This window comes from Rossellomorea arthrocnemi, from assembly GCF_904424705.1.
Taxonomy (GTDB): domain Bacteria; phylum Bacillota; class Bacilli; order Bacillales; family Bacillaceae_B; genus Rossellomorea; species Rossellomorea arthrocnemi.
Map to the genome: position 1 here is coordinate 1 of NZ_CAJGBF010000002.1, position 56193 is coordinate 56193.

Here is a 56193-nt window from a genome sequence, read left to right on the forward strand (position 1 = left end):
ATCTGTAAATGTCTTTTTACTCATAATTTTCCCCAGTTTCTACATTGTTGTCTATTTGTCATTATACAAAAAAGTACCCTATAGGTAGACTTTTTTTGATTGTCTACTCTATAGGGTACATTTTAAAGTAACCTGGGATCTTTTTTATTGATCTTTGTTTAATACTTCAATCGCTTTTTTAAGTTGAGGATCGTTTTCTTTCAGCTTTTCTCTTAGGTCAGTCATTAGCTTCAAAATCGATTCCCCGTTTAGTGTGCCTGTCACTTCCAGGTCATTTTTCCCTTGGAATTCCTTAACGGCAGTTTTTGTATCTTCGTCATAGTAGCCGTCCACTTTTCCCGGATTTAAATCTAAAGCCTCGAGCATTTGCTCCGCTGTTTTCACATGATCAGATAAATCTTCTTCCTTCAATTCCTTATCAGGATTAATATAAGGAAGCTGGGCATAGTCAGGCATTTTCACTTCAACATCCGGTTTAATGCCTTTTTCATGAATCCAATTTCCGTTAGGTGTCAACCATTTTGCTGTAGTGAACTTCATATTCGACCCGTCTTTGAAAGTTTCAGCCGTTTGGACGGTTCCCTTACCGAATGTTTTCGTTCCAATCAGAGGTATATCATTTGATTCGCTTACAGCAGCTGATAGAATCTCGGCAGCACTTGCACTTCCTTCATCAACAAGAACAGCTGTAGGAACGTCTACCTTCTGACCTGATTCTGAAACGTACTTTTCTACTTTACCGTTACTGTCTTCGACTTGGAATAAGATTTCACCTTCAGGAACAAAAAGATTCGAAATCTTAACTGCTTGATCTAATAATCCACCTGGATTTTGCCTAAGATCAAGTACGAGTTTCTTCATGCCTTTATCGTTCATTTCATTAAGAGCTTCTGTCAATTCTTTGTACGTATTCTCTGAAAAACTGGTGATCTGGATTTCAGCCACACCGTTATCTTTCATTTCTGCATAAACGGTTTCAATCGGAATCTCATCTCTTGTGATGGTGACTTCCATTGGCTTATCTTGACCCGGGCGCTGGATGGTTAACGTTACCTTCGTGCCTTTTTCCCCACGTATTAGAAGTACGGCATCTGTAACGGACATCCCCTGAATGCTTTTATCATCTACTTTTGTAATGATGTCGTTCGGCTGTAAGCCGGCTTTTTCTGCAGGTGAACCTTTTATTGGAGAAACAATGGATATATAGCCTTCCTTCTCCTGAATCTCAGCACCGATTCCTTCAAACGAAGACGAGATGCTTTCCTGGAACTTCTTCGCCTCTTCCTCGTTCATATAATCCGAATATGGATCACCGACGCTATCAATCATGCCATTGATTGCACCATTTACAAGAGTGTCCTCATCAAGGTCCTTGTAATAATTCTGATTTAACTTGTCGTAGGCTTCATACAGTTTCTGAAACTCTGAACGTTCAGTGACACCCACGTTGACCGCTTTTTCATCTCCAAACGCCAGTGCAAAGGTTGTAATACCTGCCGTTAGGAAAACGAGGAAAAAGAGGAGCATGACAAATTTGAATTTTTTCATCTTGATGAAACTTGAATGCGTTTCTTGTTGCGACTGTTCTGTCTTATCTTGTTCCAAAGCTTCCACCACTTTCGTTGCTATGTATCTTGTGTGAATTTTCGTTTAGAATATCATGAAACGTCCCACTGAGCAATCTTTAGCTCATAACTTCTTCATTCTATCAGCTTTTACATGTTAGCGAAAGGAAAATTCATCTTCCTCATTATGATGTGTCAAAATCGTCGTAAAAAACCCTACCGTGCTGACAGCTAATAAAGAATATAAAAATGCCTCCACTCCTATAACCGGAAAGCCAACCATAAGCACGAAACTATCAAAGGCAAAGATCAATTTCCCTACGTTCATTCCAAAACTTCTCCCCATTAACTGGGCCAATAAATCAGATCCACCAGTAGCAGAATTGCCCTTTAACATAAGGCCTATCCCTATTCCCACAAACGTCCCCCCTAGAAACGCACTCATAAGTGGAGGAACAAGGAAGATCGTATGCCACTGATAAAAAATATCGATCATTAAAGAAGATAACCAAAGACCATGGATGCTATTATAAAAGAGATTTCGATCTTTAAAAAAAGCCAGCAAATAAAGAGGGACGCTTAGGAGGATGATCGTAAGTCCCGGCTTTAAACCAAACCAATAGTGAGCAATCAACCCCATCCCGATCATGCCCCCGTCGAGAAAATGATGAGGGACAAAAAATAGATTGATGCCAATTCCAACAAAGACACTTCCTACAACAATTATGCTAAACACCCTCATCATACAATCCACCCACCCATTCCAATTTGGACAGCCCTATTACTGTTGTATGTCGGAACGCAGAAAAACAGAACATAAGGGGGATGGAGTTGACTTCGTAAAATGTAGGACTATATAAATATCCCCTCGACTACAATCAAAAAAGGTCAGGGCCATTTGCCCCGACCTTATATAGTCATTATATTTTCTTCACATTTTTAAAGTATTCTTCAAGGGTCCAATCATTCTCATGTATCACAACGGCCGCATCCATTCCTACGTATCTAAAATGCCAAGGCTCATATTGATATTGGGTAATGGAAACCTTATCTTCCGGATAGCGAAGAATGAAACCGTATTTATAGGCGTTCTCAGCCAGCCACTTTCCTTCTTTCGTTTGTGCAAATTCGATATTTACTTGAAATTGATTGCTTTCACTGGAAATATCCATGGCTAATCCTGATTGATGCTCACTTTGTCCCGGCGGTGCCACTGCCATGACGGCTTTTTCTTTACCGAATTGGGCAATTTCCCTTTCAAGGAGCATTTTTTGATAATCGTATGAACGGTAGCCTGAAATGGCTGTCAAAAACACACCTTGAGTTTTTGCATCTGCAAACATTTTCTCAAGATGATCTGCCGCTTCTTTTCGGAGGTGTGCTTTTTCAAGCTCCTGATTCCCAAATACGAAAGGCACGTTTGGACGCACTAAATCAACAGGTTTGTATTCGTCTAGTGCATATTCTTTATTCACAAGTGCTAATAAATTGGAAGGGTTCTGAATGACCTGCTTTCCGTCTACAACCTTCACTTCATTGAAATATTGAGACTCTAATTGCAGTTCTTTTGGTACCGTTTCTTCGGAAGGTTGTTCCGGCACTGCTTGTTCATCCTGCCCGTTGTCCGGTGTCTGCACGTTTGGTTCTTTTTCCTGTGACTCTTTCTGCTTTTGGCCAAATAAATCTTCTGACCACTCTTGTACTTGCGAGCACCCTGACAACAACAGCAAGGAAGCAGCAGTTACGAAGATGATCTTTTTCATACTTTCACCTAGTTTCTCTATAATGTTCCATCCTCCATCTTACCATGTTAGAAGCATTATGTAAGCAGGAGAAACTTCACAAAAAATAAAAACTGCCCAGAAACCCATTTTGGGCTAATTAGCAGTTCTCATTTTCATTTCATATCGGCGGATTACTATTGAATCGCTGCTTCTAAAGCCACTTCGATCATGTCATTAAAAGTGGTTTGACGCTCTTCAGAAGTCGTTTCTTCACCTGTCAGTATATGATCACTGACCGTTAGGACCGATAATGCATTTCTTCCATATTTGGCAGCTAACGTGTAAAGGGCTGACGTTTCCATTTCGATAGCAAGAATACCATATTGAGCCCATTTTTCATGCTCTGCATTGTCATTGTAGAACATATCGGCAGTAAATACGTTTCCAACTTTCAGGTTAAGTCCTTTTTCTACTCCAGCATCATATGCACGCTTCAACAGATCAAAGTTCGCAGTTGGAGCATAATCGATTCCATTGAACGTTAATTTGTTCATCTGAGAATCTGTTGATGACGTCATCGCCAGAATGACGTCACGTACTTTTACATCCTTTTGGATGGCACCACATGTGCCGACGCGGATCAAGTTCTGAACATTATAGCTTTGCATCAGTTCATTAATATAGATAGAAATGGATGGGACCCCCATTCCTGTTCCCTGTACCGAGATTTTCTTTCCTTTGTATGTCCCTGTATATCCAAACATGTTACGAACTTCGTTATAGCATGTTACATTTTCTAAGAATGTTTCAGCTATGTATTTCGCCCTTAGTGGATCACCTGGTAATAAAACCGTATCTGCAATTTCGTTTTCTTTGGCATTAATATGTATACTCACTAAACTATTCCTCCTATCGAGACTGTTGAAACACCATTGTAATCCTTTTTCGTATCATATGCAACGCTAGTAAATGGAAGGATAGAATGCTGAATGAGAGGTCAAAATAAAAGCAGAAGGAGTGATTCACATGACCAAAGAAAAAATGAGCAAAAAACTGAAACAAGCAGTACAGCATGCAAATGAAACCAACCCTTCTACTCGATCGGGGACACAACCTAACTCTTCAAGAACTGAAAAACTCAAGTCGTAGCAAAGGGGGAAAGCAGGATGGGAAAAAAACATCGAAATAGAATCAATGCCCCTAAGAAAAATAATCATATCCCAAAAGAAGCACTGGAAGCCGAGCACAATGCACATGGGAAAGAAAACACTGGTTTAAATAGAAAAAATGGCCCGGGACACAACATGTAATAACTCATAAAGAAAAGGAAAGAATCTTGCCGAACGGCAGATTCTTTCCTTTTTAGAATGCTGACCCCTAATTTTAATGGATGACGATCCTGTTCACTCTCTTCCAGCCGTTCGGCTGAAGACGGTAATAGTAATGGCCTCTCCGCCCCTCATCTATAAAGACAATGTCACGTGTCGCAATATATCTGCCTTGATAGTCCTTTGGAACTAAATCCGGTACATTAAATGTCCTGAATGTTTGATACAGGGCTTCTTCATGATTATTTGCTTCTACCGAGATTCGATACACCTTTTCATAGCCCTTATCCTCCCCATAATGGGGAGTTTGGAAAATGGTCATGTCATAGGTCGATCTCAAGAGCTTGGGACGAATGATTTTTTCAAGTAAAGGCATGAGCACCCCTCCGTCAATATGTTGTACTCATACAATTACACAAACAACGTGTCGAATCCTTCGCAGAATCATAGGAATCTTTGTCGAATGGGAACTTTACGCAAACTTGTCGATTGCGTTCTGAAGTTTCGATGTTAATTGGGGAACATCGGAAGATCGGATTGTCATTCTGACCATGGATTCATCCATCTCGAGAGCTTCTGCCAAGAATCCACCCAAACCTCTCGCCCGTCTATCCACTTCCAGAAGCATTTCTACCTGATCTTCTGTTTGATTGAGGAACATCACTTCAAGTTCATCTAATTTACGTTGATATTGACCGTTTACCGGTACGAATTCAAATTCTTGAATGAAAGGATATCTCCCTCTGTATCGGCGAGGCGCCTCTTCACATTCCACTTTTCTAATCCTGAAACCGAGGTCTTGAACAGAAGTCAGGATGGCATTCGTCAATTGATTCGGAACGATTTCAATATAGTCTTTATCTTTGGGGTCGACAGCATTTTTTATATCAACACCCGTAGCTACCCAAACCCTTGTGTTCCCATATGTAATCGGGGTCTCAAAGGGCAATGTAAAGGTAAAAGGAAACTCCTTTTTTTCATTTTCAAGTACTGTGAATGGATTTGATATTTGTATTTTTTGAATCGGTGCATAATCTGTATGTTTCTTGTCATCCGATTCACGAATATATGTAGTGAATAGCGTTAAATAAATGGCATCGATACTCTGTTCAGTGCTCCCTCCTGTAATTTCCACTACTCCGTTTACCGTTTCTCCTGCAACGTAGCTTGATTTCTCCAATTTAGTATCCACTGTCGCCGCTCCAATTCCAATTGAAGCAAATACTTTATTAAAAAATGACATGTTACAATTCCTCCTCGTTTATCGTGCTTGTAATATATGGATAACCTTTGTTATTTCCTCGATCAGCTCAGAAGCATCCTGATATGCTTCGTCAATTTGCAGAAGTCTTCTTATGATGGCTATGGTATCTTGATGAATGGAGAGCTCCTTATCCCAGCTTTTTTCCCTTTTCCCCACTGGCTCATATGAAGAATAAAGTAAAAATAATAAAAAATGGCCAACGGCATAAAAATCACTTTTCTTCGACCTGTCCCTCATATAATCCTTATGTGCATGCCGAATACCAGGTTCGGCACTCATTTCACACGCAAGTCCAAAATCAATAATTTGAATGGTTCCTTTATCAAGAAGGATATTAGGAATTCTTAAATCACGATGCACATAGCCTTTTTGATGAATAAAGTTTACTAATTTCACTAACTGTAAACCTACTTTTAAAGATTCTTCTTCTGAATACTTTTTCCCTTCCCGAAATATCAAATCTTCAAAGGTTCGCCCCTTCATTTTTTCCATCACTAGATAAGGGATCCCTTTATATTCACCGGCTATAAGAAACTCAGGAAAGTGGGGATGAGATAAAATTTCAAGTGCATTCCTTTCATTCAGGACATATTGGACGTGATTAGAAAATAACTTTTTGTAAGGGCGTATTCGTTTCAATATTGCCTCTTCTCCATTTGGGAGTTTGACTGAATAAGTTGTACCATAGCTTCCTCTTCCTACCAAATGAGTGATTTGTAAGTCATTGATGATATCACCCGGGTTCCATCTACGTTCGAAAGCGTTGATCAGTCTGCGAAAAAAAGTATGGATCATCTATGCTTCGACTCCCGGTCAGCTGCTAAAGAAACTGGAGAAAAAGCTTTTGCTCTTATGCTTTTTATAATGATGGTGTCCAAAATGTTTATGTTTAGGTGATTTATATTTTTTCCTGGCGTCACTGGAACTGTAGTGATGATGATGTTTCGACGATCCTAATAAACTTTTAATGAACTTCTTCAACATAAACATACCTCCCAAGAATGCTTCTCTTCCATTGTATTAATATATACGAATTATGTTGGATTTAGTTTCAATCCCAGAGAAATATTTTTTCACTTTAATTGGAGAGGCGGGATCATTTGGTATATTCACCGTTTCTAAAGATACTAAACCTATTCAAATCCGGTAAAAGTGACCATCCTTCACCCCTTCTCGACGTAAAAGCGATTGGTCAGCTATATAAGCAAATGAAGCTGCAACCCGCTCCTGAGATCTACTTTCCTGAAGACTATTCATTATATAGGGAAATTTCCAACGCGATTAATGAAGGCAATGTCAATAACCTGACAAGGACCTCCTCCTACCTGGACCTATTCAAGAAACACCCTGAGCTTCACTGGTCTTTTATTGCCCACATGGTGTCCAGAAATGCCGGTTATCATATGACAGACATCCGGAGCCATTTGCTTTCACATGTATTAAATGACAAGGAACAACAAACCTTTTTCTCATTTCTCGAACGATGCAATGCAGCCATCTTCGACGACGCGTATCCTCAATTATTACTCTATGAAAAATGGAAGTTAACCGGACAATCATCTTTTCACCTGCTTAAAAAATTCAATGTTTCGATATTTATGCGGAAAATGTGGGATGAATTCCTCGATACACGGGATCAACGCGTATTGACACTCGCACTCATTATGAATGAGCAGCACTTGATTCAACAAAGAATTTTATCTGATCCCAACCTGAATATAGGAATTGAAAAGTGGAAGTTCTTCTTGCAGGATCGATTGGAGTTCACTTCCATACTTTTTCCTTTTGGCAAACCAGCCCCCTATTCTCTTGCCGGACTTTCCGTTTCTCACTTTGAGAAGGTCGATCGCAGAATTCTGTTAGGGAAGAAACTATATAGTGTTTTATTTCATCCGTTCGTCTTCCCAGGTGCATTTTCATTTTCGATCCAACATCCACACACCGGATCGAGGGAGGATTACTGGCCGCATATATATTCGAAGAGGGAGGAAAAAAGGCATCTTTTCAGTCCGTCATTAAGATCTGTTTGGGAAAACATCCCCCATGACTTTCCTTCATCGACTGACTGGTTTAAAAAGCAACCGCTTAAGGTGATGAGCCCCCTTTTAACTATGGCGCCCCCCGGTCATTTCTCTATGACCCGGAGATGGAAAGCAAGAACTTCTATCCTTCTGAACCTAAAAAGGGATTAACTCAAAATAAAGTGCCTCCACGCTTCAGTGAAGAAGTCATGAGAGACACATAAGAGTTAATCCCGTTTATATGAATGGTCGTTCCATGTTCCATACTAAGTGAAATCCCTATCGATGGTTGAAAAGATTCTATACGTCATCTTCCCATTCTTCATCAATGATACATTTGGCAATCAGATACTCGAATGTGATATCCGCTATTTCTTCCAACTCATCTTCTGATGGTACATACCCTCTTTGTACAAGTTCTTTCATGAAGAACTCTGCAATTTCCTCAGTGTCGATAAAGACTTCTATCTCCCGCATGTGATCGCCCCCTTTGATTCTCAATTTATGACAATACCACCCCGGTTATGCCAGGAGAAAAAAGTTTTCATAAGACTTTAAAGACAAGCATAGACTTTATCATCAAAGGTAGAGGAGCGATATTATGTTACATACACTCACTCAAAAAACGAAATCGATGTTAAAAGATCTGGAAAAGGGAGAAGGGATGATTGTTTCAGGCATGCAATGGATCCTTCGTGCCATACTGCTGTCTTTCCTGGTCATAAGTGTTCCTGTATTTCTATATATCATGTGGCTTATTCCTTCTCTTTAACGATAGACTGTGAGTTTGTATGATTTTTTAACTGCTCTAACACGTAATCCATTTTATTCTTGTATTTATTATCCTGGAATAAGAGGTACAATGTTTTATAATCATTGTAGTGATCAAGGAGCTGATCAATCCAGGTTGGCTTTGGATAAGCAGGTGAATAGAGCGATTTTGATTTACCTTCTTTTTTTTGCGGAAACACGAATCCATATTTTTTTATAAATGCCTCTGCCTGTTCTTCATCAGCAACTAAGGTAATTTCATCTTCATCTGCTTCCAGCCACTCACCGTCCGTAATCCTCATTAATTCGTAGATGACGTCTTCCCACGCATCGTCTTTATACCGCCATATTTCTGTTCTGAAGCCCACCACTTTAAAAAGGTCTTCTTCGTATCCCTTCACCATAACAAGGTCTCCGAACAAAAATTTATATTCAATATCGATCTGTTCCTGTTCAAAAATATATCCATCATAAGAATCAAGCAATTCCAATGCCTTCTCCTTGAATAGCCCTTCACTTTCGTTAACTTCATACAAAAACTCTCCGTCAAGCTTTTTAATGTCGGTAATTTTCCCGACTGTACCATAGATTGTAACGACTACCGTTTCCCCTACTCTGAATCTAGGCTCTTTTCGTTTCTTCATACTCCCCTCACCCTTAATCGCCTTTTTTATATGATATGCAATAACACTCATATCGGTATACACGAAATCCCTGACTCTCTTTTCTTTACGGCAAGATTTGTTTTTCATGATATCGCCTAAAAAAAGAAACCTAACATTTTATAGCAGGACCTTTAAAAAAAGGACCGACGTTTGTAGGAAACAAATGTCAGTCCGGTGGCTAAGGGTATTTAGATTATTCTTTTTCTTCTAATTGATAATGGTCCCAGGCCATGTCGAAAATGGACATACTTTCAAGATAATGACCATTCATTTCGAGGTACGAACTGATTTCATGGTACCGTTGCGATTGTTTTGGAAAGCTGTGATCATCATAAGCAGAATTCGCAAATCTGGTTAGATCATCCTTGGCAGTAGGTTGCCTATGTTTCATTAAATAATGATAAAAGGATTTTCTCATCTCTTCCACCCACCCTTGATCTATCTTTTCTAACAGGATAGCGGAAGAAGACGGATTCGTAAAGTGTTTGCACAAGACTTGAGCAAATTCATGAAATGGCCGAATTCCCAGTCTCTAAAATCGAAAGTAATTCTTCTTAAGTAATCGGGGAAGCTCCATTAATTCTTTATAAGGGATCACTTTATCTATTAACCTGGTATCAATAAGCATCAGTTGGTCTTCAATCTCATTAATGACTGATTCTTCCTGGTATTCCATTCCACAATGACTGCAGCTCACGCCAGGGACATTTGCAATCTGAATCGCACGTGTGCCATCAGGCAATTCCCAATACACACTGGATTGATGTGCATGAGCCGTCTTCCTTTCACACCATTCGCACGTTTTATTTTTACTCATTGATGGTTTCTTCCTTATCATCATTTTTATCCTTATTCATTTTTGAAAGCATGGCTTTATGCTTTTTCTCCTTAAGCTGATCCCTCTTCCCCCTGAAGTTCTTAAGGGAGTTGTGATCAGGGTTTTCCTGATATTCCTTCCGTCGCTCCAAACGCCTGAGTCCAGCAGGAGTGAGTGAAGAATGGGTCTGGTTTATCAATCCGGCAATTCCTATGCTCGATTCTTTGATTTCTTCATCATGGTACACTTCTTTAAAGTATTCATCGGCCCTTCCTGCTACATATTCTTCGGGTTCGGGGTAAGTAGAGATGACTCCTTCGAAATTACGCACAACCACTTTCGAAGCACTTTGGGAAATAAGATAATTAGGCTGCAGGGAAATCTTACCTCCACCACCAGGAGCGTCCAGCACGAAGGTTGGAACGGCATAACCGGATGTGTGTCCCCTCAATCCTTCGATGATTTCCAGCCCCTTGCTGACAGGTGCACGGAAATGGCCGATCCCTTCAGACAAATCACATTGATAAATATAATATGGGCGTACGCGAATCTTCACCAAATCGTGCATTAGCTTCCTCATGATCGGAACACTGTCATTGATTCCTGCCAGGATTACCGCTTGATTTCCTACCGGTACACCCGCATTCACAAGCATCTCACAAGCGTTTTTGGACTCCTCTGTTATTTCTATGGACGTATTAAAATGTGTATTTAACCAAACCGGATGATATTTCTTTAAGATATTGCACAAGTTTTCAGTGATCCTTTGCGGAAATACGACTGGTGCCCTCGTTCCAATCCGGATGATCTCAACATGCGGGATGTCTCTTAGATTTTTTAATATATACTCAAGAATTTGATCATTGATCAGTAAGCCATCCCCGCCTGAGAGAAGTACGTCTCTTACACTTGGGGTTTCCCGGATATATTCAATGGCTGCATCAAGCTGCTTCTTTGGAACACCCATTCCGATTTGTCCTGAAAACCTTCTTCTTGTACAGTAGCGGCAGTACATCGAGCACTGATTTGTGACCAGAAATAAAACCCTGTCCGGGTATCTGTGAGTCAATCCGGGAACGGGGGAATCCTCATCTTCATGCAAAGGATCTTCAAGGTCATACTTCGTTTTGTGGATCTCCTCTCCGATTGGGACGGATTGCATCCTGATCGGACAGCGGGGATCATCCTCATTCATTAGCCATGCATAATAAGGGGTAATATTCAACGGAATGGTCTTGGTTGAAATTCTGACACCTTCTTCTTCCTCAGGAGTCAAATTCACCACTTTCTTCAAGTCATCAAGGGTTCTGATCGTGTTTGTCAGCTGCCATAACCAGTTATTCCATTGTTCATCCGTCACATCTTTCCAAAGCTCAATTTCTTTCCAATCCCTTTTTGGTTTATAGAGATTCATTTTCATCTACTCCACCAACTTTCCAAAAGTTTCTTTCCACCAGACTCAAATGGCCACATACACCCGTCTGAAGGATACCTGTCCGTGAAGGAAAAGACTGTCTTCTCCAGCTTTAATACTGCTTTGTTTTGAATACGCGTTTGGGATTTTCCGGTCTAGAATTCACTTAAATCCTTTTCCCAAATGTTCATATCTTCCATTTTGTCAAAGATGATGCAGTTATTCGCCAATCTTCCACCATACTTGTATCCAAGCTGATGAAATGCTGCATTCATACCGAATGAAAGCGCCCTGGCAATCGTATAGGCACAAAATATATTTTGGTGTACCAATTCGCTTTCCAATCTTTGTAGCAGATGCTTCATGTACCCGCTCTTCCGATGGGAAGATCTCGTAGCACAATCTGTTAGCTCAGCATTCCTGTTAGTTGATGATATTTCAGCAGAAGCTGCACTGATAATTCTTCCATCCTCCTCGATGTACACAAAGATTGTCCCATTTCTCATGGATTCTCTCACATAGTCTGGAACGTGTAATGGTACAGGATATAGCATAAATACTTCCTGATACAGATCCGCTAATTTCCCTGCGTGTTCCTCGGTTGCGACAGAAATCAATCCAGAAACCTCCAAATCTTGTTCACCTAGCTTTTGAACCGCTTGGAGAATGTCGTCCTCTTTTTTCCAATAGGAACTGTTCCTCCGATCATCAGTCAGAAATTTACTCATAAATAAAGCCCTGTCTCCATTAAAATATCTGTTTACTCCCCCCTCCAAAATAAAGCCCTTTTCTAAAAAATAGCCGGCCTGATTTGACCTTGCTTTTACGATGACCTTTTCAAACTGATGAGACTCAGCCTCTTCCATCACATACTCCCATAACCTTCCTGCGTTTCCACTGAACTCATCCACCCTGAGCCTTCGATTGTAGTCATCTTTATAAATAGTCGCTTCCACTTTAGGTTGCTTTATATATTCGTATGTTTGCATTCTTATAAGCCCCTTTTTATCAAACATATGAGATGAATAGATAAGTTATGAAACAAACGGCCATAAAAAGGGAACAACCTCTGTCTAGAATTAGATGAGTTGTTCCTTTTGTCTTGATATGAATAAAATGAGGTATATAGTAGTGGGATATCATCACTCAATCACGAAGTGTAAAAACGCCATTCTTCCCTGCGGGCGTTACTGTAAGCACTGTATGAATCTTTCCCCTTTCTGATAAATCATGACTGTTTATTACACCAATCGATCATAAAGAGAGAGAGAATTTCCGCACATTGATAAATCCTCTCTAATTCAATGTATTCGTTTGCGTCATGGGCCACTTCCGTTGTACCCGGTCCAAATACAACCACTGGAATATTGCCACCCTGAGACAGAATCCCACCATCCGTACCCCAAGGTGAGGCTTCGATGAGCGGATTCACTCCCATTACCTGTCCAGCATGTGTGGAAAGGGTCATCACCAATTCATGGTCACTTGGAAGGTTTCCAGGCTGCCAGCGCCCGCCAAACCATTCCACTTCAACAGGGTGTTCGTCAAACCAGGTATCCATTGACTTCAGGTTGGAAATCTTTGTTGTAAATTCTTTTTCGACATCCTGAAGTGTTTCCCAAGGACCGACACCTATCCTTCCTTCAATGACAGCCGTATCAGGAACGGAAGATGGCCATTTCCCACTCTCAATTCTCCCAATGTTAACGGGTAATGGAATCGGGATATTGCTATATAATGGATCTGTCACCCTATCGTTACGTGCATTTTCCAATTCCTGAAGGGACTGAACGACTTTATATGCCTTTTCTATTGCATTCACACCTTCATACCTTGTGCCTCCATGTGCAGATTTCCCCTTCACCTTTAGGCGAAACCACATGGACCCTTGCTGTTTAGGGAAGATTTTCATATTTGTCGGCTCAGGAATAATGGCAGCATCCGCTTTGTACCCTCTAATTAGCGCCGCTAATGTCCCCGTTCCACCACTCTCCTCTTCAATGACACTCTGAAAGATAACATCTCCTTTCAAAGGGATATTCAGCTCTTTTATCACTTCAATGGCGAGAAGTAAAGCAACGGATCCTCCCTTCATATCCGTTGAACCACGCCCGTAAAGCTTCCCTCCCTCGATGACTCCACTATAAGGATCATGGAGCCAATCTTTCCTGTCCCCTTCAGGTACAACATCGATGTGTCCATTTAATAGAAGGCTTTTCCCTCCACCTGTTCCTCTCAGGACCCCTACCACATTTGGATTTCCTTTAAAATTCTTTCGGTCGCATCGATAAAATGGATGGTTTTCAATATCAATCTCGTTTATTTCCCATATGTCCAACTCCATGCCAAGCTTTCTGCATTTTTCGATAATAATGGCCTGTGCCTTTGATTCGTTTTCTCTTACACTGTCCTCCTGGACCAGTCTTTGAAGAAGCTTGATTGTACGTTTCTTTTTTTCTTCTATTTTTTCTTTGATTAGACGATGAGTTTCCATATCGTTTCCTCCCTTACCCTATGTATTTGATCACAGGGCTTAAGCTGTAACGGGCTTCTGTTGTCTCCTCTATATCTTCCACCGTATAAGGATTGAATATCTCACTCAAGATTAATTGATTATCTTCGATGTAGAATACAGCCCGGTCAGTGATAATCATCGATACACAGCGACTAGCTGTTAATGGAAGTGTGCAATCCCTCACGATTTTGCTTCCTCCATTTTTGTCTAAATGGGTCATCAGGACAATGACCTTTTTGGCTTTAGAGGCAAGTTCGGTCGCCCCCCCCATCCCAGGGACTTTTTGGCCCGGGATGATCCAATTAGCCAGATCCCCCTTTTCACTTACCTGCAGTGACCCAAGAATCGTTAAATCGATTTTGCCTCTGCGGATCATGGCAAAAGCGATGGAGCTATCCGTATAGCATCCCCCATTCATTAATGAAACTGGAAATCCTCCTGCATTACACAAGTTTTCATCTTCACTGCCTTCTCCAGGTGCAGGACCGATGCCGATAATTCCATTTTCAGATTGAAATACGACAGGAAAACCTGGGGGAAGGTGATTTGGAACGAGGGATGGGATACCGATCCCCAAATTAACAATCATATTATCCTTCACTTCCTGCGCAGCCCGCATTGCCATCTTTTCCTTCATTTCGTTTCCCAGGCCCATCTCCAATCGACTCCTTTAGACAAAACGATATGATCAACGAAAACACCTGAAGTGACAATTTCCTCGGGATCCAGTTCTCCATAACCCACGACTTCCTCCGCCTCGACAATCGTTATATCTGCTGCCATAGCAATTAGTGGATTTGTGTTTCTTGCGCTCTTATCATAGATGAGATTTCCGAATGGATCCGCTTTTTTCGCAAAGACAATCCCCACTTCAGCAACCAGTGCGCTTTCATATATATAACGATCCCCGTCAATTTCAAGGAAGGTCTTTCCGTTATTCAAATATGGATCATCAACCCCAATATCGCTTACAATCCCTTTTAACCCCACTCCACCTGCCCTGATTCTCTCGGCTAATATTCCTTGTGGAGAGAATTCAACCTCCAGTTTCCCCTCACTCATTAACCTACCAGCTATCGGATTAGAGCCAATATGAGAAGCAATCACTTTCCTCACTCTATTTTGAGCGATCAATTGCCCAATGCCGATATGGGGAAATCCTGTGTCGTTTCCGATGATGGTGAGGTCCTTCACCCCCCACTCCAAAAGATGGTTCAAAATGGTGGGAGGGGACCCGACCCCTCCAAAACCACCAAACATCAGTGTCATTTCATCTCGAAAAAAATGCCGGATTCTTTCGTAACTACTCCTTTTGCTGTGATGATAAGACATCTAATTCACCTGCCAATTCTCTGCTGCCATTTGAAATGTACTCCTCAACCTTTTAGCCATTTCTTCAAGCTCCCTTTTGGTGCTATTCAATGGTGGGGCGATCATAATGGCGGAGCCCTTTCTGCCATCGATACCTGCTGAGGCAGGGTATAGTAAAATCCCATTTTCCACACCTTTCTGAACGATGAAAGAAGTAAAACCTGCCCCCCACTCATTAAATTCAATCCCCCACATGAGACCTCTTCCCCTGATATGCTGAACAAAGGGAAATTCGTTTTTACATTTTTCCAGAAGATTCTTTAAATAAGTTCCTTTTTGATCGACACCTTCAATGATTTTTTCCGAATCAATCAGCTTTAGAACGGCTAATGCCGCAGTTGCAGACATGGGATTGCCACTAAAAGTATGTCCGCTCATAATCACTTTACTCCCATTTACAATCGGCTCCATGACCTTTTCTGATATGAGGGTGGCCGCAATGGGTGCATAGCCAGCACTCAGTCCTTTACCGATCGCCACAATATCAGCATTGACACCCCATTGCTCCAAGGCTAGGAATGTCCCTGTCCTTCCGCATCCAGTCATTACCTCGTCTGAAATAAACAAAATGTCATGCAATTCACAGATCTCCTTAATCCGTTCGTAATATCCCTTTGGGGGGGTGATCGCCCCTCCTGCAGCTCCAATGATCGGTTCAGCAATAAACGCAGCAATATTTTCAGCTCCTATCCTGCTTACCATTGTATCCAGTTGAGATGCACAAACCATATCGCATGATGGATAAGCCTTACCAAACGGACAGTGTACACAGTAAGGCGGCTCAATGGTTGGCCAATCCCCTAAAAACGAATCGAAGCGTTCCCTTCTTGATGGATGACCTGAAGCAGATAATGCCCCAAATGTGATTCCATGATAACTGAGCCATCTTGATAAGATCTTCCTTTTCATCGGTTTTCCTTGTTCCTGCCAGTGTTGAATGGCGATTTTGATGGCTGTTTCCACAGCCTCCGATCCACTATTCACGAAGAAGGTCCAGGGGTAACCTGTTTTGTCATTCAAGAAGGTCGCTAAATCCTCTGCAGGCTGATTGCTGAACTGAGACCGATACACAAAGGCCACTTTGTTTCCTTGATTCACGATGGATTGCAGAATGTCTTCCATACCATGTCCCAAATTTGCAGTCACCGCTCCAGAACAGGCATCTATATATTCATGTCCTTCGGTGTCATATAAAAAAACACCCTTTCCATAATCAATCGTCGGATAATGTTCCCCAATCAACGGTTTTATTAAATGCGAATGAGGCATCGTTACCCCTCCTGAAAGAATCAGATTCGTACTCTCTTTCGATTCGCTCATCTGGATGTTCATTAAGATTTCCCTTACATTATTCATATGTAAGAAAAGCTGAATCTTTCTTTCTTTATCAAAAAAGCATCATATTGTTGGATTTTCTCAAGAATAATCAACCCTTAGTATGAATTCGCGAAAGGAAAATCATAGGTTTCCCTCTATTGCATGATTGAAATATACTAAAATTCTCAAAAATTCGACAAAAATTCTTTAAATTGACTAGATATATTAGGTCGATATGTATAAAATAATGGTAAGTTCATCCTTTGATGCTACTTTTTGCTTATCTTCAGGAGGGGGAAACGGTGAAAAAAACTAGAGAAAAACTACTAAAAAAAGTACCAAAAAGAAACAAAAAAAAGAAGGAAGGATCTAAAAGTACCTTTGGTTTCTTTTCATATTTTCGTACCATAAGGGGAAAGGTTGTTCTGTCGTTCGGTTTATTAACGATTGTCCTACTGGTTCTCGCATCAACATCTTACTTCAACATGATGAAACTGGAAAAAGAGATCGACAAGCTGATTACATACGATATGAAGGTTGATACGAAGGTTAAAGATCTTTCAAAGGTGTTAAATGAAATTGAAATAGGCGAACAAGGTTTCGTCATTACGGGCGCAACTGGTTTTCTGGCACCATACCAGAATGGTAAAGGTGAAGTGGAAACTCATATTGAGGAATTGAACACCCTATTGAAGGGTGATCCTGAACAGCTTGATAAAATGGATAAGATTCAAGCACAATACGGCTTTTGGATTCAATTTGTTGACAGGGTAATCGAGACCAGAAAAGGTAAAGGGCTCGATCAGGCTGCCAAACTCGTAGAATCCGGTACAGGGAAGAAATACTTGGACGGTATCCGTTCATACGTAGATATGATTGTGGTCGATCAGCAAAAAGATCTGAATAAGCGGATTGATTCTCTTACTCAACAAGTGTCCTTATCTAAAATTGTCACCATCGGCTTATCGGCATTCGCCGTTCTCTTGGCGGTTTTCTTTGGAATCATTTTAACTCATACAATTAAAACAAATACAAAGAAAATTAGTCGATCCATTTTAGAGATTGCCAATGCGGGTGGAGATTTAACGAAACGAATCCATGTAAAATCCAAAGATGAGTTGGCTGACCTGGCCTCTGATACGAATCAGCTTATTGGGGGGATCGCAATTCTTGTTAAACAGGTCTCTGAAATGGCAGAAAACGTATCTGCAAGCAGCCAGGAGCTTCTCGCCTCTGCAGAAGAAACGTCACGTACGATCACCTCCATTGCGGAAACATCGAGTGAAATTGCGGCAGGAAGCGACCAGACAACACATCGTATGTCCACTTCATTAGAGAAGATGAACAGCCTTGAAGAGGCAGCCCGCTTTTTATTCAATCAGGCGGAACTCGTAAGGCAGACAGCACGTGATATGAGAGTCGTTGCCGAAAAAGGAGGACAAACCGTTCAGGCCTCTTCATCAAAAATGATGAGTATTGAAGAAACCATGTCCAATACGAGTGAAACCGTTGAAGCCTTGGGACAACGGTCATCACAAATCACCACCATCATTGGCACCATTACAGACATTGCCGAACAAACCAATCTTCTCGCACTAAATGCTGCCATCGAAGCAGCCCGGGCAGGTGAACACGGCAGAGGATTTGCCGTTGTTGCTGATGAAGTCAGAAAGCTTGCAGAACAATCTCGACAGGCTGCAAAGGGAGTAACGGAAATCGTCCACAGCATCCAGGAGGAAGTCAATATCATCATCAAGCAAAACTCTGACGGGGTGAAGGAAGTCATTGCAGGGGTTGAAATCACCAATGAAACGAATGCATCCCTGGAAGATATACTGAGTCAAACAACCAAAACAACCGTTGTAGTGGATGAAATGGTGGACCATATCCAAGAAACGCTTAATCTCAGTCAAGAAGTAGCAACGTCATTTGCCCATGTAAATGAAATTGCTGAGTCCACTGCTTCTAACACCGAAACCACAGCCGCTGCATCGGAAGAAGGATCTGCTGCCATGGAACAAGTCACAGCAAGTGCATCAGAACTTTCTCAGCAAGCTGAAAAACTGAAAGAATTAATCTCAAGCTTTAAAATTTAATCCAAAAAGAGCTGTCAAGTCGACAGCTCTTTTTTTCATCATTATTTTCAAGTATCACCATAATGGGTTAATTCCCGCAGTAACAAACGGCTCCAATAATAATCAACAGGATGAATAACACAACGATCAACGCAAAACCATTACCGCCACATCCACCGGCAGCCGGATATGCATACCCGCCTTGATAACATGGATCACAACCATATCCATAGTTCATACCTATCACTCCTCAAATAATTATTTATTTACCTTATACTCTATGTCATATACCTAGAAAGTGTTTGTGCATTCGCCCATTTAATTTAACACCACTTCTTTTCCGGATGAAATCTTTCTATATAATGAAGAGAGTTTATTGAAAAGGCAGGAGAATTGACTGTATGAAATGGTTTATTAAATCGTTTATCAACGGTGTACTTACGATTGTTCCGATTGCACTCGTTGGCTACGTTGTATATAAGATGTTTTTATTTTTCGATGGCTTATTAGGAAATGTCTTAAAACCTTATCTGGATGAAAACTACATCCCTGGTATCGGGTTGTTCGCCACAATCGTTCTGTTAACAGTACTCGGATGGTTGTCCACGAAATTCTTTACAGGGACCATCATTCGAATAGTGGATATTGTGTTACAAAAAATTCCTTTTATCAAAACAATTTACTCGGTGATCAAGGACACTATCCATTCTTTCTTAGGAGAAAAAAAGTCATTTTCAAAAGTAGCTCTCGTCACAATGCCTGGAACGACAATGAAATGTCTGGGTTTCATTACGACAGAGAACGTTAAAGATCTGCATTATGATCTTCAGGGGCACGCAGCCGTATACATTCCACAAACCTTCCAGGTTGCCGGTGTGACCTTCTTAGTCCCCAAAACAGATATCGAAATTCTCGACATTAAACCTGAGGAGGCGATGAAATTCATTTTATCTGGTGGGATGACAACGAAGAGCGAGAAATAGTGGAAGTTCCATGATACAACAAGATTGGGATAAAGGAGGAAGAGATTAACATTTGCGTCATTTTCAACGCGATATAAAACATACTCCATTAAACGGTAAATGTTTCATCACTAAAACCTCATCATTCATTTTATACAGAAAAAAGACCGGCAACTTCGCCGGTCTTTCCTCTTAATACTATTTGGAAAAAATCTCAAACACTTCTTCCTGTCCTGCTGTAACACTTGCTACGTCTTTTATCACAAGCTCTCCCATATCGTCACCATTCGTAATGATGATTGGTGTGATCGTGCTTTTCGCTTTTTCTTTTACAAGTTCCAAATCATACGTAATTAAAGGGTCACCGATGCTTACTTTTGAACCTTCTGAAACATGGGCTTCGAAACCTTCACCGTTCATTGAGACGGTCTCAAGTCCGATGTGGATTAGAATTTCAGCGCCATTCTTCGCTTTGATCCCTACAGCGTGCTTTGTGGGGAAGAGCTGCATGATTTCGCCTTCTACAGGTGAAACGACTTTTCCGATTGTCGGATCGATGGCGATTCCATCCCCCATCATCTTTTGGGAAAATACAGGGTCCGGAACCTCTTCAAGTGATTTCAAAGAGCCTGTTAAGGGTGCGACGGCAATTACCGTTTTAGGTGCTTCTTCTTTTTTACCAAAAAGTTTCTTTAACATCATCATTCACCTTCCTATTCATATTTTTTATATACACATATGTAACTCATCGTAAACATGAGTAGTCTATTTTATCACATGTGTGAATAGTTTCACAGCAATTCACTATGTTAGAATAACTTCTTGTATAGTCCATACCCTTCCTCTTCTAATTTCTCGACAGGGATGAACCTGAGAGCAGCGGAATTGATACAGTAGCGAAGTTTTGTCGGACCGGGACCATCATTGAAAACGTGACCGAGATGAGAATCGGCTTCCTTGCTCCTTACTTCTGTCCGTACCATAAAGTGACTTCTATCTTCTTTTTCCGAAACTTCTTCTTCATCGATCGGTTTGGTGAAACTCGGCCAACCGCATCCGGCATCATACTTATCCTTCGAGCTGAAAAGAGGTTTCCCAGAGACGACATCTACATAAATCCCCTCTTCGAACGAATTCCAATATTCGTTTCTAAACGGTGGCTCGGTCCCATTATTTTGAGTGACATCATATTGCTCGGGTGTTAACTTTTTCTTTAGGTTCTCTTTACTCATTTTTATCCCCCCAATGGTTATCAATAAATGCAACTCTTCCGGACCCCCTGCTGTATCTTTGATAATGCCCGGGGTTTTTTTTATAATAATCCTGATGATATTCCTCCGCAGGATAGAATACTTTAGCAGGTAATATCTCTGTTGCTATTGGCTTGGAGAAAATTCCTGATTGTCCGATCCTCTCCTTGGATTTTTCGGCTGCTCTTTTCTGCTGCTCATCATGGTAGAAGATAACTGTTTTATACGATTGTCCCCTGTCAAAAAACTGACCGCCTGGATCTGTCGGATCGATTTGCTGCCAGTACACCTCTAATAACTTTTCGTAAGAAAAAATAGATGGGTCATATTCAATTTGAACAGCCTCATAATGACCTGTCATTTCACTGCACACTTCTTTATACGTCGGATCGGGAAGGTGTCCCCCTGTGTATCCGGATGTCACACTGCCAATTCCGGGCTGTTCATCAAACGGTTTCACCATGCACCAGAAACACCCTCCTGCAAACGTGGCCTTCTCATACGTTGAAGCCTTTGACATGCTCATCATCCTTTCCATATTATTCTCTTTCACTATTCCCTTTGTAAGAGATTTTAACGCATCCCTGTTAAAAAGGGAAAGTATTAAGCTTGCCGGATCGGTTTCAACCTCCAAAAGGATTGGAATATATCCACCAAAAAAAAGAGTGCCCTCCAAAGGGTCACTCATCCGTAATATTATTTAAGTCGTCTCTGCTTTCCGATACTCTTCCACTTCTTTCGTTCCAATGATTCCAATCGCTTATTTCCCCGTCTCTCCATATAAGCGATCTCCCTTTGGAGCTTTTGATAGTGTTCGAGCCTTTCCTCTGAAAGGGTTCCTTCTTCAATCGCCATGCGGATCTCGCAGCCTGGTTCATCTTCATGACGGCAGTCGTTGAATCGGCAGTGAAGAGCTAATTCCTCAATGTCATGATATTGTGTTGATAATCCTTCCTGCCCCTGCCATAATTGGATTTCTCTCATCCCCGGTGTATCAATAATCGAAGCACCATTTTCTAATAGGAATAATTCCCGATGGGTGGTCGTATGACGACCTTTATCATCGGATTCTCTTATTTCCTTTGTCTTCTGTACGTCATGCCCTACAAGTAGGTTGGTCAATGTGGATTTGCCCACTCCTGAAGAACCGGCAAGCGCCACCGTTTGCCCCTTTTCAAGAAAAGGCATCAGGTCCTCTACCCCTTCCTGATTCACGGCACTTATGGTAACGACTTTCACTCCAAGTAATGTGTTTTCCACTTCTCTTCTCTTTTCTTCTACATTCCTACACGTATCGGATTTCGTCAGGACGATGACAGGGTTTGCCCCGCTTTCCCAACATAGAAGCAAATAACGTTCCATCCGTTTACTGTTTAAATCATCATTTAAAGAAGATAGAATGAAGACAGTATCGATATTGGCAGCAATGATCTGCTCTTCTGCTTCATTTCCTGCTTTTTTTCTTGAAAATTTACTCGTCCGGGGTAAAACTTTCTCAATGATCGCCCCTTCCCCGCTTAGGAGAACCCAATCTCCGACTGCCGGGAGCTCTTCACGCTGAACGGTTTCAAATCTGAGCTTACCGGAAATCTTACTCAGAGCTTCCCCTGTTTTTGTCATGACCATAAAGGCACCCCTTTGCTCGGTCACAACCCTTCCCAATATAAATCCTTCTTCTGACAAGTGGTTCATCATTTCAAAAACTGTTTCTCTACTATTCAACTTATTTCCTCCCAAAATAAAAAATCCGTTGCGCGGTTCGACACGTCAACGGATTTTTTATGTTAGAAATCAAAAAATCAAATAATCCCGTTTAAAGTGAGTTGACGTGCAGAACCGATATGATACATATATGCTTTAGCCGTTTGATCAATTAATAATAGGTTCATAAGGTATCACCCACTTTCTCAATTAGTAACTTCATTATCCAATATTTCCATCCAGATTGCAAGGGATAATTCTGATTTTTATAAAAATAGGTGCTTTCACCATTTTTTCTCCCGGGCATATTCTATTTATGTTAATAAAGATAAGGGAGAGATACGGATGAGCCAACATGATTATTTAACTAAAGCTGCCATGTACGACCTATTATCCGGTTATTATAAATATACTGATCCATCCATGCATGTTCATTATTATCAAAAACATCTTAAATATATGAGGATGGCTATGCAGGCACAGAGAGCTGACATGACAACCTCCACACAGCCGTCGTACGTCCGCTTGTTACATGCAGTCCCCGATGCACCGAATGTGGATGTATACGTAAATGGAAAACGCGTTTTACGGGATGTAGCATTTAAAGATGTAAGCGATTATTTAACATTGCCAGCGGGTAAATATCATATTGATGTGTATCCCACAGGTACAAGTGTAACAACGGTCATAAGTAAAAAAGTGAAAATCGATCCCGGGAAAATTTATACATTGGCAGCCGTTGGGACTTTAAATAAAATGCAATTACTGCCCTATCTGGACGATCCAACTGTCCCTGGCGGAGAAACAAAGGTGAAATTCATTCACCTTTCCCCTGACGCCCCGGCTGTTGATATTGCAGTAAAAGGCGGGGATGTTATATTTCAGGATATCCCATTTAAACAAGCGACCGATTATCTTGGGTTAACCCCGATGACCGTCAATCTTGAAGCCAGGGTCTCCGGAAGTAAGAACAGTGTGCTCAGCATCCCTAATGTGAAGCTAAATCCGAATCAAGCATACACGATCGTAGCTGTTGGATTAGCCAATGGGACCCCGGATCTGGAGGCTCTCCTTTTGAAAGGGTAACATCGATTGATAAATGTTGGAAAATAAAAAGGTGACTTCAGAAGGAAGCCACCTTTTCTTTATTGGGCACGGTCAACAGGGACGAGCAATCTGAATGAAATATTATCATTTTTCAAATCGAATTCGTTTGCCCGAACTTTCACATCACTTTTTAACTTCATGTCTTGTAGTGAGACGTAAATCAATTCATCGTTAGGTTGAATTTTCACCCAATCCGGGAAATTATAAGAATCTCTAATGACTTTTAACACGTAGTTAACCGGAAGATTCAAAGAACCTACTGAAATGGATTTTTGTTTTAACAGAATATCCCCATTATCCAAAGCTTTCGGTTCGAAATTCAACTTAAAGTCCAGGTCGGAAGTAAAGACAGGGACAGAACCGAGCAGTTCAACATCATCCTTCAGTTGAACATCATAATCCACCGGCCCTTTCATTCCTTCTTCTTCTATATAATGTTCGATAATAAGATTTAAGTCATTTTTGTTTGTCTCTACATTAAACCCAACTTGTTGATTAGGATTTTTGTTATCTTTCGGCAGTGCATCATCCTTTATTGGCATAAATATCATGGAAACAATGATGACGAATCCCAATATTATCAGCCCTAAAAGGACAAAAAACCCTACCTTCCATTTATTCTTCATGACGGCTGCTCCTCTTCCTCAACAGAATCTCTTTTCTCTGTCAATGTAGCTAATGTTTCCCCGTTTGCAAGATCCGTAAACATTCGATCTGCGATCAATTTGTATCCTTCATCATTGGGATGAAAGTAGTCTTCATACAGCAAAGTATCTCCTGCATCTATAAATAAGTCCTGGATCTTAACAAATAACGTCTGATCATAACCCGACAGCACCTGTCTGCTTGCTTCATTCCAATTATAGATCACCTGATTGACCTCATCAATATCTGAAAACCAGGTGTTAAAGGGATTATACAGACCGACAAGGACAATACCTGCGTCGGGGTTATAACTTCGGATCGTTTCAATAATTTCCTTTAACCGGAGCTGATATTGCCTTTTCTCCTCCTGAAACACCTCTAATTTCAAGTGTGATAAATTTTCACGAAAAATTTTCATAACATCGTTCCCGCCGATTGTGATCATGACTAAATCCGACTCCCCGATGGAAGATTTCACATCTTCCTTCTTCAGTCTTTTCAATAATTGATCCGTACGGTTTCCCCTGACTCCGTAGTTATGAAACTGGGCGTCCTTCACACCATCCAATGATTCGAGATTCCTTTCCAAATAAGGAACATATCCACCCTTTTTCGTACTATCACCAACACCTTGAGTCAATGAATCCCCAATTGAAACCACCTTTAAGTTCTTCGGTATAAAAGTTTCATTTGGACTTTCTTTATCCCAGTTGGATACTTCTCTTGTAATATGATCAGCAGCATCTTCTAACGAACATCCTGACAGGAAAAAAACAAAAGCGAGCATGAGAACAGCTATTTTTTTCATATGTGTCACCTCGCTTACTCTTTTATTTATTATATCACGGTTTATGACTGGTAAAACATTAATACACTCATCATCGGACTTACTTATCTTAAATAGAACTTCTCGAATTTTAACGTGTCGGCCCTGATTGCAGGGTTGCAAATACTTCAGTTATGAACTGACCGTAATGGAATTGTTTCGCAATTTTATGGATGGGCCAGTGTGCTTTATCCGGTGACTTCCTAAAATCCCCAATGCTTTGCCCAAAGGTACATCCTGTATTGACGGCAACACGTATCGGTACATCTTCAAAGGTCATTTTTCCACCATCAGCGAGTGCCCACATGGCCAATAAATCATGAAGGGGGCTTCCTGATATTTCAGGATAGGTCTTTTTATAAAACTTATAATAATAATCCACCATTGGCTTTATGATCTGACCAACCTTATCATTGGACTTCACATAAAATTCATGGAGTTGATCAATCATGGCGGGTGTTATGAGTGCATACATTGTAACATCCAATGGAATGAGATGAATTTTCTTTGGAGCAAGCTGAATCAGGATATTGGCTGCGTATGGGTCTCCGTAGAAATTCGCCTCTGCCACTGGAGTAACATTTCCCGGTACATGGAATGCCCCACCCATTACATAAAATTCTTTTACTTTTTTCATCGTTTCTGGATATAAAACAAAGGCAGTTGCCAAGGAGGTTAATCGACCTGCAGAGTATATATAGATTTCTCCCGCATAGTGATTTATGAGTTCCTTGATTTCATAGAAACTTTCACTGATGTCAGCTGGGCTAAATTCAATCTCATCAGGACTGATCGGACCAAGTCCCGCCACCCCATGAACTTCAGGGTAGAACTGGGGTTGTGTTCCCGTTAAGGAAGATACCGCTCCACCGATAACCGGAATATCCGTAATCCCTGTAATGCTCTGCAGGTATTTCACATTTTTTAATGCGGCTTCTCTTGAAACATTACCATAGTCTGATACAATGCCCACGATTTCGATCGTACCACTATAGTAGGCATACAACACAGCCACAATATCATCAATTCCAAAATCCGAAATCACCAACACTTTCTTTTTATCAGACAAGAACGTACACTTCCCTTCTCCGAAAATCCTGCATAATAAGGAAGGACTGATGCAATCTCATGCCCATAAACTGAGTCTTTCTTACCTATTATATTCCTATGATATGATTGATTCTGTTATGAGGTCGCAAGAATATTCATAAAATCAACAAAAACTGGTAGTAAACCTCTTTTATGAAAATGGTACAATACGTGTAGGATCATAATGAAAGGTGAATGGTATGAAGAAAAATATATTAGTGTATTTCACATGTGTGATCGGTTTATTAGGAATTCTTGCAGGGTGTTCAAGCAACCAAAATGAAGAAGCTCACCATGATCACACTGCGGCTAATGGGGATATTCGAGAAGAAACAGCTTCTGTCGATACTCTTCCGTCTTTTCTTGATGATAAAGATGACAATATGAGACTCATTTATTCCTCAGCAGCAAAAAACCCCGAACTCCTAAAATATATTCCTTGTTATTGTGGGTGCGGTGATGCAGCCGGGCACGAAAGCAACCTTAATTGCTTTGTTTATAAGACGGAAGGGGATAAAGTGGTTTGGGATGATCACGGTACCAGATGTGAGCTTTGCTTAAAAATTGCAGCTGAATCCATCGTAAAATATAAAAATGGTGAATCCATCAAACAGATCAGGACGTTTATTGATGAACAGTATAAGGAAGGCTATGCAAAACCAACCCCTACACCGATGCCTTCATAAAATCAGACAGCAGGTCTCCTCTGCTGTTTTTTTTTGCGAATATAAAAAAGACGAAAGGATAAAATCCACTTCGTCTTTCATTCATTACTCTGTGTAATACATAAACCCAATCGCACCAATCCCTGTGTGGGTACTAATGATTGGAGTTGTAGGAGAAATCTCAATTTGATCGAAACCTGTCTTTTCAATAATCTTTGCTTTCAGGTTTTGTGCCAGATTTAATCCGTCCGCGTGAACCAATCCTACCCCCCGGATAGTCTTTCCTTTCACATCTTCAACAAACTGGGATGTTAAGTACTTCACTACCTGTGAATGGCTTCTGACCTTCGCAACCGGAGTATACTCTGCTCCTTCTAAAGAAGCGATCGGCTTGATATTGAGCAAGGAACCAATCATGGCACGTCCTTTACCGATTCTTCCACCTTTCACCAGATTTTCCAGGGTATCGACCACTACAAACAATTTAGTGTTTGAACGGATTTCATCGATGGAGGCAAGGATCTCTTCTAAAGTCTTTCCTTCTTTAGCAAGCTTCGCCGCTTCCATCACCTGAAAAGCCAAACCTTTCGAAATGAAACGGGAATCCACTACTGTCACATCTGCTGAAGACATGTCTGCAGCAGACTCTGCTGATCGAACAGTCCCACTCATATTACCGGTCATATGTATGGATAACACTTTTGATCCATCTTTGCCTAATTCATTATAAAGTTCAACAAATGACCCTGCAGGGGGTTGAGAACTTTTTGGTAATTCCTTCGAAGCCTTCATTTTTTCTAAGAAGCTTAAAGGTGAAAGATCTATTCTATCTAAGTAGGTTTCCCCATCAATTGAAATAGACAGTGGAACCACATGAATATTTAGCTCCTGTAAAACTTCATCCGTTAAATCTACTGTCGAGTCTGTTACAATCTTAATTTCGGTCAATTTTGCCACATCCTATCTCCCATATCATAAGTATTATATCGTTAAACGCCTAGGATTTAAATAGATAGTCAGCATTTATACTCAATGGGTGAGATTGTTGTAAATGGGGCACTCTCCTTACTCATAAGGGTACTCAAATAAAAAGGTCTGATCCTGTGCAGCCTCTGCACCACAGGACCAGACCCCCGGAAAACTTATGCATTATTCTTTAACTCGTCTGATTGATAAATTTCTTCATACTCTGACCATTTCGTCGTTCTCTTTAAATGTTCTCTAAAGCTGAAGATGGTCTTAGGCTCATTTTGATTGATGATTTTAGTGATGAATTGATGCAGCCTAAGATTTACCCTTAGGTAGCGGGGGTTATCTTTCTTCATTACAGGAACTTCTAAGATTTTGACCTTCCGTCCATACTTTGATTTGAACTCGATGGTTTTTGTCAGCAAAGTATCAATCCTCTTTTTCACCCGTTTATGCTTATATTATACCCTATTTCGGACTGCATAAAATGTCAAATCGTGCAAAAGTGCCAATATTTTTTATATTCCAGATGATACTGGGACAATGCATTCCGATGTATCATGTTTAGGTGAGTTCACAGTTGAGGAAACTTGATATCCTTTCATCCATTCATGGGGAAGTGGTTTTAAAACAGATGCAGCTTGTGCAAAGGAGTATTCATCTGTATTAAGCCACTTCTCAATATCTTCACGGTTCGTGAGCATCACCGGCATCCTCTCATGGACATGTCCCACCAGGGAATTAGCTTCTGTTGTCAGGATAGTAGAGGTTGCAACCTCCCCATTTTTGTCCCATAATCCTGCAAACACAAATGGCTCTTCTTTATTCAATTGGAACCTTACCGGTACCTTAACAGATTTCTCCTTCTTCCATTCATAGAAACCATCAGCAAAGACCACCATTCTCCTCGAATGTACAAGGGATCTGAAACTGGGTTTGTCTAGAAGCGTTTCGCTTCGTGCATTAATTAGTGGTTTCCACTTGGCGGGGTTGGCCCAGTGGGGTACAAGTCCCCACGTTATGCCCCCTGCTCTCCGCTTCCCTTTATGAGAAATAAGAGAAAGGACGTTCTGTGATGGAGCAATGTTGTATCTCGGCTGCCAATCTTCATGAATTTCTTCAATCAAGTATTGCTTCACCAATTCTTCTAAAGGGGTCGTCAAGGAAAATCTACCACACATATTCCCACCTCCTGTATATTCCTTTACTTAGGAATATACATCATTCTAATCTCTAATCCAAACGGAACACTTTAACCCTTTACTATGTTAATAATTGCACATTGGCGAAAAGAGGATTATCATGAATATATACAAATCACTCGTTAAACGATCCTTGAGATGATCGTAGAAAGGATGAACCTTCTTTGACATATGATTTCGATTTTTCTAATTGGAAAGAAGAAGTTGCCAATGCCATAACTCATGGTATCGGATTGATTTTGAGTATCCCGGCTTTAGTGATGTTAATCATCTTTGCCATTCATGAAGGTTCTGCCTGGCACATTGTCAGCTTCTCCATATTCGGTGCTTCAATGATTCTTCTATACTTATTTTCAACCCTCTTACACAGCTTTAAGCCTTCTAAGGTAAAAAATCTTTTTGCAATACTGGACCATTCGGCTATTTATGTACTGATTGCAGGAACATATACACCATTTATGCTTGTCAGTGTGCGAGGGGCACTCGGATGGACTTTGTTTGGAATCGTGTGGGGCCTTGCCATTGTGGGGATTGTATTTAAGTGTTACTTTGTTCAACGATATCAAGTAGTTTCCACCCTCTTCTATCTTGTGATGGGCTGGCTCGTGATCATTGCCATTAAACCATTGTATGCGAGTTTGACTGGGGCAGGTTTTGGCCTGCTGTTAACAGGTGGTATCATGTATTCCATCGGAGCCATCTTCTACGTGTGGAACAAGCTTCCATATAATCACGCCATCTGGCATCTTTTCGTCCTTGCAGGAAGCAGCTTTATGTATTTTTGTATCTTGTTTTATGTATGAAGATTTCATTTTAATCATAAGAAAAAGTCCAGCCACCTGGCCGGACTTTTTCTTATGATGTATTCTTCAAGAACTTTTTCAGTTAAGGAATCGATTAGTTATACAAGGTGACTTTATCTGAGTACCAAACTGCCAATCATCTATTTTCTTGCATAGATCTTGAATTCATAGTCGTAAGGATTTTTTTCGTCCTTTACTCCCATTTCTGAAGAAATACAGGTAAACTGTTCCCAAGGAATATGAGGCATGCTCGTATCCCCTTCGAATTCATGATGGATCTCAGTGACATAAAGTTTCTCTACATGAGGGATGAACTGTTTATATATTTCTCTTCCACCCATGATAAAGATTTCTCCATCTCTTTCTTCGGACCATTTCACAACTTCCTCCACAGAATGTAAAACAAGGCAGCCATCTTGTTGGAAACTGGTGTTTCTGGTCAGAATGACATTTTCACGATTTGGCAAGGGCTTTCCGATGGAGTCGAATGTCTTTCTCCCCATTACAATTCCATGTCCATTCGTCGTCTTTTTGAAAAATTTCAGGTCCTCCGGCAGTCTCCACGGCAGCCCATTATCCTTCCCTATCAGCTGATTCTGATCCATTGCCCAAATAAAAGATATCATACACTCACGACTCCTTTGATATGCGGATGTGGATCATATCCTTCAAGTTTGAAGTCTTCAAAGCTGAAACCGAAGATATCTTTGATTTCAGGATTGATCGTTAGCTTCGGTAATGCTTTAGGTTCCCTTGATAGCTGTAAGTTTACTTGTTCAACGTGATTCTGATAGATATGCACGTCGCCAAATGTATGAACGAACTCTCCGGCTTCCAAATCACAAGCCTGTGCCACCATCATCGTTAATAGAGCATAAGAAGCCATATTAAACGGAACACCAAGGAATACATCTGCAGAGCGTTGGTACAACTGACAGGACAGTTTTCCATCTGCTACGTAGAATTGGAACAGACAGTGACAAGGAGGCAAAGCCATATCGTCTACATCGGCTGCATTCCATGCGCTGACGATCATTCTTCTTGAGTCAGGGTTATGTTTAATCGTTTCGATGAGATTGGTAATCTGGTCGATGGTTTCACCATTCGATCCTGACCACGATCTCCATTGATGACCGTAGACAGGTCCGAGATTTCCATTTTCATCCGCCCATTCATTCCATATGCGGACCCCGTTTTCCTGGAGATAGGCTACGTTTGTATCGCCTTTTAAAAACCATAGAAGTTCATGGATGATGGATTTCACATGAAGCTTTTTAGTAGTAAGAAGAGGGAACCCTTCCTGTAAATCAAAACGCATTTGATAACCGAACGTACTGATCGTGCCAGTACCGGTCCGATCCTCCTTCTTTGTCCCGTTTTCCATTACATGTTTGCACAAGTCTAAATACTGCTTCACATTGACCACACCTTTAATAAGTTTATAGTTCTTTAATAAATCGATATGTTGCGGGTGCCTTTTTCTTTAGTAGATTCCTAGTTTCGGGATTCAAGTAGTACATAGCAAATGTTTCAGCAAAATATTCTTCTTTGTATTGAAGAAAATAAGGTTCATCCGGGAATACCCGTGGTGCTTCCCTTTTCCAAAGGGGTAAGAATTCCAGGTCATAATATAGATCCGTTAATACGTAGCGATCAATGCTGTGGGCAAGCTCATGAAGCTCCAGGTTGTATGAATTGTGCCCCTTCCCTTTCTCACTATGACCAATCTTTACTAAAACCAGCTTGGAACCACCAATACCTGGGACATCATCCCATGTAATACTTTTATTAGTGTACCCTCTGGGGGTGACTCCTTTCAAGTGACTTGTGGTAGAAAAATCGGTTAATTTTTTTTCGAAGAGCCGTACTTTTATATCTTTCGTTTCGGTGGAATCCAAGAGCGTTGTTGGAATATGGTCCAATCTCTTGATGATTTCCATTGCCTCTTCCTGATCATAATTGGATTCAGGCAAAAGGATGATTTCTTCTAATTGTGTACCGGATTGAAGATTCAATTTTGTTTTAAGGGGAGAGTGCTTTAAGAGGGTACCGCTGTAGTTTGCATTCGTGTGAGTCCAGAGAATCAAAAGAGTAACCGAAATCAGAAGGATGATGAAGGTTCGCTTCATTTTTGTCCCTCCTTTTTTTCTTTATAGGTTCGGACGATTTATTTATTACTATTTTACCATAATAATAGACATGTTTTTAGAAGAGATTGTTTCCAATACTAAAAATATGACAAATAAAAAAACAAGTACGCTCATTAACGTACTTGTTTTTTATTTATGTTAAATCAGGAAACGCTCATCCATTGGGGAGGAGTGTTTTTATTCCAATAAATGTTTCCTAAATCATGGTGCGTTTGAAATTGATCGTGCACCGTATGGTAGTGAAAGTTGAAATAATAGCCATCTTTAGGTGGATGATCTTTTCTCACATGAAATCGAATAACATCTTCACCGGATCTTTCGTCATAGATATGAAAAATCTTTTCGGTTTTGGCATATTGAGGTACTTCTGATATAGTAAGTGACGTTAAGTCTTCTTCTGGAAATTGTGAAGCCGTATCAGCTATCGCTTTCTCTATATTTGGCAGGATCAACGACTTGAACTCGTCTTCAATAACAGGTTTGATTTTTGTACCAAACTTTTCATACGCATTTTTCTCTGCTTGTGCCAGCATATTCTCTATAAACACACCATGGGAAACGACCGACTCTTCTTCCCGTGTTTCCTCTGGAGTGGATTCCATGGTGGCAGGCTTGCCATTATTCTTTGCAAGTGCATGATTTTCTTCATTTAGAAAGGCTTGTGATGGAGAAACAAGTCCAAATGTCAGGATGGATAGTAGTATAAAAAACGACTTTTTGAGCCAGATTGACATAGATAACGTCCTTTCCTATGTATTACGTCTATTATTATACTACTTCTTACGATTAAAAAGTGAAAAAGGTTTCATTTTTTTGTAGGATATAAAAATCTTTATGTGGTAGTATATTAATGAGGATATTTTGTAAGGAGGATAACTAAATGGATACTGGAATTATGATCAATATTGGATACATACTTCTGTTAGGTTATTTTATTGTACTAGGGTTCACTGATTAATACTTATGAGATTAGACAGGCAGAAGATGCCTGTCTATTTTATTAGGTCATTTATAACCGAATCACCCCAAAATGAAACTTGGCTGAAGGCCTTTTCATCACTTCGAAACCCATTTCTTTAAATAAAGATGATTGATAATGTTCTTTTAATACAACACGCTTTTTCGCCACTCTTTTCGCTTCTTCTATTCCCATTTTTGTAACCCCAGTATAACTTGCCCATTGTCTTATAGGATTGATACCATGAGAATCGGTCAATGCGTCTTCAAACATGGGATCAATGTAAACAACGTCAAATGAGTCTTCTGCCAACTTCTTTAATTCTTCCTGAAATTGTCCGTTGATAACGGTTATCCGATTCATGGCGCTATTTAATTCTTGAAGTGGAGATATCCATCCCTTAAGTCCATGTACGAGAATATAGGAAATATACTTATTGGCTTCAATTCCGGTTACATTGCCCGTCTCCCCCACAATATGACTGGCAATGATACTATCTGATGCAAGACCCAGGGTACAGTCCAGAAAGCTCATGCCTTCTTGAAGATCTGCAGCTTCTATGAGCGGGTCCTTCTCGCCTCGCAATAGCCTTTTGATCCGAAACGATGCTGAATTAGGATGAAAAAAGAATGGCTCGCTATTTTCTTCCCTCGTATGAAGCTCCAACCTTTCTTTTCCGATTACCAGGCAGTCCTCGTCATAGGTTTTCATATGGTGACGAATCGACCTTTTTTTCCTCGGGACATATGGAATAAAGAGTGTATCGGCTGTATGATGCGCTTTTTCTATTACTTCTTGATTTGCTCTCCCGCACGTTGTGACAAACACTTCATGATTCTCCTTCGGTTATGCTTTTTTATCCTTCATTATCCTACCACAATTAGAAAACGGATGACCATGTCACCCGTTTCGATTTGCGATATCCATTTAGCAATTCTCGTTAAAGGCTGTAACCAGATTCGAAATAATCGAAGAAATGTCGTGGTCTTCAATTTCCTCTCTTGGGATGAAGTGAACGACTTTGTTCCCTTTAAGCAAAGCCATGGAAGGAGAAGATGGTTCGTATCCGTCAAAGTATTCTCTCATTTTGGCAGTCGCTTCCTTGTCCTGACCGGCAAATACCGTTATAAGGTGATCGGGGCTTTTTTCGTTATTCACGACTGATTGAGTTGCTGCTGGTCTCGCCAGTCCTGCCGCACATCCACATACAGAGTTCACAACAACAAGAGTCGTTCCTTCTGCGTTTTCCATATAATTCACTACTTCTTCTTCTGTCCCAAGCTCCTTAAAACCTGCTTTAGTCAATTCCTGTCTCATCGGGGTAACCAACTGTCTCATATATTCTTCATATGCCATAGACATCATTAATCAATCCTTTCCCTTTTTTACTGGTGACGTGCTTCGGTCATCTGTTTCCAAACAGATCCTTTTGCTTCTTCCCCGCCTTCTATTCGTTCGATGGCCATTTTCACTTGAAGCTTCACTTCAAATTCAGGGTCATTTTCTGCTTCCTTTAAGCCCGGCAATGCCGATGCATCTCCCACTTCATACAGGAACATGGCAGCACGCCATCTGACAAGTTTACTCTTATCTTTTAAGGCGTGAGTCATTTCCGGAGTTGCTTCACTGAAGCCTAAGTCTGAAAGACAATCTCCAGCCGTTCTTCTTACGGTCACGGATTTATCATGCAGCCCTTTGTACAGCAATGGAAGGACTTTTTCATCTTCAATCATTCCTAAGTACACAACAGCCAAACGGCGTATAGATACCTTTTCATCCTCGAGAGCTGCTTCCAGAAGAGGCAAGTCATTTAGAGTCGGATCCTCCATTGAATCCAGCTTTTGATACCTCGTTTGCCAATCGGGTGCTTTAAAGTCAGATAAGCTCACTTTTTGCTTTTTCTTATAGATAATCGGTCCCTTGGAATCTGTTGTTTCCGTCGCCTCTTTGACAATTGTGGAGATTCTTTCTGAGGGATAGGCTGCTACAAATTCTTCTGTCACATTGTTTCCAATCTCATCTAAATCTCCGTAACGAATGCCATAATCTTTCCATTTTCTCAGGAGAACAACATTATCCCCTTCTTTTTGAGCCTGACCTATTGCTTCAAGAAATGGTGCGGGTAAAGAAAATCGCTTTTCTTGTTCCCCATCTGATACTTTCACTTGCATGGGAATCCCTTTGAACATTTGAACGGCAACATTCACTTCGCCAAAGTGTTCTTCCATTGGTGATTCACTTTCCTGGTCTAAAGTATCTTCACCAAATGCTTTCCTGACCTGTGGTAAAAGCTCCTGCCAATCGAATTTAGCGTTACGTTCAACGGCTAAGAAGTCGGCAACATGGTAGACTCCCTTAATACCGTCAATGGCCAAAATTTGTTTGATGACAGGAGGAGCGCCTTCAGCTTCATCTTTTTTATAATTATTGCTCTTCCCGGCCTTCATTTCCTGATCAAGAAGAACTTTCATCGTATTAGGACTTGGAGTAGGTTCAATCGATAATATCCTCAAGCTTTCTTACCCCTTTCTTTAACGGTTCATATATCTTTCATTCTAACACAGTATCTGCGATGCCTTAAATGAAGAGGCTTAATCGGCAAATTCAGAGAGATACGTCCATCTTTCAATGAGCTCTTCCAATTCTTCGTTTAACTTTTCACTCACGCTCATCAGTTGCTGTGCACGTTCAAAATTACTGCCGACTTTTTGAAGCTCAGCGTCCGCTTCCTCTATTTTCCCTTCGATATCAGCCATTTTATCTTCAATTTCATCCCACTCTCTTTTCTCCATATAAGACAGTCTCTTTTTCTCTTTCTCCTTGACTTCTTTAACAGGGCTGGGTTCTTTAGGTGAATCTGTCACCTGTTTCTTACTATTAGTTTCATTTTTCTCAAGGTACTCGGTATATTCCCCATAATAGAAATCAATCTGACCGTCACCATTAAATACGAGCAACTGTTCTGCTGTTTTGTCCAGAAAGTAGCGGTCATGGGAAACGGTGATCACTACCCCGGTAAATTCATGGATATAATCCTCAAGTACTGTTAGGGTTTCCGTATCTAAATCATTTGTAGGTTCATCAAGCAACAGAACATTGGGTTTGGACATTAACAGCTTCAGCAGGAAGAGTCTACGTTTTTCACCCCCGGATAGCTTTCGGATTAACGTTCCGTGGCTGCTCATTGGAAAAAGGAATCTCTCGAGCATGGACGTAACAGAAACTTGTTCTCCCTTATCGGTGATAATATACTCTCCCGCTTCTCTTATATATTCAATCATACGCATATTTTCATCCAGTTCTTCATGACCTTGGGTATAGTAAGCAACTTTAACGGTCTGTCCTTTGATCAATTCACCCATGGTAAGCTCATCCGTTCCTGCAAGTAGATTAAGGAAGGTTGATTTGCCGCTTCCGTTTTTACCAACTATGCCGATACGGTCTTTAGGTTTGATTAGAAAAGAGAATTCGCTTAATATCTGCTTGTCTTCAAACTGCTTAGATGCCTTTTTAAACTCAAAAACCTGTTTGCCTAAACGGTTTCCACCGATCGCCATATCTACCTGTCCGTTGGATGGACCAGATGACATCGTATCTTCCAGATGTTCGAATCGCTGGATGCGGGCCTTTTGTTTCGTGGTTCGGGCTTTTGCCCCCCTCCTCATCCATGCAAGCTCTCTACGATATAGATTTTGCTGTTTTTCGGATAATTGACGCTCGACTTCAACCCGGGAAGCTTTTGCTTCAATAAAGGATGCGTAGTTTCCTTTGTAGGAGTAGAGACTGCCTCCATCCAATTCAAAGATTCGATTCGTAACCCTATCAAGGAAATAGCGATCATGTGTCACAAGTAACACAGATCCGTTATATTTACCCAAATAGTCCTCCAGCCACTTGATGGACTGATAATCCAAATGGTTCGTAGGTTCGTCCAATATAAGCAAGTCCGGTGTTTCAATGAGGACTCCGGCCAGTGCAACTCTCTTCTTTTGACCACCGGATAATTCATTCATTTTCTTCCCGAAATCATGAATGCCAAGCTTGGTTAATATGGCTTTTGCATTTGCGCTTGCATCCCATGCATTTAGGATATCCATTTGTTTTTGTGCTTCGAATAATCCGTCCTGTACTTTTGGATCTTCGGGGTTCTTCTCCATCTTAAGGAGGACGGTTTCATAGTTCCTCATAGCCTGGATGACTTTAGCTTCCCCCCGGAATACTTGCTGAAGCACAGTCAATCCCCCATCAAAGACAGGTTCCTGTTGAAGGTATGCAATATGATAATCGTTAGGCTTTGTAAGCTCCCCGGTATCATATTCTTCCATGCCTGCAATAAGTTTTAACAGACTTGATTTACCTGTACCGTTCACTCCGATCAGTCCGACTCTTTCCTTTTCCACAATGGAAAAGGAAATATCTTTAAACAGAGTTTTCTCTCCATAGGTTTTGGAAAGATTCTCAGCTGTTATCATTCTCATTCTTGACCAGTCCATTCTTTATTAAATTGCTCTAGAAACCGGAGCATGAAATCATGTCGTTCGATTGCCAAGGTCCTGCCCGTTTCCGTACACATCAGGTCTTTCAACTTCAATAATTTTTCGTGAAAATGATGGACACTGGAGCTATCCCCATTTCTGTATTCTTCCAGGGTCATTTCTTTCCTCACTTGAAAATCAGGATTATACATTGATCTTCCTTTTCTGCCCCCATAAGCAAACGTCCTCGCGATCCCGATGGCACCAATGGCATCCAGGCGGTCGGCGTCCCTTACAATTTTTGCTTCTATGGTGGTCAATTCTGATTCATGACCACCTTTATACGAGATGGAGTAGACGATCGATTTCAATAACGCTTTATCACTATCATTAAGAGAGAGATTCGAAAGGATTTGATCCAGCTTTTTCTTTCCTTCCTCTTCTTCTACGAACTTCTCATCCGGTACATCGTGAAGCAATGATGCAAGTTCAATGATATATGTAGAGGAAACATGCTCTCCCCTGGCAATTCTAAGTGCCTGTTTTCTCACTCGATCCAAATGGTACCAATCATGGCCCGTTGATTCACCTATGTATTCTTGTTTTAAATACTCTATAATTTGGTCCAGCTCTTTTGGATCCATATTTTCACCTTCTCTTCCATTGTACCAAATGATGGTCTTTTTTCAGAATAAAAAGGAGTGGATGCCTGATTATACACATCACTCCTTTTTCAGCTTAATTCATTCGTTTTCCGCAAACCAGCTTATACCTATTGTATTTTCTCCCGCATGAACTCCGATCACTGCTCCAAGGGGGTAAGCACCAAATTCAATTTCAGGGTATGCTTCTTGCAACTGTTTCATCCATTCCATTGCATCCTCCCGGTTTAACCCGTGTAATACAGATACTTTCACAATAGTCCTATCAGAGAGAGCCTGATCCAATTGGCGGCTCATGCTGCTCAAGCCCTTTTTTATACTTCTTACTTTGTCCTCTACTTTAAGCTTACCATCTTCTATGGAAAGCATGGGCTTTATCTTTAATACGCTACCCAGAAAGAATGAGAGTCCACCCATCCTTCCACTTTTATGAAGTTGTTCCAGGCTACCTACCATCACATAAGTCTCACATGAGGTTACTTTTTCTTCAATCGCTTCTTTCATTTGAAGTGGATCTTTTCCTTCCTTCAATAAACGTTGACCGTATCGAATCAATTCAGTTAATGGATTGGAGAGAATTTTCGAATCAATACAAATAATAGTTGGGATCGTGTCTTTCAGTAATTCCGCTGCCTGACGGGCAGATGAGTAAGTTCCGCTGAAATGAGACGAAACATGGATAGAAAAGATATAGTCATAGTCCCTTGCTAATTGTTCGAATAATTCCTTAAACGTGCCGATTGAAGGCTGGGAGGTTTTCACTTCAACCTTTTCATCCCTCAGCATACCGAACAATTCTTCCGGGGACAGGTCGATACCGTCCTGATACTCCCTCTCCCCAAACAGTATGCTCATCGGAACAACATAAATGTCGTTTTCTCCAGTCTTCGAATGATTTGGAACAAATGCTGTACTATCTGTAACCCATGCTATTCTCATTTTTAAATCCCCTTTTTTCTATATATATGAGCTCATTCTGGTACTAGAAGTCCTAACGTTCAAGCTGTTTCAATGTATCTACTGAGAACGATATCATCTGTAATACATCATCGACCATTTCCTCCGTTATCACCCGATTAAAGGTTAAGATCCCCTCATATGTGGTTGATGTCACAGAAGAGTTCACTTCTTTCCATTCCCAGTGTTTATCTTTCCCCCAGGCTTCTTCAAGGAGTTCCCGGTTATGGTGTACTGTTTCATCCCCTTTATAGACTATAAGGATGTCTGCACCAGCCGTATTCTTTTCTGTCATCATCTTTCTTTCTGCCAGGAAATGTCCCATATCCGCTTTCAAATGAAACTCGATAGAAAGCGATTTTTTATAAGGCAATGAATAATGAATTTGATAACAGCGTTCATAATGGGCAAAATCAAACAAATCCTTCCGATCGAGTATTTGAATATCCCCTGTCAAATCAAGATCGTAGACTCCCCCTTCAAAGATTACTTTCAAGTTATCAAATGCGGTTGGGTCAAACATATTCTATTCTCCGCCACCTTCCTTTTTTAGTTATTAAAACAGTCCGATGGCCCTGCCTTTATCGTCCACATTCATTCCGAGTGCTGCAGGTTTTTTCGGCAGTCCCGGCATCGTCATCACTTCTCCTGTCAATGCAACGATGAAACCTGCACCGATCTTCGGCTTCAGTTCACGTATCGTGATGGTGAAATTTTCAGGACGACCGAGTTTTGCTGGGTCATCAGAGAGGGAGTATTGGGTCTTAGCCATACAGATAGGGAGGAGACCCCAGCCATGTGCTTCATACTCTTCCAGCTGTTTTCTCGCTTTGACCGTATAGTCTACTCCACTTGCTCCATATACTTTTTTCGCAATGGCCTCGATTTTCGTTTGAATGGGATCAGACAGTTCATAAAGGGGAGTAAATTCCCTTTGCTTCCCCTCTATTTCCTGTAATACCTTTTCAGCTAAATCAACTCCGCCTTTTCCCCCTTTAGCCCATACGTCGGTTAGTGAAACCTTTACGCCCTGGTTTTCGCACCATTTTATCAAGGTATTGATTTCACCGTCACTGTCTGTTACGAACCGGTTGACGGCAATGACAAACGGGACATTAAATTGCTCCAACGTCTCCATGTGCTTCTTCAAATTGGACAAACCGTTTTGAAGGGACTGAAGGTCTTCTGTCTGAAGGTCACCTTTAGACTGCCCTCCATGCATTTTCAAGGCACGGATAGTGGCAACAAGAACGACGGCATCGGGAGATATGCCTGCTGCCCGAGACTTGATATTCAGGAATTTTTCCGCTCCTAAATCCGCCCCGAATCCAGATTCAGTCACTACATAATCAGCTAGCTTCAAAGCTGTTTTCGTCGCCATGATGCTATTGCAGCCATGGGCTATATTCGCAAATGGACCACCGTGAATGAGAGCAGGTGAATGCTCGATGGTCTGCACAAGATTAGGCTTAAGTGCATCCTTCAGCAATAACGTCAGTGCCCCTTCAATTCCCATATTCTCAACGGTTACAGGTTGTTTTGAATCGTTATAGGCAACGACCATCTGACCAAGTCTTTTTCTTAATTCACCAATACTCTGTGATAAACACAGAACAGCCATAATTTCAGACGCTACAGAGATATCAAATCCGTCTTCCCTAGGAACTCCTTGTATTGGTCCTCCTAATCCAACGATGATTTGGCGAAGAGCACGATCATTCATATCAATTGAGCGTTTCCATACCACCCTTCTTTGATCGATATTCAATTCGTTTCCCTGATGGATATGATTATCCACCAAGGCAGCCAGAGCATTATTCGCTGTGGAAATGGCATGGATATCGCCTGTGAAATGGAGGTTAATGTCCTCCATGGGAAGTACTTGAGAATAACCGCCTCCAGCTGCTCCCCCCTTTACCCCCATCGTCGGTCCAAGAGAAGGCTCCCTCATGGCAATAATGGTATTTCTATTTAATTGGTTTAACGCATCCCCGAGCCCCACTGTTACCGTAGACTTCCCCTCCCCTGCTGGTGTTGGGTTGATTGATGTTACCAGGATTAATTTCCCATGGGAATGGTCTTTCAGTTTATGTATCGCTTCAAAGGATATTTTCCCTTTGTATTTACCATAAAGCTCAATGTCATCTTCTGTTAGACCGATTTTTTCCGCAATATCCAGTATCGGCATCAGAGTGGATTGTTGAGCAATCTCAATATCTGAAAGTACTTTTTTCTTCGTGGTTGTCACAGGCGCTCACCTTCTTGGTTTCATATTTAGTTTGTTTGGCATACACAATCTTCATTTCAATTTTACTAAAAACGTGTTAAACCATAAAACAACATTTACAATCACTGTGTAATCTTACAGTATAGTGTTTCTCTATTTTACATTACAAATCAATTCTTTTCTCTAATCTTACCACCATTTTGCCTTTGATCGGGGGAATTCATATGACACACGAAAAACCCATTCTCATTTTGACCGCATACTTTGGTGAAGGACATGTTCAAACTGCTGAAACCCTTGCAGATACGTTCAGAAAAAAAGGGTATCAGGTTTACATCTGTGACTTATATGGGGAAGCCTATCCCTTAATTCACTCGTTTGCTCAATATTTATTAAAAAAAGGGTATTCAAAATTCGGTACTCCATTTTACAAAGCATTTTATTATGGCACCGACAAACTCTCCTCAAAGGGGTTAAGTAATTTCTATCAGCATTTAGGAAAAAAAAGGATGTTGAAACTGGTAGATACCTTTTCACCTTCCTTGATTGTGACAACATTTCCGCTTCATGCTGCACCATATTTACGCCTTCATTCTTCCTTAAATATACCTACCTATACCGTTATTACCGACTACTGTGCGCACCCTTTGTGGATTCACCCGATGATCGAGAAATATTATGTAGCAAGTGAGCAGGTGAAAAGGACTCTGCTAACTTACGGAGTAGAAAATAAAAAAATCATTATCAGCGGTTTACCTGTCAGAGCAAGATCCCAGTATACTAATGAAAAATATTATAAAGACTTCGGTCTTTCGTCAGCACTTAAAACCGTCACCCTTATGGGAGGTGGCCTTGGTTTGCTTCCGAATATTGAACCGATATTAACATCATTATCAAAAAAGACTGGTCTTCAAACCGCCGTTGTGTGTGGTAGGAATGAGCAACTGTATACCCGATTGAAAAATTCCATAAGAAGCACTAATATCCACATCTATGGATATGTATCTCAAATAGAAAAGCTCTACTCATTAACGGATTGCCTCGTGACGAAATCAGGTGCATTATCTTTAACGGAAGCGGCGTCTTATAAACTGCCAATCATCCTTTTCAAGCCTGCTCCCGGTCAGGAGAATGAGAATGCCAACTACTTTTTTCAGCAGGGGGCTGCCCTCAGTTATGCATCACACAACGATTTCCTGGAGAGTGTATTCCGTTGCTTATATGATAAAAATACCAGAGAAGCATTAACTGGAAAAATATATAGTGTCTATAAAGAACAGGCATGCACTACGATTGTTGAAGATATTATTTGTCATGTACCTAAGACATGTTATCATCTTCAAAAAGGATAAAGCTGTTTGCGGAAATTAGAAAAAATGATCGATCCAAAACCAGATCGATCATTTTCGTTATTTTTGAAACATAAACAATGTCGTGAACGTCAAAGCCTGCCTCAATTCATTGGAAAGAGTGTCTGTCAATGAAGGGTTCACCCCTTTTTTGTATATCCAGTCTTCTCCGATCTTCTTCCACCCTTTATTATGGGCAAGTTTCTCCAATTCCCAAGGCATCATCGTATTACAGATAGCCTCTTCACCATAAAGACGGGGATATGCATTTTCTCTAGGGTGAGCAGTCGGTCCTAAGAGGCCGATACAAATATATCCACCCTTATCCACTACTCGCTCAATCTCGTTCAGTGTGTGCAATGGATTTTCCGTCCATTCCACTGAATTTATCGCCATCACAGCATCGAATTGGCCATCCGGGAACGGTAATGAGCGGAGATCTCCTTGAACGAATGACAAGTTTTCCCTTTCCTGCTTCCTCGCAATGTCAACCATGTTCTTGGAGAAATCCATCCCTGTCACAATATATCCTTTTTCATACAGAAGATAAGAACCATAGCCGTCACCACATCCTAAGTCCGCAACATTTTGTCCATTCTCTATAAATTTATGAAAAAAGGGGATGACAGCCTTTCTGCTTCCACTTGTCCACATTTCTACACTTTTTGAATGCCAGTGATCTGCATTATCTTCCCACCGGGTTTTGGCACTCGTATGCCATTCTGAACTGTTCATGTGTACACCTCACCATTTTTTCTATTCTGCTCTATATTCTCAATCTATCCTAAGAAATCCTCCTTTTCCAGTTAAGAATTATCTCTCGTACATAAAGATATATAATATTATTATGTAAACAGTATGAGTGAAATTTTTTTTCATATTATGATTTCTTTCCAATTTGTTCATACTATTCTTAAAGTCTGAATTAAAAAGGTGATATTATATGGAAGAAATATCCAGAGTGCAACGGAACTATCACGGAGAGATTATAAGCTTCCAAACATCTTCCGGCCGTATTATCTCCTACCAGAAAGCCGTATTGGAAGCATCGGAAGGATTACTTCAAGGGGTCTCACTCAATGAGAATAATTGGGGGGAAATGGAGTTGACAAGTCTGTCCGTCGATGATGGAAGTTTTAACGACTACCCTTCTATTTTTTAATTCCCATATTGATCATCCAAAAAGGACTTTCAAATGAAAGTCCTTTTGTCTGTGCAGGTTGTCTTCAACAATTTCAGTAAGTGAAAAAGGTACATTATTCACTGCGGTTTTGAATCGTTCGTAGTCCTTCCACTCTGCTCTTTTCTTCCTCGAAGAATTGTACGAGATCACCGATACGATCGATGGAATCCCAACTCAGATGATGTTCGATTCCTTCCACATCTTCATAAATATGTTCTTCTTTCACTCCAATGACACGAAGGAATTGTTCCAATAGTTCATGTCTATATACTAAACGCTTTCCTACTTTGTTTCCTTTGGGAGTCAGAACAAGCCCGCGATATTTCTCGTAAATGAGATAATCATCCTTATCTAACTTCTGCACCATTTTGGTAACCGAGGAAGGGTGAACAGACAAAGCCTCAGCTATATCTGATACTCTGGCATAACCTTTGTTCTCAATTAACATATAAATCTGTTCTATATAATCTTCCATACTTGGTGTAGGCATTCTGTACCCTCCAAATTTCCATAAATATCATTAAAAGTTTACTATAACTACTGAATGATTACAACCCGGACACTGAACACCGCTCGCTCCCCATATCATCCCTTGATATAACTGGATCCGGTTCCACTCTTAATAAAAAAATGGCGTATGTTGACGGGTAAATCGTCATATTGTATAGTTAAGTCATCATGAAAGTGTACGATTTTTATGCTTATTCTTAAGCCATGAAAGTCATTCATTTCGTGAAAACTATTTTTCAGAGGCACAAACGTGCTTGAACGATTTAGGAGGATTCTAACATGCAAAATGGTAAAGTAAAATGGTTCAACAATGAAAAAGGTTTTGGATTCATCGAAGTTGAAGGTGGAGAAGATGTCTTCGTTCACTTCTCAGCAATCCAAGGTGAAGGATTCAAGTCATTAGAAGAAGGTCAAGAAGTTTCTTTCGATGTAGTGGAAGGAAATCGCGGACCACAGGCAGCAAACGTAGTTAAATTATAATCGTACAAAAAAATAGATCAACATTATAAAGGGCGGCCAAGAATGGCTGCCCTTTATTTTTGATACAGATTCTTCTTATGCAATTGCTCTCCATAGTTTCGGATTTGTTCGCCTATCGTGCATTGTTCTATGCAAAAGCGGTGTGCATACGTTTTACCATACTCTTTGCGAAAGTGTGCTTTCAGTAAGCAGTCTTTACAGTAGGTGTCAATAAGCTCATCCACTCTATCCACCACTTCTTTTCGATTCATGAGATCACTCCTAGATTTTTCACGCTCAGGTAATGTTCTTTGTTATTTATAGAGTATATAGTACTGGGAGAAATTATTCTAACCGCTTGTTACTGTGTACCTGAGTGCCTTGCAATGCCTGGTTTGCGAGCTTATCAGCTTCCTTATTGTCTTTCCTGCTTAAGAAGACCAGGCTTGGTTTCAGCCTGAGTTTTTGGATCAGTGCCTCGATCCGGTCGAGCCACCTGCTTAAGCCTTCTTCATAGCAAGGCCATTCCCCACCCAATTGTTTCATTACAACTTGGGAGTCTCCTTTAATGATACAAGGGACATTTTTCACCCCGATTTCCTCGAGCAGTCCAATGGCAATATGTAATGCTGCATACTCTGCTTCATTATTATTTTCAATTTCCTCAAGAAGGTCATTTTTCCTGATTCGAAATGATTCCCCGTCTTTATCATAATAAATCACGATTCCTGCACCCGCATAGTTCGTTTCCTTATCATATCCGCCATCAAAGAATACAACAATATTTTCCGGCTCCTTCTCTAATTCCTGATTCAGTTTGATAAATTCCTTCCTGCTCCATGAATTACCCATTTCGTCAATAATTTCAAGATTAAGGACTCTTCCAGTTTTCATGAGATCATCCACATGTATCAATGTTTCTTTTCGTGAGAAATAATCGGATTCAAACCATAATTCGGAGGCTGTTTTGCTTTTATATTTGAATTTAATCTTCATTTGCACCTTCATTCACTCCGTATTCTCCATTTTATTGTTCTCAATCATTTTTCTTTGTATAATGAGGACTGTTGTTTCATTCACGTTTAACCACTAGGAGGACTTTTAATGTTTAACATATGGTTTGGATTCCTGTTCGTCCTCATCACATTCTCATGTTTACTCCTCATGTACAGAATGTTTGGTCGAACTGGACTTTTTGTATGGATCGGGATTTCCACGATTCTTGCTAATCTGCAGGTCGTAAAAACGATTGAAGTTTTCGGTCTGACGGCAACGTTAGGAAATGCCATGTACGGCACCGCCTTTTTGGTGACGGACATCCTCAATGAAAAGTATGGAAAGAAAGATGCCCAAAAAGCAGTCTGGCTTGGATTCTTCACATTGATCGTTATGACTATTATTATGCAACTGGTCTTACTTTTTCAACCGCATCCTGACGATTTCGCCCAGGAATCCCTTGCGACAATTTTTGGGATCATTCCACGGATTGCCCTTGGAAGCCTTGTAGCTTATCTTATAAGTCAATTAACGGATGTTTATATTTTTACGTACTTGAAGAAGAAATTCCCTTCAGACTCTCAGTTTTGGATTCGTAACAACGGTAGTACAATGGTGAGCCAACTATTGGATACACTTGTCTTCACAAGCATCGCATTTCTTGGTGAATATCCTATGGCCGTCTGGTTTGAGATTTTCATTACAACTTATCTGCTCAAATGGGCGATCTCCCTCATTGATACCCCATTCGGATATTTGGCCAAACGTTTCCCTAAAAATATGGGGTGATGTTGGTAGTCGAGTGAATTGATTTTCACTCGACTTTTGTTATGGAAATTTAACCAATCATTCTTCTTCATGTCTCTTTTATATGCTACTATATTTATATTCCAAATGTGTTTGAGGTGAATCTATTTGTTAGAAGTTAATATTGATGGTGCAAGTGCCGGTAACCCGGGACCGAGTGGAGCCGGTATATTTATTAAATTCAACGGTGAAGTGGAAAAACATTCAATACCTTTAGGGACGATGGACAATCATGAAGCTGAATTTATAGCTTGTAAGAAAGCACTTGAAATCTGTTTGGATAAGAAAGCGGATACCGTTTGGCTGAGAAGTGATTCCCAGGCAGTCGTTGATGCGATTGAGAAAGAGTTTGTACGTAATGGACAATATAAACCATTGCTCGACGACATATTGAAGCTGACGAAGCAAATAAACCTATTCTTTGTTAAGTGGATACCAAATAAAGAAAATAAAGCAGCGGATGAACTGGCCCGTAAAGCCATCCATCTGAACTAGAGGAGGATTCATTTGTCACGGCTTGCTGATATCGCCTTGATTGGTGTAGCTTTTATATGGGGCTTTACTTTTGTCGTTGTTCAATCGGCCATAGAATTCCTCCCCCCCTTCATGTTTAATGCCATTCGCTTTCTAATGGCTGCTGCCCCTTTGGCTATGGTCCTGTTTATCAAAAAAACTCCACTTGTATTTCGCTCCATCGTAAACGGTATCATTTTAGGAGCTTTTTTATTTATCGGATATGCCTTCCAAACCCTCGGCCTGCTCTTCACAACCCCATCTAAAGCCGGGTTTGTCACAGGGTTAAGTGTAGTGATGGTTCCACTTTTTTTATTTATGTTCTTAAAAAAAACTCCTTCTAAAGGAGCTGTTACAGGGTCCATTTTAGCAGCTACAGGGTTGTACCTGCTTATGGCTGGTCATTCCCAGTCATTTAATATTGGAGATGCCTTTGTATTCATTTGTGCTTTTGGTTTTGCTCTGCACATTATCTATACAGATTTGTTCACTAGAAAGGCTTCACTGTTGCTCCTAACGACGGTGCAATTAAGCACGGTGGGAATACTCTCCTTGGGATGTGCCTTCTTGTTGGAAGATCCCAAAGTAGTCCTTCTTAATGGGATTTTGGGCAGACAGGAAGTGCTCATCGCTTTACTGATTACTTCATTATTAGCTACGTTATTGGCATTTATCACCCAAACATATGCTCAAAGATATACGACACCTTCAAAAGTGGCGGTCATATTCACCTTGGAGCCGGTTTTTGCAGCTTTGTGCTCCTATTTGTGGACCTCTGAACGATTGGGGATAATCGCTATTGCAGGAAGTGGATTGATCGTTATCGGGATGCTCTTCTCCGAGCTGCCAATTTATGCATGGATGATGAAAAAGAGGAATAAAAATCATTCAGTAGAAGCGAAATAGGAGACCGATTGTCGGCTCTCCTATTTTTTATGGGTGAGCATGTCGGAGCGGTGGGTGAACTTGGGGGTTCTTGGCCTTCATCTGGATTTATTCGACCATTTTTTCAAAATACTGACCATTTTACAAATACCGACAGAAGCAATTCACCTTTTCACAATAACAATGAAGAAAAGACCACCAAAAGGAAACAACTCCTTCTGATGGCCCCTGCCTCTTATGCTTGTCGCCCCTGGTCAAGCCGCCTTCGCTTTTTTTTCATCCAGCTACGGCGGCTAGGGGCTCGAGGTCATAAGCGGCCGGTACCATAAAGGCAAAAAAACGCCTTTCTGGCCCCTGCCTCTTATGCTTGTCGCCCCTGGTCAAGCCGCCTTCGCTTTTTTTATGCCAATCCTTGTTTCTCCATCCACTTTAATGCTTCTTTTCTTGAGGGAATTTGCTGGGAATGGAGTCTTTCTAAAATGGACATGTAGAAACTGCTGTCGAATTGCCTCTGTGCTTTCAGGGTGATTTCTATGGCACTATTGACCAGTTCATCAGGGGCATCTGTGTATTTTTTACCGAAGTAGATGAAGCCGATCGCGTCTTCTTGAAATTTAAATCCTTTATTTTCTAGATCTATGAGAAATTCTTCTGTTGTCTTTTTCACGTTTCTCCTCACCTTATCGCCACTTTGTCTTCTCTCATCTTACAGAAAATTTTTTCTTTTGACTATCCTTTTTGGAAATCAAGAATGCCATGAAGCCTAGAAGAGAACCTAGTAAAGCGCCGCCGACCACTTCCTGGGGCTGGTGTCCAAGCATTTCTTTCAGTCTCTTTGGTTTTTTCTCTTCGAACTCCACTGTTTCTTTTTCATGGGCCTTCCGGACGAGCTCATCCAGGCTGTTTACTTTAAGGGTCAATTCACCGGTTTGGCGTCGGATTCCCTGGGCATCATACATGACAATCAGACCAAAAATGAAGGAAAGAGCAAAATCGATCGTTCTTACTCCTCTTTTTAACGCAATAAATGTCGTTAAAGACGCCACTCCGGCACTATGGGAGCTTGGCATACCCCCAGTCTGGAAAAACAGTTCAGGCTTCCATTCTTTCTTTTTCAAAAAGTGCAATGGGATTTTCAATCCCTGGGCAAGAGCTATACTGATCAATGCGGTTACAATTCCTTTATTCACCCTTACACCTCCCTTAACTGTAGTTTGTCCTAAAATTCTTTGTACATGGGATATTTATATGTTTTCATGACAAAATAAAAATAATCATATCCAAGGGGGGATAAGTATGACAAAGGGAAACAATAAAAACAAAGGCAAAAGCGCAAAAAGCGTAAACCCGCAAGGAATTTCACAGGATGCTGAATTTGCAATGGAACCGAAGAGCACCTTAGAAAATGCAGCTAAAAAAACGAATAAAAAGTAATTCACAAAAAAAGTGTCAGGGGGGATCCCTGACACTCCAATAATGGTTAGCTTGAAGCCATCATAACATTCGAACCTACCAAGAACCTTCTTAAAACTTTTAATTCTAAGTCGTCTACAAGGGATAATGTATCATGGGATACGTTATTCCATCTGGCTGCCTCAGCGGAAACAGAAAGAGGTACTTCACAGTGAATTTCAGCCAGTTTCCTTGAAACATGCAGCATGTCCAAGTCTTCTTCGATCTTTTTTCGTTGGGATGGGGTCAATTTGTGCAAATTAGCAAGAATACCAGAAATATCGTTATATTGTTGAATAAGTTTCAGGGCTGTTTTTTCCCCAATCCCTCTTACACCTGGATATCCGTCACTTGTATCGCCCATTAATGCTTTCACATCAATAAATTGTTGAGGTGTAATGCCTCTTTCCTCCACGAATATGTCTTTCGTATAGGTTTGATAATTCCCAAAACCTTTTTTCAGCAGCATGATATCAATGTTATCATCAAGAAGCTGCAGAAGATCCTGATCTCCGCTCAAAACAGAAACTTTTCGGTCTGATTGATGGAGTTTTGCCAGGGTTCCTATACAATCATCTGCTTCATAGCCGACAACCCCCACATTAGAAAGTTTAAACCCTTCTGCTACCTCTTTCGCAAGATCGAATTGGGGGATCAATTCAATTGGTGGTGCATTTCGATTCGATTTATAGTCGTTGAACACCTCATTACGAAATGTTTGACTCCCCATATCCCAGCATACGATGATATGAGTGGGCTTTACGTGATCCGCTGCCATCAATAAATGCTTCATGAAGCCCTGCACTCCATTGGTTGGGAGACCTTTTGAATTCATCATGAATTGTCCGGTTACCGCTGTTGCAAAAAAAGATCGAAATAATAGTGCCATTCCATCTATTAATAATAAGTGCTCATTTTTATTTTCCAATTCGTCCACTCCTATCACACCATTTCGTATATTACACTTTTTAAAGTATAACATATATGCATAAATAGCTAATTGGAAAAGTGATGAACCTTTTCCAATTAGCTATCGTACTATTCCCTGTCTACCTTGTGATTTTCATAAGAAACCCAATCACTGTAGCTTCCAACATACAGTTTCACATTGATGAATCCCGCTTTCTTAAGAGCGATGAAATTGGGAGTGGCGGTTACACCCGATCCACAATAAACGATTATTGGGTCATCTTTGTTCAGTGCTGAAAAACGTTCATTCTGCTCCTCTTGATCAATGAAGTAACCTTCTTTCACACCTTCTGTCCACGGAAGGTTTATGGCACCTGGAATATGGCCTGCAATCCGGTCTATTGGTTCTTCAAGGCCTAAGAATCGTTCCTTGCTCCGTGAATCGATCAATGGAGTTTCCCTTTCCCCATTTGCAATACACCTGACCTCCTCTAAAGATGCAATAATGTCTTCATTTAAACTTGGACGATAGCTTTTTGGAGGGTACACCGGAACAGATGATTCTGTATTTCCATCATCCTGGGTCCATGCGGAATATCCTCCATTCAGGATATATACATTCTCATGACCTATATAGTGGAATAACCACCAGCATCTGCCTGCAAATGCCATTTCCTTTTCATCATAAATCACGATGGTTGTTTGATTGTCGATCCCTGCGTCCTCCACTTTTCGAAGGAAATTCTTCATATTTGGGAGGGGGTGGCGTCCTCCGTGCTTTCTCGCATAACCGGACAAATCCTTTTCAAGATCAAAAAAGACGGCACCCGGAATATGACTTTCATTATATCGTTCCCGCCCTTCTCCAGGACTTCCTAAAGAAAAACGACAATCTATGACCCTTACATTCTCATCAAGGATATGTTCTCTAAGCCAATCAGTCTCAACAATCGCATTCATGATTTCATCCCCCTTTTCTTCATCAATTTCAGCACTTCATCCTTTGGCTCCCAGCAGGAAAATTGATACGTCGTTTTCGTTTCATAACCGAGTCGTGTGCAAAAATAAGAGGTCTTCCGATCGGATTTGACTCCTCGTATGTGAATACATGTGGCACAGCAATGATAAGGATTCACAGAGATTGTCCTCCTTCTCTTCTTTATGCTTTTGAGAGCTGTTCTAAATCCCTCTTCAGCTGATTCAGGTCCTGAACGGTATCAAGGGCCTCCAGATTGGACGTGACCTGATCCATCACTTGACCAACCACTTCTTCCTTAAGCGCCTCGAACTCTCCTTTTAAATACGATTCCCCCCATGTTTCCAAACGTGTCTGTTCTTGTGTAAGATAATGGTCGGCAGGTTTTTGCAGCAATAATTCCAATTTTTCCTGAATCGTTTTTTTTCCGCCTTTTTCAAAGAAGTGCTTTGGATTCTTGAATGTTGAAAAAGCTTCTTCGAATGATCGTAGTTCCGTTTGATTAAATGCGTTCTCAAATTCAATGGCGCTATCATTTTTAGAATCCAGCGGAGATAAAACAAGGTTATTTTCAACATGCTGGATTTTCACTTCAAGTACTGCCCATTGATCACGGAGCTGTTTTTGAATGAACTGCTGAATTCGAAGGGAAGTGGCCCGCATTTCCTGCGCCAGATCAAACCCGATACTCGACAGAAATTCTTTTAACCCCTCCTGGATCGCCTGGGAATGGGAAGCATGCTGGAGAAACAATCCCGAATGGAAGGCTTCCTTATAAAAGTCCGATACCCGGAAAAATACTCTTTGTTTCACATAATAGACGAGCTCCTTTGATTCCTGCTGCATCTCCACAGTCAGAGGTACTACAGTTTGTGCATCAATAAGTTCGAGTATCACGGACTTCCTCTCCACGAGCTCCTGCTTTCGTGCTTGTTTAAACGTCTTATCACTTGAAGCAGAATGGATATATTGCTGAAAGCGCTGCTTCCCTCTCTCCCACTCACCAAGGGCGGAATCAATACTCATACTTACTAATTCATTCTGTATGAAGGTTTTGAATTCCTTCTTGAATACCTCCAAACCAGATTTATGAGAATTTGACTCATTAAGTGCATGAAGGGATGATACTCCGAAAATTCTTGGAAAACGGATTCCATATTGAATGAGCTGCCCTTCCACATAGTCAATGACTTCTTTTTTTTCATCTTCGTCAGTGGCAAGGTCGATGGCATTGACGACAAAAAACATTTTATCTAATTCGAAGGTGTCCTTCACACGGCCGAGTTGGATAAGGAATTCCCTGTCTGCCTTGGCAAATGCATGATTATAATAGGTCACAAAGAGGATGGCATCGGCATTCTTAATATATTCAAAGGCAACACCGGTATGTCGTGCATTTATGGAATCAGCTCCAGGTGTATCCACGAGTGTGATCCCCTGTCGTGTTATATCACAATCGAAATAAAGATCAATAGTCTCCACAAAGCAGGCTTTTGTCTCATCTGCTACAAATTCTTTATATTCTTCAAGATCGACCTTTTTTTTCTTCCCGAGGATTTCCTTAAAGACTGGATACCCCTTCAGGAAGGCTTGAAGGAAAGAGAGATGAACATTTTCTTTTCCGCTCCCTTCACTCGATAAAACAGGAATCATTTCCGATGCTTGGTCCAGTGATGACACATCACGATTAAAAAACGAAAGGGAATAAGCGATATCGGATAGCAGTTGCTCATAGGTTTTAATCTGAACATGGGCTGTTTCGTGCTCACCTTCTTCTGAAACCGGATTGATACGATTGATGGAAGCGGTAGTAGGGTTCGGGCTCACCGGAAGAACTTTACTACCCAGCAGGGCATTGGCAAACGAAGATTTTCCCGCACTAAAAGCACCGAATAATGCGATCGTAAATGATTGATTGGAGAGCCGGTCCTTCTTGCCTTCCAATAGGTCTGCCATTTTCGTAAAGCCTTTGTACTTCCGAAAAACGTTGACCATCGTGTCTAACCTATTAATCACTTCATCCATTGACGTTCTATTGTCCATACTTGAAGAAGTTTGAATGGTTTCCCGTTCGTATCCCGTGACGTCTTTCCGTTCCAGTGTCACATCAGAGGCAAGAATATAGTCTTCTTCCCTTTTTCTCCATTTCAGGTTCCATGTTGACATAATCGATTCCGTACGCTCTGGTTCAATTTCAACATTAATCAATCTTCGAAGTTGAACATTCTTCTCATCATCCAGTGAATTCCACTGATAAATAATACCTGTTTTCTGCTGAAGCTCCTGCAATTCTGCTTCCATGCCAGCCTGTTCTTCTGTCGATGAGTTTTCAATTTCGGATAAAAGTGCCTCAATCAACTCATTGGTTTGATTTCTCGCTCTCCTTTTTAATTCTTCTGAAAGGTCATCACAGTATTGTAGAACATAATTACCCGTTACCCCTGCTCCCTGTTTAATCAACCCAACCAGAAAATGATCGGTGACTTCAAGATTCAAACGATCCCATTCGAGGCGTTGATTCGATGAAGGGATATATTCTTTTATCATGTTTTTCCCAAGTGTCTTTAGGTGCCATTCCAATTGGGATTCGATCCGGGTGTTGATATCCTCTTTTACCTTTTGGAGTCTCAACGCTTTTTCTTCTTCTGTCTTTTGTCTCGAGAATAGGAAGCCGATTTTAAAGTCTGATTGACGGCTCTCGAGGAAGTTTTTTGCTAATTCTCTTGTTTCAAATGGCATTAGGTAGGCATTCTTGAGGATTTCCCTTCTTTCTTCCTCAAATTGATTTTTTATAGATTTGATATTAGATTTCTCCAAGGTTTCGATCAGCTTTCTTTCCTTTTGGAGTAAGGAGTCTTTCTTCTCCCATTCTTCATCTGTTAGAATATCCCGTGCACTATCTTCGATTATCCCCAGTTCTTCCTCATACCATTTCTCATGTTCTGATCGTAGTTGAGAAATAGCCGAGACTGCCGACTCCTTAATCAATTCACTTTTCCTTTTGACCTGGCCATCGATTAGTTTCTCCAATTCCTTAAGGTCATTGTGGGGATGGTCAGGTTTTTTCAAGCTTGTGAAAAACGTACCATCCGGTATCACTCCCCAAGAGGCGAATGAGTTCTTGACACTTTCCTGAAAATCGGTGAATGCTAATTCCTCCTCCTGATGCTTGTCGATTTGATTGATGACTAAATACAATTTCACTCCATGACGAACCATTTCCTTGGTAAACTCGAAATTCACCTGTGACTGGACATGATTATAATCCATTACGTAAAATACAGAATCAGCCAAGTGGATGGCCGATTCTGTTGACAGCCTGTGGGCATCATCTGTACTATCGACGCCGGGTGTATCCAAAACAGACACCCCTTCAGGCATGTCACTTCTCTTTCGTCCGATTTCTACAGAATATACATCTTCTCCGTTTTTACAAAATTCCTTTATGGTATCAAAGTCATATGGTGCCTTAAAGTATAAAGGTTGGGATTGATGATAATGAATTTTCGCAAAATCAGCTTGAGCATGATGAACCTTCACTAAGTTTGCGCTGGTTGGGATGGGACTGGATGGTAGGATGTCTTCTCCCATCAATTGGTTGATCATCGTTGATTTACCAGCGGAGAAATGGCCGCAAAAAGCAAGGATCAATTCATGTTTGTTCAGTTTTTCAGCTAATCGCTCTACCTTGGCAGCCCTTTCTTCATCCCCGTTCTGAAGGAAGATGTCGTAATAAGCTGCAAGTTCTTTTAACGTACTATGTAATTTTGTGCCCTTATGTTCAATCTGACTCATAGTCTAATTCCTTTCTGTTTCTAAGAAGAATGATAACGTTTTTATTTTATCTTATTTGAATCAAATTCTCTATGAAATCATATCCGAAAGGGGGATTTATGAATGATATCAGTATATGCAGACGGCAAAGGGAAGGAAAAAGACATAAGAAACTTTTTGTCAATTGTAGAAGTACTGAGTGGATGGAAGCAGGAGGCACCTGACTCCTGCTGGAAATTGAGGATAGGTCCAGGAGGCTCGAACTCCTCCCCACGGAAAGGAACGGCACAGGTGTTAAAGAAACGATTTCATAAACAAACAAAAAAAGCCTCTTCCTAAGAAGAAGGCTGTATCTATCGTGTTGTCTCGGTTGCAATCAGATTTAAGTGAACAAAAGATTTCGAGTTTGTCTGGTATGAAGATATGTTCTTCCGTTGTTTCGAATTCTTCATCACATTAGATAAAACATACTTCATCATGAAGCCATACGCTACTACAGTAAACACTATCAATAACCATACCATTATTGTCCCCACCCTTTTGTAAAGATACTTGTACTTGAGAATAATTTTCATCTTCAATTAGAATCTTATCAAAAATGATAATCATTTTCAATAAGAAAATCATTTTTCTTTTTTGAACAGTGGAATCCAGCCTCTCGTATGGAGGTGGACCTTTTCATACTCCGTCTCTTCCTTGAGAGCGTATTCCTCAAGGGGGATACGGATAGAAAGAATGAATTGATTTAATAACGCAAAAATGAAAAGTGTCCAATAAGCATTAAATAGTAATGGAACAATCAGAAATTCCAACGTTACGATAAGATAGTTTGGGTGCTTTAAACGTTTATAAGGACCTTTGGCCACAATTTCGGTGTTGGGGAGG

At 40.8% G+C, this 56193-nt stretch carries 68 protein-coding genes (1 of these 68 only partly in view); 17 read left to right on the forward strand and 51 right to left on the reverse strand.

The features are described from left to right. Window positions 1-144 precede the first annotated feature (144 nt). The 4 genes from BAA9072_RS02865 to deoD form a co-directional block, all read right to left on the reverse strand. Window positions 145-1605, reverse strand: coding sequence for a lmo1851 family serine protease (locus BAA9072_RS02865; protein ID WP_230980739.1), 1461 nt, complete (start codon window positions 1603-1605; stop codon window positions 145-147). 117 nt (window positions 1606-1722) lie between these two features. Continuing rightward, the gene (locus BAA9072_RS02870; protein ID WP_201713210.1) at window positions 1723-2310 is read right to left on the reverse strand and encodes a YitT family protein; all 588 of its coding nucleotides are present in this window, start codon (window positions 2308-2310) and stop codon (window positions 1723-1725) included. Between the two features lie 175 nt (window positions 2311-2485). Beyond that, complete coding sequence (locus BAA9072_RS02875; RefSeq protein WP_201713211.1) at window positions 2486-3328, reverse strand: M15 family metallopeptidase; 843 nt, start codon at window positions 3326-3328, stop codon at window positions 2486-2488. A gap of 155 nt (window positions 3329-3483) precedes the next feature. Continuing rightward, window positions 3484-4185 (reverse strand): purine-nucleoside phosphorylase, encoded by a 702-nt coding sequence (gene deoD / locus BAA9072_RS02880; protein WP_201713212.1) that lies wholly within the window; start codon window positions 4183-4185, stop codon window positions 3484-3486. A 130-nt stretch (window positions 4186-4315) separates the two neighbouring features. On the opposite strand from deoD, the gene BAA9072_RS24420 reads away from it, so the two are divergent. Together BAA9072_RS24420 and BAA9072_RS02885 are read left to right on the forward strand one after the other, a co-directional pair. Further along, the gene (locus BAA9072_RS24420; protein ID WP_269139893.1) at window positions 4316-4438 is read left to right on the forward strand and encodes a hypothetical protein; all 123 of its coding nucleotides are present in this window, start codon (window positions 4316-4318) and stop codon (window positions 4436-4438) included. 17 nt (window positions 4439-4455) lie between these two features. Continuing rightward, the gene (locus BAA9072_RS02885) at window positions 4456-4599 is read left to right on the forward strand and encodes a hypothetical protein (RefSeq protein WP_200908437.1); all 144 of its coding nucleotides are present in this window, start codon (window positions 4456-4458) and stop codon (window positions 4597-4599) included. Window positions 4600-4672: 73 nt separating this feature from the next. On the opposite strand, the gene BAA9072_RS02890 is transcribed toward BAA9072_RS02885, so the two are convergent. From BAA9072_RS02890 to BAA9072_RS02900, 3 genes are all read right to left on the reverse strand, one after another. Continuing rightward, window positions 4673-4993 (reverse strand): YodL domain-containing protein, encoded by a 321-nt coding sequence (locus BAA9072_RS02890; protein WP_201713213.1) that lies wholly within the window; start codon window positions 4991-4993, stop codon window positions 4673-4675. Window positions 4994-5089: 96 nt separating this feature from the next. Further along, window positions 5090-5860, reverse strand: coding sequence for a sporulation protein (locus BAA9072_RS02895; RefSeq protein ID WP_201713214.1), 771 nt, complete (start codon window positions 5858-5860; stop codon window positions 5090-5092). A gap of 18 nt (window positions 5861-5878) precedes the next feature. Then, window positions 5879-6676, reverse strand: coding sequence for a serine/threonine protein kinase (locus BAA9072_RS02900; protein ID WP_201713215.1), 798 nt, complete (start codon window positions 6674-6676; stop codon window positions 5879-5881). 305 nt (window positions 6677-6981) lie between these two features. Between BAA9072_RS02900 and BAA9072_RS02905 the strand changes: the two genes are divergently transcribed. Next, complete coding sequence (locus tag BAA9072_RS02905) at window positions 6982-8073, forward strand: DUF2515 family protein (protein WP_201713216.1); 1092 nt, start codon at window positions 6982-6984, stop codon at window positions 8071-8073. Between the two features lie 129 nt (window positions 8074-8202). Here BAA9072_RS02905 and BAA9072_RS02910 read toward each other — a convergent pair whose 3' ends face one another. Continuing rightward, window positions 8203-8379 (reverse strand): YozD family protein, encoded by a 177-nt coding sequence (locus tag BAA9072_RS02910; protein WP_098350299.1) that lies wholly within the window; start codon window positions 8377-8379, stop codon window positions 8203-8205. Window positions 8380-8503: 124 nt separating this feature from the next. Between BAA9072_RS02910 and BAA9072_RS02915 the strand changes: the two genes are divergently transcribed. Further along, window positions 8504-8674, forward strand: coding sequence for a hypothetical protein (locus tag BAA9072_RS02915; RefSeq protein WP_201713217.1), 171 nt, complete (start codon window positions 8504-8506; stop codon window positions 8672-8674). Here the strand turns inward: BAA9072_RS02915 and BAA9072_RS02920 are convergent. The 9 genes from BAA9072_RS02920 to BAA9072_RS02960 form a co-directional block, all read right to left on the reverse strand. Then, entirely contained in the window at window positions 8658-9317 is a 660-nt protein-coding gene (locus BAA9072_RS02920) for a hypothetical protein (protein WP_201713218.1), read from the reverse strand. The genes BAA9072_RS02915 and BAA9072_RS02920 overlap by 17 nt on opposite strands. Before the next feature lie 214 nt (window positions 9318-9531). Then, window positions 9532-9756, reverse strand: coding sequence for a YozE family protein (locus BAA9072_RS02925; protein ID WP_201713219.1), 225 nt, complete (start codon window positions 9754-9756; stop codon window positions 9532-9534). Between the two features lie 114 nt (window positions 9757-9870). Then, window positions 9871-10155, reverse strand: a complete 285-nt coding sequence (locus BAA9072_RS02930; protein WP_201713220.1) for a YokU family protein — start codon at window positions 10153-10155, stop codon at window positions 9871-9873. After that, complete coding sequence (kamA, locus tag BAA9072_RS02935) at window positions 10148-11575, reverse strand: lysine 2,3-aminomutase (RefSeq protein WP_201713221.1); 1428 nt, start codon at window positions 11573-11575, stop codon at window positions 10148-10150. The genes BAA9072_RS02930 and kamA overlap by 8 nt, the downstream gene beginning before the upstream one ends. A 149-nt stretch (window positions 11576-11724) precedes the next feature. Then, window positions 11725-12558 (reverse strand): putative beta-lysine N-acetyltransferase, encoded by an 834-nt coding sequence (ablB, locus tag BAA9072_RS02940; RefSeq protein ID WP_201713222.1) that lies wholly within the window; start codon window positions 12556-12558, stop codon window positions 11725-11727. Window positions 12559-12797: 239 nt separating this feature from the next. Continuing rightward, window positions 12798-14063, reverse strand: coding sequence for a peptidase (locus BAA9072_RS02945; RefSeq protein WP_201713223.1), 1266 nt, complete (start codon window positions 14061-14063; stop codon window positions 12798-12800). Window positions 14064-14076: 13 nt separating this feature from the next. After that, window positions 14077-14739 (reverse strand): 3-oxoacid CoA-transferase subunit B, encoded by a 663-nt coding sequence (locus BAA9072_RS02950; protein WP_201713224.1) that lies wholly within the window; start codon window positions 14737-14739, stop codon window positions 14077-14079. Next, complete coding sequence (locus BAA9072_RS02955; RefSeq protein WP_201713225.1) at window positions 14718-15416, reverse strand: 3-oxoacid CoA-transferase subunit A; 699 nt, start codon at window positions 15414-15416, stop codon at window positions 14718-14720. Before BAA9072_RS02955 ends, BAA9072_RS02950 begins: the two co-directional genes overlap by 22 nt. After that, window positions 15417-16724, reverse strand: coding sequence for an aspartate aminotransferase family protein (locus BAA9072_RS02960; protein WP_201713671.1), 1308 nt, complete (start codon window positions 16722-16724; stop codon window positions 15417-15419). A 350-nt stretch (window positions 16725-17074) separates the two neighbouring features. Here BAA9072_RS02960 and BAA9072_RS02965 point away from each other — a divergent pair, with 350 nt between their 5' ends. Beyond that, on the forward strand, window positions 17075-18868 hold the full coding sequence (locus tag BAA9072_RS02965; protein WP_230980741.1) for a methyl-accepting chemotaxis protein: 1794 nt from the start codon (window positions 17075-17077) through the stop codon (window positions 18866-18868). A gap of 67 nt (window positions 18869-18935) precedes the next feature. On the opposite strand, the gene BAA9072_RS02970 is transcribed toward BAA9072_RS02965, so the two are convergent. Further along, entirely contained in the window at window positions 18936-19085 is a 150-nt protein-coding gene (locus tag BAA9072_RS02970; protein WP_201713226.1) for a YjcZ family sporulation protein, read from the reverse strand. Between the two features lie 163 nt (window positions 19086-19248). Between BAA9072_RS02970 and BAA9072_RS02975 the strand changes: the two genes are divergently transcribed. Beyond that, window positions 19249-19830: a DUF502 domain-containing protein gene (locus tag BAA9072_RS02975; RefSeq protein ID WP_201713227.1), complete on the forward strand. Its 582-nt coding sequence runs from the start codon at window positions 19249-19251 to the stop codon at window positions 19828-19830. 177 nt (window positions 19831-20007) lie between these two features. Here the strand turns inward: BAA9072_RS02975 and BAA9072_RS02980 are convergent, their stop codons facing one another. The 4 genes from BAA9072_RS02980 to rsgA all read right to left on the reverse strand — a co-directional run bounded on the left by BAA9072_RS02980 (window position 20008) and on the right by rsgA (window position 22781). Then, the gene (locus BAA9072_RS02980) at window positions 20008-20508 is read right to left on the reverse strand and encodes a PTS sugar transporter subunit IIA (protein WP_201713673.1); all 501 of its coding nucleotides are present in this window, start codon (window positions 20506-20508) and stop codon (window positions 20008-20010) included. A 110-nt stretch (window positions 20509-20618) separates the two neighbouring features. Then, on the reverse strand, window positions 20619-21041 hold the full coding sequence (gene msrB / locus BAA9072_RS02985; RefSeq protein ID WP_201713228.1) for a peptide-methionine (R)-S-oxide reductase MsrB: 423 nt from the start codon (window positions 21039-21041) through the stop codon (window positions 20619-20621). After that, complete coding sequence (gene msrA / locus BAA9072_RS02990) at window positions 21034-21579, reverse strand: peptide-methionine (S)-S-oxide reductase MsrA (protein ID WP_201713229.1); 546 nt, start codon at window positions 21577-21579, stop codon at window positions 21034-21036. The genes msrB and msrA overlap by 8 nt, the downstream gene beginning before the upstream one ends. 176 nt (window positions 21580-21755) lie before the next feature. Beyond that, a complete protein-coding gene (gene rsgA, locus BAA9072_RS02995) occupies window positions 21756-22781 on the reverse strand; it encodes a ribosome small subunit-dependent GTPase A (RefSeq protein ID WP_230980742.1) in 1026 nt (341 codons plus the stop codon). 324 nt (window positions 22782-23105) lie between these two features. Here rsgA and BAA9072_RS03000 point away from each other — a divergent pair, with 324 nt between their 5' ends. Next, window positions 23106-23846, forward strand: a complete 741-nt coding sequence (locus BAA9072_RS03000) for a DUF4397 domain-containing protein (RefSeq protein ID WP_201713230.1) — start codon at window positions 23106-23108, stop codon at window positions 23844-23846. A 59-nt stretch (window positions 23847-23905) separates the two neighbouring features. On the opposite strand, the gene BAA9072_RS03005 is transcribed toward BAA9072_RS03000, so the two are convergent. The 3 genes from BAA9072_RS03005 to BAA9072_RS03015 form a co-directional block, all read right to left on the reverse strand. Then, a complete protein-coding gene (locus tag BAA9072_RS03005) occupies window positions 23906-24493 on the reverse strand; it encodes a YpmS family protein (protein ID WP_201713231.1) in 588 nt (195 codons plus the stop codon). Continuing rightward, on the reverse strand, window positions 24490-25320 hold the full coding sequence (locus BAA9072_RS03010) for an SGNH/GDSL hydrolase family protein (RefSeq protein WP_201713232.1): 831 nt from the start codon (window positions 25318-25320) through the stop codon (window positions 24490-24492). The genes BAA9072_RS03005 and BAA9072_RS03010 overlap by 4 nt, the downstream gene beginning before the upstream one ends. 109 nt (window positions 25321-25429) lie before the next feature. Further along, window positions 25430-26407: a nucleoside hydrolase gene (locus BAA9072_RS03015; protein ID WP_201713233.1), complete on the reverse strand. Its 978-nt coding sequence runs from the start codon at window positions 26405-26407 to the stop codon at window positions 25430-25432. Between the two features lie 220 nt (window positions 26408-26627). Here BAA9072_RS03015 and BAA9072_RS03020 point away from each other — a divergent pair, with 220 nt between their 5' ends. Continuing rightward, window positions 26628-27113: a PCYCGC domain-containing protein gene (locus BAA9072_RS03020; protein WP_201713234.1), complete on the forward strand. Its 486-nt coding sequence runs from the start codon at window positions 26628-26630 to the stop codon at window positions 27111-27113. Window positions 27114-27197: 84 nt separating this feature from the next. Here the strand turns inward: BAA9072_RS03020 and BAA9072_RS03025 are convergent, their stop codons facing one another. From BAA9072_RS03025 to BAA9072_RS03035, 3 genes are all read right to left on the reverse strand, one after another. Beyond that, window positions 27198-28040 (reverse strand): DegV family protein, encoded by an 843-nt coding sequence (locus tag BAA9072_RS03025; RefSeq protein ID WP_201713675.1) that lies wholly within the window; start codon window positions 28038-28040, stop codon window positions 27198-27200. Window positions 28041-28234: 194 nt separating this feature from the next. After that, on the reverse strand, window positions 28235-28486 hold the full coding sequence (locus BAA9072_RS03030) for a DUF2535 family protein (RefSeq protein ID WP_201713235.1): 252 nt from the start codon (window positions 28484-28486) through the stop codon (window positions 28235-28237). A gap of 93 nt (window positions 28487-28579) precedes the next feature. Next, entirely contained in the window at window positions 28580-29242 is a 663-nt protein-coding gene (locus tag BAA9072_RS03035; protein ID WP_201713236.1) for an SOS response-associated peptidase, read from the reverse strand. 185 nt (window positions 29243-29427) lie between these two features. Here BAA9072_RS03035 and trhA point away from each other — a divergent pair, with 185 nt between their 5' ends. After that, entirely contained in the window at window positions 29428-30066 is a 639-nt protein-coding gene (gene trhA, locus BAA9072_RS03040) for a PAQR family membrane homeostasis protein TrhA (protein WP_201713237.1), read from the forward strand. Window positions 30067-30206: 140 nt separating this feature from the next. Here the strand turns inward: trhA and BAA9072_RS03045 are convergent, their stop codons facing one another. The 12 genes from BAA9072_RS03045 to BAA9072_RS03100 all read right to left on the reverse strand — a co-directional run bounded on the left by BAA9072_RS03045 (window position 30207) and on the right by BAA9072_RS03100 (window position 41516). Continuing rightward, window positions 30207-30692, reverse strand: coding sequence for a dihydrofolate reductase (locus BAA9072_RS03045; RefSeq protein ID WP_201713238.1), 486 nt, complete (start codon window positions 30690-30692; stop codon window positions 30207-30209). Next, on the reverse strand, window positions 30689-31483 hold the full coding sequence (locus BAA9072_RS03050) for a thymidylate synthase (RefSeq protein WP_201713239.1): 795 nt from the start codon (window positions 31481-31483) through the stop codon (window positions 30689-30691). Before BAA9072_RS03050 ends, BAA9072_RS03045 begins: the two co-directional genes overlap by 4 nt. Before the next feature lie 22 nt (window positions 31484-31505). After that, window positions 31506-32195 (reverse strand): anthrax toxin lethal factor-related metalloendopeptidase, encoded by a 690-nt coding sequence (locus BAA9072_RS03055; protein ID WP_201713240.1) that lies wholly within the window; start codon window positions 32193-32195, stop codon window positions 31506-31508. Window positions 32196-32359: 164 nt separating this feature from the next. After that, window positions 32360-32950 carry a YpjP family protein gene (locus tag BAA9072_RS03060; RefSeq protein ID WP_201713241.1) on the reverse strand — a complete coding sequence of 197 codons (591 nt, stop codon included), beginning with the start codon at window positions 32948-32950 and terminating at the stop codon, window positions 32360-32362. Between the two features lie 275 nt (window positions 32951-33225). After that, the gene (locus BAA9072_RS03065; protein ID WP_201713242.1) at window positions 33226-34002 is read right to left on the reverse strand and encodes a class I SAM-dependent methyltransferase; all 777 of its coding nucleotides are present in this window, start codon (window positions 34000-34002) and stop codon (window positions 33226-33228) included. Window positions 34003-34101: 99 nt separating this feature from the next. Continuing rightward, the gene (locus tag BAA9072_RS03070) at window positions 34102-34536 is read right to left on the reverse strand and encodes a BrxA/BrxB family bacilliredoxin (protein WP_201713676.1); all 435 of its coding nucleotides are present in this window, start codon (window positions 34534-34536) and stop codon (window positions 34102-34104) included. 23 nt (window positions 34537-34559) lie between these two features. Beyond that, on the reverse strand, window positions 34560-35687 hold the full coding sequence (locus BAA9072_RS03075; protein WP_201713243.1) for a conserved virulence factor C family protein: 1128 nt from the start codon (window positions 35685-35687) through the stop codon (window positions 34560-34562). Between the two features lie 78 nt (window positions 35688-35765). Further along, entirely contained in the window at window positions 35766-37652 is a 1887-nt protein-coding gene (locus BAA9072_RS03080) for an ABC-F family ATP-binding cassette domain-containing protein (RefSeq protein ID WP_201713244.1), read from the reverse strand. Next, entirely contained in the window at window positions 37649-38293 is a 645-nt protein-coding gene (locus BAA9072_RS03085) for an HD domain-containing protein (protein ID WP_201713245.1), read from the reverse strand. The genes BAA9072_RS03080 and BAA9072_RS03085 overlap by 4 nt, the downstream gene beginning before the upstream one ends. Window positions 38294-38392: 99 nt before the next feature. After that, a complete protein-coding gene (locus BAA9072_RS03090) occupies window positions 38393-39250 on the reverse strand; it encodes a DegV family protein (protein ID WP_201713246.1) in 858 nt (285 codons plus the stop codon). A gap of 52 nt (window positions 39251-39302) precedes the next feature. Continuing rightward, window positions 39303-39791 carry a hypothetical protein gene (locus BAA9072_RS03095; protein ID WP_201713247.1) on the reverse strand — a complete coding sequence of 163 codons (489 nt, stop codon included), beginning with the start codon at window positions 39789-39791 and terminating at the stop codon, window positions 39303-39305. Window positions 39792-39824: 33 nt separating this feature from the next. Next, a complete protein-coding gene (locus BAA9072_RS03100) occupies window positions 39825-41516 on the reverse strand; it encodes a formate--tetrahydrofolate ligase (protein ID WP_269139894.1) in 1692 nt (563 codons plus the stop codon). 203 nt (window positions 41517-41719) lie between these two features. On the opposite strand from BAA9072_RS03100, the gene BAA9072_RS03105 reads away from it, so the two are divergent. After that, window positions 41720-42847, forward strand: a complete 1128-nt coding sequence (locus tag BAA9072_RS03105; RefSeq protein ID WP_201713248.1) for an MGDG synthase family glycosyltransferase — start codon at window positions 41720-41722, stop codon at window positions 42845-42847. Window positions 42848-42904: 57 nt separating this feature from the next. Here BAA9072_RS03105 and BAA9072_RS03110 read toward each other — a convergent pair whose 3' ends face one another. Continuing rightward, window positions 42905-43579, reverse strand: coding sequence for a class I SAM-dependent methyltransferase (locus BAA9072_RS03110; protein ID WP_201713249.1), 675 nt, complete (start codon window positions 43577-43579; stop codon window positions 42905-42907). Window positions 43580-43787: 208 nt separating this feature from the next. Between BAA9072_RS03110 and BAA9072_RS03115 the strand changes: the two genes are divergently transcribed. Continuing rightward, window positions 43788-44006, forward strand: a complete 219-nt coding sequence (locus BAA9072_RS03115; RefSeq protein ID WP_201713250.1) for a DUF3892 domain-containing protein — start codon at window positions 43788-43790, stop codon at window positions 44004-44006. Between the two features lie 94 nt (window positions 44007-44100). Here the strand turns inward: BAA9072_RS03115 and mntR are convergent, their stop codons facing one another. Beyond that, entirely contained in the window at window positions 44101-44517 is a 417-nt protein-coding gene (gene mntR / locus BAA9072_RS03120; protein ID WP_034758545.1) for a transcriptional regulator MntR, read from the reverse strand. Window positions 44518-44816: 299 nt separating this feature from the next. On the opposite strand from mntR, the gene cspD reads away from it, so the two are divergent. Continuing rightward, window positions 44817-45017, forward strand: a complete 201-nt coding sequence (gene cspD / locus BAA9072_RS03125) for a cold-shock protein CspD (protein ID WP_201713251.1) — start codon at window positions 44817-44819, stop codon at window positions 45015-45017. A gap of 53 nt (window positions 45018-45070) precedes the next feature. Here the strand turns inward: cspD and BAA9072_RS03130 are convergent, their stop codons facing one another. Then, window positions 45071-45268 (reverse strand): zinc-finger domain-containing protein, encoded by a 198-nt coding sequence (locus BAA9072_RS03130; RefSeq protein WP_201713252.1) that lies wholly within the window; start codon window positions 45266-45268, stop codon window positions 45071-45073. 73 nt (window positions 45269-45341) lie between these two features. After that, on the reverse strand, window positions 45342-45992 hold the full coding sequence (locus tag BAA9072_RS03135; protein ID WP_330999260.1) for a reverse transcriptase-like protein: 651 nt from the start codon (window positions 45990-45992) through the stop codon (window positions 45342-45344). Window positions 45993-46100: 108 nt separating this feature from the next. Between BAA9072_RS03135 and BAA9072_RS03140 the strand changes: the two genes are divergently transcribed. From BAA9072_RS03140 to BAA9072_RS03150, 3 genes are all read left to right on the forward strand, one after another. After that, window positions 46101-46781: a queuosine precursor transporter gene (locus BAA9072_RS03140; protein ID WP_201713254.1), complete on the forward strand. Its 681-nt coding sequence runs from the start codon at window positions 46101-46103 to the stop codon at window positions 46779-46781. A 126-nt stretch (window positions 46782-46907) separates the two neighbouring features. After that, window positions 46908-47294: a reverse transcriptase-like protein gene (locus BAA9072_RS03145; RefSeq protein ID WP_201713255.1), complete on the forward strand. Its 387-nt coding sequence runs from the start codon at window positions 46908-46910 to the stop codon at window positions 47292-47294. A 12-nt stretch (window positions 47295-47306) separates the two neighbouring features. Continuing rightward, entirely contained in the window at window positions 47307-48218 is a 912-nt protein-coding gene (locus tag BAA9072_RS03150) for a DMT family transporter (protein WP_201713256.1), read from the forward strand. Window positions 48219-48597: 379 nt separating this feature from the next. Here BAA9072_RS03150 and BAA9072_RS03155 read toward each other — a convergent pair whose 3' ends face one another. Together BAA9072_RS03155 and BAA9072_RS03160 are read right to left on the reverse strand one after the other, a co-directional pair. After that, on the reverse strand, window positions 48598-48864 hold the full coding sequence (locus tag BAA9072_RS03155; protein WP_230980743.1) for a DUF6123 family protein: 267 nt from the start codon (window positions 48862-48864) through the stop codon (window positions 48598-48600). Between the two features lie 34 nt (window positions 48865-48898). Further along, a complete protein-coding gene (locus BAA9072_RS03160) occupies window positions 48899-49387 on the reverse strand; it encodes a divergent PAP2 family protein (RefSeq protein WP_201713258.1) in 489 nt (162 codons plus the stop codon). A gap of 106 nt (window positions 49388-49493) precedes the next feature. Here BAA9072_RS03160 and BAA9072_RS03165 point away from each other — a divergent pair, with 106 nt between their 5' ends. After that, complete coding sequence (locus BAA9072_RS03165) at window positions 49494-49631, forward strand: small, acid-soluble spore protein L (protein WP_201713259.1); 138 nt, start codon at window positions 49494-49496, stop codon at window positions 49629-49631. Window positions 49632-49677: 46 nt separating this feature from the next. Here the strand turns inward: BAA9072_RS03165 and BAA9072_RS03170 are convergent, their stop codons facing one another. From BAA9072_RS03170 to BAA9072_RS03185, 4 genes are read right to left on the reverse strand one after another with little or no spacing between them, the layout of a single operon-like run. After that, window positions 49678-50631 (reverse strand): 5'-3' exonuclease, encoded by a 954-nt coding sequence (locus tag BAA9072_RS03170; protein ID WP_201713260.1) that lies wholly within the window; start codon window positions 50629-50631, stop codon window positions 49678-49680. A gap of 56 nt (window positions 50632-50687) precedes the next feature. Then, window positions 50688-51518, reverse strand: a complete 831-nt coding sequence (locus tag BAA9072_RS03175) for a sulfurtransferase (protein ID WP_201713261.1) — start codon at window positions 51516-51518, stop codon at window positions 50688-50690. Next, the gene (locus BAA9072_RS03180) at window positions 51515-51694 is read right to left on the reverse strand and encodes a hypothetical protein (protein ID WP_201713262.1); all 180 of its coding nucleotides are present in this window, start codon (window positions 51692-51694) and stop codon (window positions 51515-51517) included. The genes BAA9072_RS03175 and BAA9072_RS03180 overlap by 4 nt, the downstream gene beginning before the upstream one ends. A gap of 23 nt (window positions 51695-51717) precedes the next feature. Further along, complete coding sequence (locus tag BAA9072_RS03185) at window positions 51718-55329, reverse strand: dynamin family protein (protein WP_201713263.1); 3612 nt, start codon at window positions 55327-55329, stop codon at window positions 51718-51720. Between the two features lie 102 nt (window positions 55330-55431). On the opposite strand from BAA9072_RS03185, the gene BAA9072_RS03190 reads away from it, so the two are divergent. Next, a complete protein-coding gene (locus BAA9072_RS03190; RefSeq protein ID WP_201713264.1) occupies window positions 55432-55647 on the forward strand; it encodes a hypothetical protein in 216 nt (71 codons plus the stop codon). Between the two features lie 284 nt (window positions 55648-55931). On the opposite strand, the gene BAA9072_RS03195 is transcribed toward BAA9072_RS03190, so the two are convergent. Continuing rightward, window positions 55932-56193: the final stretch of an isoprenylcysteine carboxyl methyltransferase family protein gene (locus BAA9072_RS03195; protein ID WP_230980744.1), read on the reverse strand. 308 nt of this gene lie beyond the right edge of the window; only the last 262 of its 570 coding nucleotides appear in the window; its start codon lies off the right edge, out of view; it ends in the stop codon at window positions 55932-55934.

Bases quoted from the DNA above. Each gene is read 5' to 3' on its own strand.
- BAA9072_RS02870 (WP_201713210.1), bottom strand. From the start codon at position 2,310: ATGATGAGGGTGTTTAGCATAATTGTTGTAGGAAGTGTCTTTGTTGGA.
- BAA9072_RS02875 (WP_201713211.1), bottom strand. From the start codon at position 3,328: ATGAAAAAGATCATCTTCGTAACTGCTGCTTCCTTGCTGTTGTTGTCA.
- BAA9072_RS24420 (WP_269139893.1), top strand. From the start codon at position 4,316: ATGACCAAAGAAAAAATGAGCAAAAAACTGAAACAAGCAGTACAGCAT.
- BAA9072_RS02885 (WP_200908437.1), top strand. From the start codon at position 4,456: ATGGGAAAAAAACATCGAAATAGAATCAATGCCCCTAAGAAAAATAAT.
- BAA9072_RS02890 (WP_201713213.1), bottom strand. From the start codon at position 4,993: ATGCCTTTACTTGAAAAAATCATTCGTCCCAAGCTCTTGAGATCGACC.
- BAA9072_RS02895 (WP_201713214.1), bottom strand. From the start codon at position 5,860: ATGTCATTTTTTAATAAAGTATTTGCTTCAATTGGAATTGGAGCGGCG.
- BAA9072_RS02900 (WP_201713215.1), bottom strand. From the start codon at position 6,676: ATGATCCATACTTTTTTTCGCAGACTGATCAACGCTTTCGAACGTAGA.
- BAA9072_RS02910 (WP_098350299.1), bottom strand. From the start codon at position 8,379: ATGCGGGAGATAGAAGTCTTTATCGACACTGAGGAAATTGCAGAGTTC.
- BAA9072_RS02915 (WP_201713217.1), top strand. From the start codon at position 8,504: ATGTTACATACACTCACTCAAAAAACGAAATCGATGTTAAAAGATCTG.
- BAA9072_RS02920 (WP_201713218.1), bottom strand. From the start codon at position 9,317: ATGAAGAAACGAAAAGAGCCTAGATTCAGAGTAGGGGAAACGGTAGTC.
- BAA9072_RS02925 (WP_201713219.1), bottom strand. From the start codon at position 9,756: ATGAGAAAATCCTTTTATCATTATTTAATGAAACATAGGCAACCTACT.
- BAA9072_RS02930 (WP_201713220.1), bottom strand. From the start codon at position 10,155: ATGAGTAAAAATAAAACGTGCGAATGGTGTGAAAGGAAGACGGCTCAT.
- kamA (WP_201713221.1), bottom strand. From the start codon at position 11,575: ATGAAAATGAATCTCTATAAACCAAAAAGGGATTGGAAAGAAATTGAG.
- ablB (WP_201713222.1), bottom strand. From the start codon at position 12,558: ATGCAAACATACGAATATATAAAGCAACCTAAAGTGGAAGCGACTATT.
- BAA9072_RS02945 (WP_201713223.1), bottom strand. From the start codon at position 14,063: ATGGAAACTCATCGTCTAATCAAAGAAAAAATAGAAGAAAAAAAGAAA.
- BAA9072_RS02950 (WP_201713224.1), bottom strand. From the start codon at position 14,739: ATGGGCCTGGGAAACGAAATGAAGGAAAAGATGGCAATGCGGGCTGCG.
- BAA9072_RS02955 (WP_201713225.1), bottom strand. From the start codon at position 15,416: ATGTCTTATCATCACAGCAAAAGGAGTAGTTACGAAAGAATCCGGCAT.
- BAA9072_RS02960 (WP_201713671.1), bottom strand. From the start codon at position 16,724: ATGCCTCATTCGCATTTAATAAAACCGTTGATTGGGGAACATTATCCG.
- BAA9072_RS02970 (WP_201713226.1), bottom strand. From the start codon at position 19,085: ATGAACTATGGATATGGTTGTGATCCATGTTATCAAGGCGGGTATGCA.
- BAA9072_RS02975 (WP_201713227.1), top strand. From the start codon at position 19,249: ATGAAATGGTTTATTAAATCGTTTATCAACGGTGTACTTACGATTGTT.
- BAA9072_RS02980 (WP_201713673.1), bottom strand. From the start codon at position 20,508: ATGTTAAAGAAACTTTTTGGTAAAAAAGAAGAAGCACCTAAAACGGTA.
- msrB (WP_201713228.1), bottom strand. From the start codon at position 21,041: ATGAGTAAAGAGAACCTAAAGAAAAAGTTAACACCCGAGCAATATGAT.
- msrA (WP_201713229.1), bottom strand. From the start codon at position 21,579: ATGTCAAAGGCTTCAACGTATGAGAAGGCCACGTTTGCAGGAGGGTGT.
- BAA9072_RS03000 (WP_201713230.1), top strand. From the start codon at position 23,106: ATGAGCCAACATGATTATTTAACTAAAGCTGCCATGTACGACCTATTA.
- BAA9072_RS03005 (WP_201713231.1), bottom strand. From the start codon at position 24,493: ATGAAGAATAAATGGAAGGTAGGGTTTTTTGTCCTTTTAGGGCTGATA.
- BAA9072_RS03010 (WP_201713232.1), bottom strand. From the start codon at position 25,320: ATGAAAAAAATAGCTGTTCTCATGCTCGCTTTTGTTTTTTTCCTGTCA.
- BAA9072_RS03020 (WP_201713234.1), top strand. From the start codon at position 26,628: ATGAAGAAAAATATATTAGTGTATTTCACATGTGTGATCGGTTTATTA.
- BAA9072_RS03035 (WP_201713236.1), bottom strand. From the start codon at position 29,242: ATGTGTGGTAGATTTTCCTTGACGACCCCTTTAGAAGAATTGGTGAAG.
- BAA9072_RS03045 (WP_201713238.1), bottom strand. From the start codon at position 30,692: ATGATATCTTTTATTTGGGCAATGGATCAGAATCAGCTGATAGGGAAG.
- BAA9072_RS03055 (WP_201713240.1), bottom strand. From the start codon at position 32,195: ATGAAGCGAACCTTCATCATCCTTCTGATTTCGGTTACTCTTTTGATT.
- BAA9072_RS03060 (WP_201713241.1), bottom strand. From the start codon at position 32,950: ATGTCAATCTGGCTCAAAAAGTCGTTTTTTATACTACTATCCATCCTG.
- BAA9072_RS03070 (WP_201713676.1), bottom strand. From the start codon at position 34,536: ATGTCTATGGCATATGAAGAATATATGAGACAGTTGGTTACCCCGATG.
- BAA9072_RS03080 (WP_201713244.1), bottom strand. From the start codon at position 37,652: ATGAGAATGATAACAGCTGAGAATCTTTCCAAAACCTATGGAGAGAAA.
- BAA9072_RS03085 (WP_201713245.1), bottom strand. From the start codon at position 38,293: ATGGATCCAAAAGAGCTGGACCAAATTATAGAGTATTTAAAACAAGAA.
- BAA9072_RS03090 (WP_201713246.1), bottom strand. From the start codon at position 39,250: ATGAGAATAGCATGGGTTACAGATAGTACAGCATTTGTTCCAAATCAT.
- BAA9072_RS03095 (WP_201713247.1), bottom strand. From the start codon at position 39,791: ATGTTTGACCCAACCGCATTTGATAACTTGAAAGTAATCTTTGAAGGG.
- BAA9072_RS03105 (WP_201713248.1), top strand. From the start codon at position 41,720: ATGACACACGAAAAACCCATTCTCATTTTGACCGCATACTTTGGTGAA.
- BAA9072_RS03110 (WP_201713249.1), bottom strand. From the start codon at position 43,579: ATGAACAGTTCAGAATGGCATACGAGTGCCAAAACCCGGTGGGAAGAT.
- BAA9072_RS03115 (WP_201713250.1), top strand. From the start codon at position 43,788: ATGGAAGAAATATCCAGAGTGCAACGGAACTATCACGGAGAGATTATA.
- mntR (WP_034758545.1), bottom strand. From the start codon at position 44,517: ATGCCTACACCAAGTATGGAAGATTATATAGAACAGATTTATATGTTA.
- cspD (WP_201713251.1), top strand. From the start codon at position 44,817: ATGCAAAATGGTAAAGTAAAATGGTTCAACAATGAAAAAGGTTTTGGA.
- BAA9072_RS03130 (WP_201713252.1), bottom strand. From the start codon at position 45,268: ATGAATCGAAAAGAAGTGGTGGATAGAGTGGATGAGCTTATTGACACC.
- BAA9072_RS03135 (WP_330999260.1), bottom strand. From the start codon at position 45,992: ATGAAGATTAAATTCAAATATAAAAGCAAAACAGCCTCCGAATTATGG.
- BAA9072_RS03140 (WP_201713254.1), top strand. From the start codon at position 46,101: ATGTTTAACATATGGTTTGGATTCCTGTTCGTCCTCATCACATTCTCA.
- BAA9072_RS03165 (WP_201713259.1), top strand. From the start codon at position 49,494: ATGACAAAGGGAAACAATAAAAACAAAGGCAAAAGCGCAAAAAGCGTA.
- BAA9072_RS03170 (WP_201713260.1), bottom strand. From the start codon at position 50,631: ATGTTATACTTTAAAAAGTGTAATATACGAAATGGTGTGATAGGAGTG.
- BAA9072_RS03175 (WP_201713261.1), bottom strand. From the start codon at position 51,518: ATGAATGCGATTGTTGAGACTGATTGGCTTAGAGAACATATCCTTGAT.
- BAA9072_RS03185 (WP_201713263.1), bottom strand. From the start codon at position 55,329: ATGAGTCAGATTGAACATAAGGGCACAAAATTACATAGTACGTTAAAA.
- BAA9072_RS03190 (WP_201713264.1), top strand. From the start codon at position 55,432: ATGATATCAGTATATGCAGACGGCAAAGGGAAGGAAAAAGACATAAGA.